The following is a 57,671-nucleotide window of genomic DNA, read 5'->3' on the forward strand; positions in this document are numbered from 1 at the left end:
AGGTCGGCGTAGTCCTGCACGGCGAAGGAGACGGCCGCGTCCTCGTCCACGACGACCGGCGTCGCACCGGGGACGAGCTGCACCTGCATGTCGTCGAACGCCGGGATGCGCAGGAAGCCGTAGGCGGCGACATTGCGTCCGTTCGCTGCCGTTCCGGTGAGCTGGAAGGGCACCAGGGCGCCTTCCTTCGGCGCGGTGCCCACGATGCGGTTCCCCTGCACCGAATAGCCCGGCTGCTCTCCCCACAGGCGCAGCCGCAGCGAGCCGACGTCGCCGGAGGGCCAGCGGACCCTGTCGGTCACGACATCGATGCCGCGGTCGGCGAGATCGTCGCGGTCGCGCGCGGTGAGCACGGTGTCCGCGATGACCGGCTGATCGGCGACCGTGCCGTCGGTGACGGTCACGACGATGAGGCCCTGCGCCGTGCTCCCCGTGCGCGACGACTTCACCGTGTAGAAGTACGAGTTGGTGCCGGCGGTCTCGCCGGCACGCAGCACGACCCGGCCGTCCTTCAGCGAGGTGTCCGAGTCGATCAGCGCGTTGAGCCGGTCGTACAGCGGATTCCCCTTGACGGGCGGCGCGTTCGGCACGAGCTCGGTGATCTCGAGCTCGCTCTGCGCCGGGTCGAGATCGTTCGAGCGCGGGTCCAGCACGACCGGCGTGCGGGATCCCGCCTCGACGCGGACGTAGTCGCTGAAGGTCACAGGGGCGGCGTCGTCCACGTCCGCATCGAGGACGCCGATGCGCACGGCCGCGCTCCCCTCCTCGCCCTGCGGATCACGGACGCTGTAGCGGAATGAGACCTGGCCGCCGGCGACGCCTCCGGCCGGCGCGCGGTACACGATCGCCTCACCGTTCGCCGAGATGGTTGCCGTGCCGCCGCCCTTCTTCGGCTGCTCGACGCCGGACAGCACCACGCGGTCGCCGTCGCCGTCCATCCCGGTCGTCGGCACCGGGATGGAGACCGTCTGGCCGCTCAGGACGCGGCCGGTGAGCGGCGTCGGCGTGGGGGCCCGGTTCGTGCCCGGCGGCACGACCGTGACCGTCACGACGCCGTCGTCCGACAGCGACGGATTCCGTTCGAGGGAGACGGAGTACGTCAGGCGGTACGTGCCGGGAGTCTTCGGCGCCAGATAGCGCAGTGCGTTGCGGTCGGCGAACACGAGCTCGTCCGGCTCGCCGGATCCGGTCACCTCCGGGAGCACGAGGAGCGGTTCCCCGCGCGGCGCCACATCGTTGGCCGCCACTTCGATGCGCGTGAGCGAACCGGCTCGCACCGTCACCGCATCCGGGAAGACGATCGGCCGGGTGACCGTCGACGGCGGAGTGAGGAACACGCTGACGGTGCCCTGCACGGCCCCGCCCGCGCCGTCTGCCACCGTGACGGTGGCCTTGCCGATCAGGCCGGGCTCGCCGTCCTCGGTCGTGCCGTTGACCCGCAGGCTCTCGTTGCCGACCACGCGCACGTTGAGCTGCGGCGTCGAGCTCACGGCGTCGGACAGCAGCAGCACCCGTCCGCTGGTGTTCTGCACCGCGCCGAGGACATCGACGGTCGTGTCCTCGCCCTCGCGGACGAACGCCGTCAGCGGCGCCATCGCGAGCGCCGCGGAGCCGTCGACAGCGGTGATCCGGATGACCGCGGACTGCTCGGCCTGGGTCGTGACGTCCTGCGCGGTGTAGGTGACCACGTACTGCCCCGGCTCGGCGGCGGTCAGATCGACGGTGCCGGAGGCCGCGTTCGGGGTGACCTCGAAGCCCTGTGCCGTCGCGGCGGTCTGGACGGCGTCGACGAGGCGGTACGAGCCCGACCCTCCGGACAGGTGATCGGAGATGCGCAGGGATTGCCGCTCGCCCACGCGCGCGGTCACCGCGACGGCCGACGCCTGCAACGCCGGACTGCCGCTGACCTGGACCTCGATGGTCTTCTCCGCCGTCGCCCCGTGCACGTCCTGCACGACGACCGTGACCGAGATCACGGCGTCCGCGGCATTGGGGTCGGTGTGCCGGATCGCGACACGGCCGTCGGCCATCGGGGCCACCATCACCGGGGACGAGGAGTCCGTCTCGTACGCGTCGCTCAGGACGAACGCATCGCCCTCGGGGTCCACCCATCCGGAGAGCGCCGAGACGATCGTGCTCCCGCCGGCGAGGATCTGTGGTGTCGGCCATTCCTGGGTGCAGGCGTCGACACCGCACCACACCGGGGCGGAGTTGACCCCGGGATCGACCACCGTCAGCGTCACAGTCGCCGGGGGCGACACGGCGGCGCCGTCGGTCACGGCGTAGGTGAAGCTCGTCTGCCCGGAGCCCGCCTTCACGTTCACGACCAGGGACTGACCGTTCGCCACGAGCGACAGATCCCCGAAGTCGGGGTCGCTCAGCCCGGAGGCGACCGAGTCCGGGTCGATCGTGAGGACGTCCTTCTTGTTCGGATCGTGATCGTTGAAGAGCACGGGGAGGATGACCTGCTCCCCGGCCCGCACGCCGAACGCGTCGTCGACGGCGACCGGCGGGAGCTGTTCCGCCACGTCCTCGACGACGATCGTGCCCTCCTGCTGCTCCGTGTCGTCTTCGATCTTCCACTGCTCGAGCGGGATCAGCACGCCCTCCGGCGCGGTCCAGATGAGGCCGGTGCCCTTCTCGACCAGCACCGCGCGATCGCCGTTGCCCTGGAAGACCGGGTCGATGGCGGCCGCGTCGAGCGTCTCGTCCGGGACCTGCAGCGGGGTGGTCTCCCCCGCGCTCCACAGGGTTCCGCCGCCGCTGTCGAGCCACGCCGCGTAGGTCTCCCCGCGGACCGTGACCGGTGCGGCGGGGACGCCGGAGGCCTCGGCCACCCGGTCGGCCTCCCCCGACGCGAGGTCCACGGAGACGAGGCCGTCCGAGTCGGCGACGAGCACCGCGTCGCCCTCGGCGGCACCGCGCTGCAGGCGTGCGTCCTCGGTGACGTCGAGGGTGACCGCCGCATCGCGCCCGGAGAGCCACAGTGCACCCGAGCTCGGCTGCAGCATCGCCCAGCGCTCGCCGACGACCGCGATCGCCAGTCCCTCGCCCGCCTCCGGCGCATCGGCCACGGGGGACTCGTCCCCGAGGAACCGGTGCTCGTCGATGTCGAAGCGGCGCACGGCCTGCTGGTCCGCCGAGTAGAGGACGAGCAGGCCATCCGGCGACAGCCCGATCGCATCGGCGGTGTAGGTCGGCGGGTCCTCCCCCTCCTCGACCTCGACCTCGGCGAAGGGGTCGACGAGGGCCGTGCCCGCTCCGGCCGCGAGGGTCGACACCGACACCTGCCCGGTGTCGGTGCGGTAGGCCACATAGGGCCCGGCGGAGAGGACGTCCCGGGTCCCGGCGGGCGTGGGCTGCGAAGCGAGCGGCGTCCCCTCCTCCGAGCTGTCGGAGAGCAGATCGGCCGGGCTGGCCGGATCGACGTCCCACCGCTGCCGGTTCCCCTGCGCGAACAGCACGGTGCTGGAGCCGCTCTGCCAGACCGCCTCGGGGTCGTCGACGTCGCGGACCGTGTCGATCTCGGCGAGTTCGGTGTTGACGCGGGCGTACTGCCCGCTGTCGCGCATGACCCAGACCGAGGGCTCGAGTCGCGGCACCTCCTGGGACTGATACCCCTGGGCCGTCACCGCGAGCGCCACGACGACCACGAGCGCGAGGATCCCGGAGACCAGCGCGATCAGCCGCCCCCGAAACGGGCGCGCGGCCTCCGCCCTGGCACGGTTCCCCGCTGCCATCAGAGGACCCCGGTGAGGAACAGTGCGGCGGTCCCGAGGCCCGCGATCACGGCGGCACCGATCACCGCTCCGACGATGCCGACGACCAGCGGCGAACGGCTGCGGCCGCGGGGGCCCGCGGGGATGTCGTCGCGGTCGCGCGGGGCGGCCTGGGCCTGAGCGGCGCGGGCGGCCCGACGGGAGTCCGGTGCGACCGTCGTGATGACCGGTCCGCGGACGGCGGTGTCCGAGAAGTTCACCGGCGCGGCCGCCGCCCACTCCGACGACGCCGCCTCGAAGGCCGTCGGCGAGATGCCGAGCTCATACTGCGCCCAGCGCAGCTTCTCCGCGAACTCCGCCATGCTCGCCGGCCGCTTCGCGGGGTCACGGTGCATGGCGCTCGCGAAGATGTCGTCGATGATCGGCGGGATGCCGGGGACGGGCACCGCGGTGTAGCGCGCCTTGATGATCCGGTCGGTGAGCTGATCGCGCGAGTTCGAACCGCGGTCGGCGCGTTCGAACGGACTGCGGCCGGCGAGCAGCGTGTAGAGCGTCGCGCCGAGGCTCCAGACCTCGCTGGGGATGGATCCGGACACGCGCTCCTGCAGCACCTCGGGGGAGCTCCAGGGCACGGACATCGCGATGGTCTCGCCCTCGCCCTCCTCGATGACGGCCGCGGCGATGCCGAAGTCGGCCAGCACGGGCGCGCCGAGCGAGTTGATGAGCACGTTCGACGGCTTGATGTCGCGGTGCAGCAGACCGGCCCGGTGCACGGTCTCCAGCGCGCCGGCCATGCGGACGCCGATGTCGAGCACCTCCGCGAGCGGGAGCGGGGCCTTCTTGTAGCGCGCGCTCATCGTGTCGGGGCAGTACTCCATCGCGAAGTACGGCCGCCCGTCCGCCGAGATCGACGCCTGGTAGATGGTGACGATCGACGGGTGGGCGCTCAGCCGCGCGGAGATGTCGGCTTCCACGTTGAAGGTCTGCAGCACCTCGGGGTTCACGGCATCCGCGAGCAGGACCTTGACGGCGACGACGCGGCGCGGCATGTCCTGTTCGTAGAGGAACACATCGGCGAATCCACCGGACCCGAGCGGACGCACATAGCTGTACCCCGCCAGCGTCGGCGGTGTCGCTGCCATGCGCGTTGCCACTCCTGCTCCTCACGGTCTGATGGGAGACCGCGCGCCTGCAGCCACCCGGCGTCGTGCGCCGGGGGATCCCCCGATGTGCCGAGTATATCGGGCGAGGGCGTGTGGCCCCGCGCTCTTCTCCGTCGAGGCGTCAGGCCTTCCAGCACCCCTCGATGTGGTCGTCCACCATGCCCGCGGACTGCATGAGGGCGTACATCGTCGTCGGCCCGACGAAGCGGAAACCCCGGCGTCGCAGTTCCTTGCTCAGCGCGGTCGACTCCGGCGTGACCGCGGGGACGTCGGCGAACTCGCGAGGCCGTGCTCCGGTCGCCGGCGGGGCGAACGACCACATGAGGGCATCGAGCTCTCCGTCCGCCATCGACTCCACGATCCGGGCGTTGCCGACCGTCGCGAGGATCTTGGCGCGGTTGCGGATGATGCCGGGGTCGCCCATGAGGCGTTCCACGTCCGCCTCGTCGAACGCCGCCACCGCCTCCGGATCGAACCCCGCGAACACCTCGCGGAACCGCGGGCGCTTGCGCAGGATCGTGATCCAGGACAGCCCCGCCTGGAACCCCTCGAGCGCCATCTTCTCGAACAGCGCGCGGTCCCCGTGCAGCGGCGTCCCCCACTCCTCGTCGTGGTACCGGCGGTATTCTGCGTCGTCGCCGACCCAGGCGCAGCGCGCGCGGGAGTCGGGCCCCAGGAGGAGGGAGGTCATCCCCTCACCGTATCCACCCCCACCGACACCCCCGGCCCCGGTCCCTCGTCCCGCGTCCCCCGTCCGAGTTCACTTCCGCCCCTCCCCCCGCCTCCCCAGGCCCGTTTTCCATCCCGCCCCGACGCCCACCTCCGACGGGGGATCGAAAAGGGCCCTTCGACGCAGATCCGCGGCCCCTTTCCCATCCCGCACCCGCCCCTCGGACGCGAGATCAAAACCGACCCCCCCCCCCCCCCGACACGGAACTCCGGCACCTTTCCCATCCCACACCGACCGCGGAGGCAGCGGACCGAGGTCCTCCGTGACGGATCAGGAAGGCGCCTCGGACGGACCGGACGGAACGGGCCGGGCGGAAAGACCGGAGCGCTCCGGGCAGCTCGGACGGGACCGGGGTCAAAAGGGTCCCTCGTGTGAGCACCAGAGGTGCGCTTCTGATCCCGCACCGGACGGGAGCGGGAGCGAGACGGGAGTGTGAACGGGAGCGGGACGGGACCGGGATGGATATCGCGCCTCGCGAGGGTGGGGGGCGCGCTTTTGATCCGGCACCGGGTGCGGCGGAGCGGGACCGGGACGGGGCGGGGTCAGTCGGCGAAGGTGGCGGCGTCGATGACGAAGCGGTAGCGGACGTCGGACGCGAGGACGCGCTCGTACGCGTCGTTGATGGCCGACGCGGGGATGACCTCGATCTGCGCCGTGATGCCGTGCTCCGCGCAGAAGTCGAGCATCTCCTGGGTCTCCCGGATGCCGCCGATGTTCGAGCCGGCGATGGAGCGTCGTCCGGCGATCAGCGACCCCGCGTTCAGGGCGAGGGCCTCCGCCGGAGCACCGACGCACACGATGGTGCCGTCCACGTCGAGCAGCCCGAGGTAGGAGCGGAGGTCGATGACGGCGCTCACGGTGTTGAGGATCACGTCGAAGGAGCCTCTCAGGTCGCGGAAGGTGTCGCGGTCGCCCGTCGCGAAGTAGCGGTCGGCGCCGAGGCGGAGGCCGTCGTCCTGCTTCGCGAGCGTCTGCGACAGCACGGTCACCTCCGCGCCGAGGGCATGCGCGATCTGCACGCCCATGTGACCGAGGCCGCCGAGTCCGACCACCGCGACGCGCGTGCCGGGGCCGACCTTCCAATGCCGCAGCGGCGAGTACGTGGTGATGCCCGCGCACAGCAGGGGAGCCGCCGCGTCCAGGGGCAGGGCGTCCGGGATCCGCAGCACGAAGTCCTCGGTGACGACGACCTGCTCGGAGTAGCCGCCCTGGGTGATCGTGCCGTCGCGGTCGACCGCCCCGTAGGTGCCGACGGCGCCCTGCGTGCAGAACTGCTCGTCGCCGCGGAGGCAGTACACGCACTCCCGGCACGAGTTCACCAGGCAGCCGACACCGACGCGGTCGCCGAGGGCATGCTTCGTGACCTCGGACCCCACCGCGGCGACCGTTCCGGTGATCTCGTGTCCCGGGGCGAGCGGGTACTGCTGCGGACCCCAGTCTCCGCGCACGGTGTGGATGTCGGAGTGGCAGATACCGGCGAAGGCGATGTCGATGAGGATGTCGTGCGGGCCCAGCTCCCGGCGCTCGATGACGGTCTTCTCGAGCGGGGCGGCTTCGGCGGGGGCGGCGTAGGCGGTGACGGTCGACATGTTGCTCCTCGGGTCGGTACTCGCCGAGACTATCCGCCCCCGCCGATGAATCCGCTGTCCGGAGGGCCGTCTGTGCAGCCCGGGCCGACGGCTCAGCGCTTCTGCCGCTTGAGGGTCTTCTCCAGGACGGGAGCCTGACCGGTCGCCTCGAGGTCGGCGTAGTACGCGCGGGCCTCATCCTGCCGCTGCTTCTCCGCACCGCTCGCGATGGGAGCCCGCACGTGCTCGGGCTCGTAGCCGAACGCGTCCACGAGGTCGAGCGCGTACGGACGCAGGCGCGCGCACAGCCGATCGATGTAGCTCGACACCGCCGCCGCCCGCTGGGTGGAGAGCCGCCCGTGGATGAGGTGCCAGGCGAGGTGCTTCTCGATGAGCTGCAGACCGAAGAGGTCGCGGAGCCAGGTCATGACCTTCTTCGTCTCGGCATCGTCCATCGCATGGACGGCGTCGGTGAAGGCCTCCCACTGCAGCAGCTCGCCGTGCGCCCTGGCCGCCTCGATGAGCTCGGCCTGGTTCTCGTTGAACAGCCGCGCCCCGAGCACCTTGTCCTTGCCGGCGGCCCGCAGCCGGGTCGCGATGTCGGCGACCATCTGCTGCACACGCCCCGCGAGGAGGTCGTGCTGCTGCTCCTCGCGCAGTCCGCGCTCCACCGACCGGGCGACCTGACCGAAGTCGGTCACCGCCTGGCCGAGCTGACGGAGCCCTGCGCCGTGGAACAGTTTGCCGGCCGTCATGCCGACGGCGTAGCGCGCGAGCGCTGCGGCGTCCTTGCCCTGGAACTGCTTCGCGTAGTCGGTCAGCAGCCGCTTGCCGACGAGCTGGAGCAGGACGTTGTTGTCGCCCTCGAACGTGACGTAGATGTCGAGGTCGGCGCGGAGTCCGACGAGCCGGTTCTCGAACATGAAGCCGGCGCCGCCGCACGCCTCGCGGGCCTCCTGCAGGGTGTCGAGCGCGTGCCAGGTCGACAGCGGCTTGAGCGCGGCCGCGAGCGTCTCCAGGTCTTCCCGGTCGTCCGGGGTGTCGGTGCGACCGGAGAAGACGCCGTCGAACTTCTGCAGGAACTCGTCGTGCGCGAAGATCTGCGCGTACGTGGTGGCCAGGCGCGGGAGCAGACGGCGCTGGTGCTTGCCGTAGTCCATCAGCACGACCTCCTGCCCGTCCGCCCCGTCGAACTGGCGACGCTGCGTGGCGTAGGTGATCGCGATGTGCAGGCCGAGCGCGGAGGCCCAGGAGGCGGCGCCGTCGAGCGAGACGCGTCCCTGCACGAGGGTGCCGAGCATCGTGAAGAAGCGGCGGCCGGGGCTGTCGATCGCGCTGGAGTAGGTGCCGTCCGCAGCGACATCGCCGTAGCGGTTCAACAGGTTCGTGCGCGGGATACGCACCTGGTCGAAGGAGAGACGGCCGTTGTCGATGCCGTTCAGTCCACCCTTGAGACCGTCGTCCTCGCGACCGATGCCCGGCAGATCCACGCCGTCCTCGCCGCGCAGGGGCACGTAGAAGCAGTGCACGCCGTGGTTGACGCCGTTCGTGATGAGCTGGGCGAAGACCGTCGCCGCGATGCCATGCAGCGCCGCGTTGCCGAGGTACTCCTTCACAGCTCCCCGGAACGGCGTGTGGATGACGAACTCCTCCGTCTCCGGGTCGTAGGTGGCGGTGGTGCCGACCGCGGCGACGTCGGAGCCGTGCCCGATCTCGGTCATCGCGAACGCGCCGGGGATCGACAGGTCCATGACACCGGGGAGCCACCTGTCGTGGTGCTCCTTCGTGCCGAGCTGCAGGATCGCGGAGCCGAAGAGCCCCCACTGCACACCCGACTTGATCTGCAGGCTCGGGTCGGCGGCCACGAGCTCCTCGAACCCGGCGATGTTGCCGCCGTTGTTCTCCTCGCCGCCGAAGCGCTTCGGGAACGCCCGGTGCACGCCTTGTTGTCGACGAGGAGGTGGAGCTGGCTGAGCACGCGCTCGCGGTGGTCGTCCTTGCCGAGCTCGTCCTTCCGCCAGAACGCGGAGTCCTTGATCATCTCGCGGGCCTGGCGGCGCACGTCGCCCCAGGTGCCCATGAGGGCGTCGTTCAGGCGGGCGACATCGATCCGCGGGGCGGTCGCGCTCTCGCGCGGGTCAGGTGTCGTCGAAGGGCGGACGGCGGCGTCGACCATGAGCGTTCCTCTCGGAGAGACGAAAGTGGATGCCTCTCATGGTAGGTGTGCGACAAAACCGCACGAAGTCCCCTGTCCGCATCCTCCAACGACTGGCCGCCCCGTCTGCGCCCGTCCTTGTCGGCTCGCGACAGGTTCCCCGTTCGGAGCTCCGTCGACCCACCCCGTTCCGTGCGTCCCGGCCCGTTGCGTGCGTCCGCACAGGGGTGGCTCGCGCGGAAGGGGGTGGGTCGGAGTCAGGAGGCAGCGATGACGGCGAGGACGCCGTCGCCGTAGGCCTCGCGCTTCTTCGCACCGATGCCGGTGATGCCATCGAGGTCGGCGTGCGAGGTCGGCCGATGCTCGGCGAGCGCACGGAGCGTGGCATCGCCGAAGACGATGTACGCCGGGACGCCCTGTTCTCTGGCGGTCTCGGCGCGCCAGGCCCGCAGCGCCTCGAACAGCTCCCGGTCTCCGGCGTCGAGGGCGTCGGCGGCACTCGCCTTCCGGGCGCGGGACGGCGACGACGGGCGTCCGATCGTGTCCTTCCGGAGCGGTACCGCGGTCTCGCCGCGCAGCACCCCGGCTGCGGCCTCTCCGGGTGCGAGCGTGCCGTAGTCGCCCTGCGCGACGAGGATGCCCCGGGCGAGGAGCTGGCGCACCACGCTCCGCCAGTCCTGGTCGGAGAGGTCGGCGCCGATGCCGTAGGTCGCGAGGGCGTCGTGCCGCTGCTGGCGGATGCGCTCGGTCGAGGCTCCGCGGAGGATGTCGATGAGGTGGCCCGCACCGAAGGCCTGATTCCGCTCCCGCTTGAGCCGCACGATCGTGGACAGCAGCTTCTGTGCGGGGACGAGCCCGTCGAAGGTCGCCGTGTCGTCGAGGCACGTGTCGCAGTTGCCGCAGGGCTGCGACTCCTGACCGAAGTACCCGAGGAGGTTCTGCCGGCGGCACTCCACCGTCTCGCACAGCGCGAGCATCGCATCGAGGTGCTGCCCCATGCGCATCTTGAAGGTGCGGTCGCCGGGACTCTGATCGATCAGTCGGCGCTGCTGCACGACGTCGCCGAGCCCGTACGCCATCCATGCCACGGACGGCTCACCGTCGCGGCCGGCGCGCCCGGTCTCCTGGTAGTACCCCTCGACCGACTTCGGCAGATCGATGTGGGCGACGAAGCGCACATCGGGCTTGTCGATGCCCATGCCGAACGCGATGGTCGCCACCATCACCACGCCGTCTTCACGGAGGAAGCGCGACTGGTTCGCCGCCCTCACCTCGGCGGGCAGACCGGCGTGGTACGGCAGCGCGTCGAGACCCTGCGCGGCGAGATAGGTCGCCGTCTGCTCGACGGACTTGCGGCTGAGCGCGTAGACGATGCCCGCCGCCCCCTCGGGCTGCGACCGGATGAACTGCACGAGCTGCTTGCGCGGATCGACCTTCGGGACGATGCGGTACTGGATGTTGGGGCGATCGAAGCTCGCCACGAAGTGCTTCGCCGCGTCGAGGTGCAGGCGCTCGGTGAGCTCCTTGTGCGTGGCCCGCGTCGCGGTGGCGGTCAGGGCCATGCGGGGGACGCCGGGGAACCGCTCGCCCAGGTCGCCGAGCGCGAGGTAGTCCGGCCGGAAGTCGTGGCCCCACTGCGACACGCAGTGCGCCTCGTCGATGGCGATGACACTGAGCGTGCCGCGCTGCAGGAGGGAGGTGGTCTGCGCGCTCGACAGCCGCTCCGGTGCGACGTAGATGAGGTCGAGCTCTCCGGCGACATAGGCGCGCTCGACCTCGCGGCGCTCCTCGATCGACTGGGTGGAGTTGAGGTACGCGGCCTTCACACCGTTGGCGCGCAGCGCGTCGACCTGGTCGTGCATGAGCGCGATGAGCGGGCTGATGACGAGTCCGGTGCCTTCGCGCACGAGAGCGGGCACCTGGTACGTGATGCTCTTGCCGCCGCCGGTGGGCATCAGGACGACGGCGTCGCCGCCGCCGATGACCTGCTCGACGATGGCCGCCTGGTCGCCGCGGAAGTCGTCGTAGCCGAAGACGGTGTGCAGTGCCTCGCGGGCCGTCGCATACCGGCTGGGTGTGGCGCGGCGGACGGTCGGCGCGGTGGTCACCGCGGTCGTCGGACCCGGACCCCAGTCGAGGGGCGGCTCGAAGCCCGCGCCCTGCGGCTCCCAGTCCATCGGCTCCGGCGGCTCGGTCGGCTCCCACCCGTCGTCCCAGGGCTGGTCGGATGCCGCGTCCGGCTCGGGGATCCATCCGTCGTACGGATCGCGGGGAGTCTGCGGCATCCCTCCAGCGTAATCACCCCGACGGACAGCGGCACGGCGACGTCCACAGGCCCGCACCGTCGATCCCGGGCGTAGGTTGGTTCCAGACGCCGGAAGGAGCATCCGATGACCGACATCACCGTGACCCGCAACGACGAGGCCTCCCGCTACGAGATCCGTTCCGATGACGTGCTGGCCGGGTTCGCCGAGTTCGACACCCGCCCCGGCGCGATCCGCTTCCTGCACACGGAGATCGACCCGGCTTTCCAGGGCCAGGGCCTGGCCGGGAAGCTCGCCGCGGCGGCACTGACCGACGTGGCGTCGACGGGCGACGCGATCGTGCCGCTCTGCCCGTACATCGCGAAGTACCTCCAGACGCACGAGGTGCCCGGCGCCGAGATCCGCTGGCCGCAGCGCCCGGGCTCGACGGCGGACGCCCCGGTGCAGAAGGAGTCGGCCGGCGCGGACGAGGACCCCACGGGCAGGGCGGAATGATCGGGCAGCGCCGCCTCGTCCTCGAACCCCGGGCGGTGCCGCTCGGCGGTGTGCGCGGCATGGAGGTGCTGCGGGTGCTGCCGCATCGCAACCTCCCCACCATCGGCGCATGGTGCTTCCTCGACCGGTTCGGCCCGGCCGAGACCCGGATGCGCGTCGAGCCGCATCCGCACATCGGTCTGCAGACCGTGACCTGGCCGCTGGTCGGCGAGATCCGGCACCGCGATTCGCTGGGCAGCGATGCCGACCTCCGGCGCGGACAGCTCAACCTCATGACGGCGGGCAACGGCATCTCGCACTCGGAGTACTCCATCGGCGACGAGCCCGTTCCGCTCGATGCGCTGCAGTTCTGGGTCGTGCTCCCGGAGTGCGCGCGCCACGGGGACGGCGGCTTCGAGCGGCACACCGACCTGCCGACGACGACCCTTCCGGCCGCGACCGGATCGGACGCCACGGCCACGGTCGTGCTCGGCGAGTTCGCGGGCGTGCGCTCGCCGGCGACCGTGCACACGCCGATCGTCGGGGCGGAGATCGTCGTGCCCGCCGGAACCACGGTGCGCCTGCCGCTGCGGCCGGAGTGGGAGCACGCGCTGCTCCTCGTCGAGGGCGACGCCGCCGTCCCCGAGCACGCGATGACCCGAAACGACATGCTCTACCTCGGCGATTCCCGCGACGGCGTCGAGGTGACCAGCAGTGAGGGCGGCTTGCTGTTCCTCCTCGGGGGTGAGCCGTTCGAGGACGAGATCGTCATGTGGTGGAACTTCGCCGGGCGCTCCCACGATGAGATCGCCACCGCCCGCGAGGACTGGGAGGCCGCATCCCCCCGGTTCGGCGTCGTCGAGGGGCACGACCAGCGCATCCCTGCGCCGCCGCTTCCCCCGGTGCGCCTGATGCCGCGCAGCCGCACCCTCTGACCCTCCCGCACAGGCACTCCCGCCGATTCAGGCACTCCCGCACAGGCACTCCCGCTGATTCAGGCACTCGCCACGCTCCCTGCCTGTTCTCACGTCACTGCCTGCCCTCGCGCGCAATCCCGCTGACGCGTCCGAACAGGCACCCACGCCAGTTCAGGCACCCACGCCAGTTCAGGCACTCCTGATCCTCCCTGCCTGTTCTCACGCCACTGCCTGCCCTCGCGCGCAACCTCGCTGACGCACCAGTTCAGGCACCCACACCAGTTCAGGCACTCCTGGTGCTCCCTGCCTGTTCTCGCGCTAGTGCCTGCCGCCGCGCCGGAGTCCTGTGGCCCGACCACACCTACCCTTCCCGCTCTTCAGGCACTCGCGCCGGCTCAGGCTCGATGGGCTTTCACCTGCCTGAACCCGCGCGAACGCCTGTTCCAGGAGACAGAGTCCGGGAAGCAGAAGCAGGCTCAGGCGCGGTCGGGTGTGTGCACGCGGGCGAGGAAGCGGTCCGTGCGGGGCGAGGGCCCACGAGGGTCGAGCAGCGACACGGCGACCGTGACCCCGGTCGCCAGCGGTATCGTCCAGGCGGCGGGCTGCGCGAGGTAGGGCGCCGCGACGCCGACCCCGTCCACCGCGGCGTGCACGAGCAGGGCGAGCCCGGTCGCGACGCCGCCGCACACCATGCCCGCGACCGCCCCGCGCGCGGTGAGGCCACGCCACCACACACCCAGCAGCACCACGGGCGAGAGCGTCGACGCCGCCACGACGAACACCACCCCCACGCTCGACACGAGCCCCGCGGGAACCGTGAGCAGCGCGACCCCCAGCGGCACGAGCGCGCACAGCACCGCGGACAGCCGGAAGGAGCGCACGGAGCCGGAGAAGACGTCCTGGCTGATGACCCCCGCGAGCGAGACCACGAGCCCGGCCGAGGTCGCCAGGAACGCGGCGAAGGCTCCGGCGACGATGAGCGCCGTCAGCAGCTCACCCGCGAGCCCAGGGAACACCCGCGACGGGAGCTGCAGCACCACGGTGTCGGCGATCCCCGGCTGCGCGAGGTCCGGGGCGGCGATCCGCGCCAGGAGCCCCATCGCGCTCGACACGGCGTAGAACGCGCTCACCATGGCGATGACGATCACGGTGGTCCGCCGCGCGGAGGCTCCGGTCGGGCTCGTGTAGAACCGCACCAGGACGTGCGGCAGCCCCATCGTGCCGAGGAGCAGGGCGAGCAGCAGCGACGCGGTCTCGTAGGCGTCGAAACCGGACGGCCCGGCCTCGGCGGGGAAGACGAGCGCGGGATCGAAGTCGTGCGGCCCGCCGCTCAGGGCGAACGCGATGCACACCACCGGCACGAGGAGCGCCGTGAGCTTGAGCCAGTACTGGAAGGCCTGCACGAAGGTGATCGCACGCATGCCGCCCGCCGCGACCGCCGCCGCCACGAGCACCGCGATCGTCACGGCGCCGACCCACTCCGGCAGCCCGGCGACCACGACGAGCGTGATGCCCGCGCCGTGCAGCTGCGGCACGATGTAGAGCCAGCCGATGATGAGCACCGCGAGGCTGGTGACACGGCGCGCGGCGGTCGAGTCGAGCCGGGCCTCGACGAAGTCGGGGATCGTGTACGCCCCGCTCCGGCGCAGGGGCGCGGCCACGAACACGAGCACGAGCAGGTACCCCGCGGCGTACCCGATGGGGAACCAGAAGCCGCGGGCGCCGTCCAGCAGCACGAGCCCGGAGAGGCCGAGGAAGGTGCCCGCGGAGAGGTACTCGCCGCTGATGGCCGAGGCGTTCCAGACCGGGCGCACCGTCCGCGACGCCACGAAGAAGTCGCTCGTCGTGCGCGACACGCGCAGCCCGTACACGCCGATGAGGAGGGTGGCGATCACGACCAGGGCGACCCCGACGAGGTCGAGCACGGCGTTCACTCGCGGTCCCGCAGGGCGCGGTACCGCCGCTCGTTGCGGACCGCCGTGCGCACATACAGCACCGCGAACACGAGGATCACCGGGTAGAACGCGAAGGCCTGGAGCAGCCACGACAGCGGCAGCCCGCCGAGGACGACGGCGTCGACCTCGGGGATGAGCGCGATCCCGAGCGCCAGGGCGACGACGACCACCACGAAGCCGGCGACGGTGCCCAGCGCGAGCCGGAGCTGGCTGCGCATCAGGGCACGGGCGTAGACGGCATCGGCCTCCGCGACCGGTGCGCCGGGCAGCGCGATCCCCCGCGTGGCGGCGGCGGAGCGGCGCGGCGGGGTGTCCGCGGTGACCCGCACCCGCTTCGGCGCCTCGGTCATCCGGTTCCCTCCCCCCGCACGAGCGCCTCCCGCACCGTCGCGACGAGCCTTCTGCTCACCGGCAGCACGGCCGTGCCGACGACGACGCCGGGTTCCCCACCCGAGAGCCGCGCCTCGGTCACCGCGGCGATCCGGACGAGCGTGGAACGGTGGATGCGGAGGAATCCCGCCGGCGCCCACCGGGCCTCGAGCTCGGAGAGCGGGATGCGCACGAGGTGGCCGGGCCCGTCGTCCTCCGTGTGCAGCCGCGCGTAGTCGCCCTGCGCCTGCACCCAGCGCACGTCGCTGCGCCGGACGAACCGCACGGACGCGCCCACGGTCACCGGCAGCACCTCGTCCTCGCCGCGCGGTGCGGCCTCCTGCTCGATCACCCGGTCCACGGCGCTGCGCAGGCGTTCCCGCCGGACCGGCTTGAGGAGGTAGTCCGCCGCGCGCAGCTCGAACGCCTCGACCGCACGGGCCTCGTCGGCGGTGACGAAAACGACCGCGGGCGGCTCCGCGAGACCGAGGAGCGCGCGGGCGAGCTCGGTGCCGAGCAGGCCCGGCATGTGGATGTCGAGGAACGCGATCCGCACCGCACGCGCGGAGAGCTGACGCAGCGCGTCGGCGCCGTTTGCCGCGGTGAGGATCTCGCCGATGCGCGGGTCGGCACGCAGCAGGTGCACGAGCTCATCGAGGGCCGGCTGCTCGTCGTCGGCGACGAGGACGTCGATCATGCCGCTCCTCAGTCGTCGTCCGGGTCGTGGAGGGGCTGCGATTTCGGGACTCGCATGCGCACCAGGGTACCCGCGCCGGCGTTGGTCTCGACGACCAGACCACCCCCGCTGCCGTAGACCTGGCGAAGCCGGGTGTCGACGTTGCGGAGACCCACGTGACCGCCCTCCTCGCGCGCCGTGAGCAGCGCGCGCAGGCCGTCCGGGTCCATGCCGACGCCGTCGTCCTCCACGAGGATCTCGGTGTGCGTGCCGTCGTCGCGGGAGGTGATGCGGATCTCGCCCCCGCCCTCTCCCGGCTCCAGGCCATGCCGCACGGCGTTCTCCACGAGCGGCTGCACGGAGAGGAAGGGGATGACCGTCGCGAGCGTCTCCGGCGCGATCTGCAGCGTCACCCGCAGGCGATCGCCGAACCGCGCGCGCTCCAGTTCGAGGTAGGAGTGGATGCTGCCCAGCTCCTCCGCGAGCGTGGTGAACTCCCCGTGCCGGCGGAAGGAGTAGCGGGTGAAGTCGGCGAACTCGAGCACGAGGTCACGGGCCCGGTCCGGGTCGGTCGTGATGAACGAGGCGATCGCGGTGAGGGCGTTGTAGATGAAGTGGGGGGAGATCTGCGCACGCAGAGCCCGGAGCTCCGCCTCGGCGAGCTGGGTGCGGGAAGCCTCGAGTCCGCCGAGCTCGACCTGCGCCGCACACCAGTCGGCCACCTCCTCCGCCGCCCGCACGAGCGCGGCCCGCACCGGGGACGCGAAGGCGACGACCACCCCGACCGGCACCCCGTCGACGAGGATGGGCGCGCCGACCGCCTCCAGGTCGTCCGTCCGAGAGGGCGCGGGGAACACCTGCCGCCGCCCGGACGCGCGCACCTGGGCGGCGATGCGCACGGCGGCGGATTCGAGCCCGTCCGCGGCACCGTCGAGGGTGACCGTATCGTCCTCGCCGACGATGGCGACCGCGGCGCTGCCTAGAAGAGTCCGCAGGTGCCGGGCGGCCTTGACCGCATCCGGGCCGGCCAGTCCTCCGCGGAGGTGCGGGGCGGCGAGACTCGCCTGATGCAGCGCCCGCAGCGCCCCCTGCTCCGCCTCGCTGCCGAGGTCGGCCGAGCCGCGGGCGAACCGCCGGGCGAGCAGCAGCAGCGCCGTGAGGGCGATGCCGCCGAGCGCGCCGAGGATCGCGGCGAGGACGACGTCGTTCATGCGCTCAGCCTAGGGACGCGCAGGCAGGGTCAGCAGCAGCGGGCACCGGGATTGCGGTCCTGGTCGTCCATCCGCTGACGCCAGAACTGCCGCTCCGTCAGCGGCTCCTCGTCCGGATGATGCCGACGGTGATGGGCGACGTACGTGGCGTACGCGGTGTCGCCCATCAGCGTCGTCATGTACCAGCGGATGCCGCGGCCGACCCGGCCGAGGGCGCTCCACAGCGCCCGCAGCGGGGAGGTCGCGGCATCCGTCCGATCCACCGTGGAGGTCATCTCAGTGCCGTGCCGCCGCGCGCTCTTCGGCGAGGATCGGCTCCCACTGCTTCTCCAGCTCGCGCTCCTCCGCGTCGGGGAGGAACCCGGCCGGGGCGAAGCGGCGGGACGGCACGGGCGGGTCCTCGGTGTTCTCGCCGCCGCCGTTGCGGATCGCCTTCACGGTCGCGATGACGGCCATGACGATGACGATGATCGCGAGCTCCACGAAGATGATCGACAGCGTGCCCTGCACCGCGGTGTTGCGGATGACGGCCTGCAGCACCTCCGGCGCGCCGAGCGTGGTGTCACCGGAGTTCAGCGCCTCCAGGTAGCGGAAGTGGTTCGCCCAGTATCCGATCGCCGGCACCGGCGAGAAGATCTTGTAGAGCGAGGCCGTGATGGTGACGACCGCGGTGAACGCGAGCGGCAGCGCGATGATCCACAGCCACCGGAAATAGCTGCGACCGCGCTTGGCGACGATGGCCAGCACCACGGCGAGCGCGATCGCCGCGAGGAGCTGGTTCGCGATGCCGAACAGCGGGAAGAACGTGTTGATGCCGCCGAGCGGGTCGGTGACGCCGAGGATGAGGATCGCTCCCCAGCCGGCCACCATGATCGCGGTGCAGATCCACACCCCGGGACGCCAGGAGACGTCGCGGAACTTCGGGAACCAGGCGCCGATCGAGTCCTGCAGCATGAAGCGGGCGACCCGGGTTCCGGCGTCCACCGCCGTGAGGATGAACAGGGCCTCGAACATGATCGCGAAGTGGTACCAGAACGCCATGAGCGCCTGTCCGCCGAGGGCCTGCTGCATGATGTGCGCGAGGCCGAGCGCGAGCGTGGGAGCGCCACCCGTGCGCGAGACGATCGACTCCTCGCCGACCGCCGCCGCCGTGCCGGTGAGCATGTCGGGCGTGAGGTTCACCCCGGTGAGCCCGAGCGAGTTCACGAAGGCGACCGCTCCTTCCACGGTGCCCCCGGTCGCGGCGGCCGGGGCGTTCATGGCGAAGTAGATGCCCTGGTCGATCGAGATCGCGGCGACGAGGGCCATGATCGCGACGAACGACTCCATGAGCATGCCGCCGTAGCCGATGAACCGGGTCTGCCGCTCCTTCTCGACGAGCTTCGGGGTCGTGCCCGACGCGATCAGCGCGTGGAATCCGGACAACGCGCCGCACGCGATCGTCACGAAGAGGAAGGGGAAGAGCGGACCGGCGAACACCGGGCCCATGCCGTTCTCGCCGAAGATGCTGACCGCGGGGACCGAGATCTCCGGACGCACGAGGACGATCGCGCCGGCGAGCATCACGATGACGCCGATCTTCATGAACGTGGAGAGGTAGTCGCGGGGCGCGAGCAGCAGCCAGACCGGCAGCACCGCGGCGATGAAGCCGTAGATGATGATGCCCCACGCGATCGTGGTGCGGTCGAGGTGGAAGATCGCCTGGCCCCACTCGGTGCCGGCGACCCAGCCGCCGCCGATGATGGCGGCCATGAGCAGCACGAAGCCGATGATCGAGACCTCGGTCACCTTGCCCGGGCGCAGATAGCGCAGGTACACGCCCATGAAGAGGGCGATCGGGATGGTCATCGCGACGGAGAAGACGCCCCACGGGCTCTCGCCGAGGGCGTTCACGACGACGAGCGCGAGGATCGCGACGATGATGAGCATGATGAGCAGCGAGGCGATGATCGCCGCAGTGCCGCCGATCTTGCCGAGCTCCTGCCGCGCCATCTGGCCGATGGTCCGGCCGCCGCGCCGCATCGAGAAGAAGAGCACCGTGTAGTCCTGCACGGCTCCCGCGAGCACGACGCCCACGATGATCCAGATGGTGCCGGGGAGGTACCCCATCTGCGCCGCGAGCACGGGGCCGACGAGCGGTCCGGCGCCGGCGATGGCGGCGAAGTGGTGACCGTAGAGCACCCGGCGGTCGGTGGGGACGTAGTCCTTGCCGTCCTGCTTCACCTCGGCGGGCGTGGCCCGGCGGTCGTCGGGGCGGGTGATGTACCTCTCGATGACCTTGGAGTAGAAGCGGTAGCCGATCAGGTAGGTGCACACGGCGGCGAACACGAACCACATCGCGTTCACGGTCTCGCCGCGCACGATGGCGAGCATCACCCAGGCGACGCCGCCGAGGAGGGCGATGGCCGTCCACAGCAGGATCTTCGGCAGGGTCCAGCGGCGGCTCTTCGCCTCGTGCTCCGCGGAGAGGGCGACGGGTGGGAGGTTCGGGTCGGTCTCGATGACGGGGTCGTCGTCGACGAGCCCGGCGCCGTCGCGGCGGCGCGACGAAGGTGCGGTCATGGGGTTCTCCTCTGGGGGCGCATCATTGCGTCTCCCCACGGTAGGGAGTGCGTCCCGCCGTCATGCCCGGATCCGAGGACGCTGCGACGAGCGGCGGGGGTCGTGCGACGAACGGAGGCCCGGACGATCTGCGCCCCCGCCCCGTCTGCACGACCCGGAGACGACGGCACGGCCGCACGAGGGATTCCCTCGTGCGGCCGTGACCGGGTCGTGCAACCGTTCCCGGATCACCCGGGGGCGTCGGTCTCCGGAGGCGCGGTCGGCTCCGGAGTCGGCTCCGGGGTCGTGGTCGGATCCGGGGTCGGCGTCGGCTCGGGAGTCGGCGACGGCTTCGGCGCGGGAGTCGGCGTCGGCGCGGCATCCGCGGGCGTCGTGACCGTCACCACGGTGCGCACGGCCGAGTCGCCGTACTGGACGAGTCCGAGGTAGCGGGTCCCGGCGGTCAGACCGGTCCAGCTCAGCTCGTAGCTCGTCTTCTCCCCGCGGACCGCGGCGATCGGGTTCGGCGTCGCGGTGAACGACCCCTCCCCGTCCGGCAGCACGGAGGCGTGGGTCATGTCCCACGTCATCGGCCCGGTGGTCGCGTACACGTTGGCGACGACGAGGTAGGTGCCCGCGGTCGGTGCGGGGATCGTCACCTGCTCGTCGGCCGAGCCCGTCGCCGACTGCCAGCGCTCGTAGTAGCGCAGGTCGTCGGGGCTCACGACCCGGTAGACGGTGAGGTCGAGATCGCTGCCCTCGTCGTCGGACGAGTCGAGGTCGAAGCGCGAGAGCGTGGAGCCCTCCGGCACGTCGACGATCCAGGACACGTCCTTGTTCGCGTCGCCCGAGTTCTCGTTGCCCGAGTGCCCCTCGACGGGGTTGTCCGGGTCGCTGAGGAGCTGGAACGGCGTGAGACCCGAGACGCCCAGCGCCAGATCGCCGTCGAGGCCGGGGGTGATGTCGACGGTCGTGCTGCCGTCGACGCCGCTGCCGGTGATCTCGGCCGGGGCATCCGCCGTGACCGGGAACACCGCGATCGGCGAGCGCACCGTGTTCTTCTTGCTCGTCCAGGTGAGCGACCCCGTGGCCCACTGCTCGACCGGCGCGGTGGTGCTGTCGAACGTGACCGTGAAGGTCTTCGTCTGCCCCGGCTTGTCGAAGGAGAGCTGGGACGGCGTGACGGTGACGTTCACGCCGGGGACGGAGGCCTTCGCCGTGAACACGCCCTTCTCGGTCGAGGTGACCGAGCGGGTGACGGTCTGCGCGCTGGCCAGGGACCCGATCGAGATCGATGCCTGGTTCAGATCGCTGCCGTCGATGGGGTCGATGCCGGGGAAGTCCGACAGCCCCTTCCCGTCGAGGAACGCCGCCCAGTCCTTGAAGCCGTTCAGGTAGAGCAGACCGGGGTTCAGGAACCGCGTCGCATCGACCTGTCCGGCACCCTGCTCGAACGGGTTCGTGTTCTTCGAGCCGTCGGGGAGCACGGTGTCGGAGGCGGTCGTCATCAGGGCCGACCGGATCTCGCCCGGGGTCGCCCGCGGGTGCTCCCCGAGGTACAGCGCACCGAGGCCGGCGATGTGCGGGGAGGCCATCGACGTCCCGGAGAGGATGCCGAAGGTCGGGTCCTCACCCGGGGCGTTGTGTGTGGCGGCGAGGATCGCCACTCCCGGAGCGGCGATGTCCGGCTTGAGGACGTCGGTGCCGTCGGCGAGGACCGGTCCGCGGCTCGAGAAGCCCGCGATCTGCGGGGTCGGCGTGGTCACACCGGTGGTGTTCTCACCGACGAGGGTGATCGGCCGATCGACGCCGCCCTGCACGTAGGCGAGCACGGCCGCACGGTGCACGGCGTTCAGGTGCACGGTCGGCACCGCGTGGAAGTCGTTGTCGAGGGAATCCGCGCCGCCGGGCACGTTCACCAGGACCATGCCGATGCCCCCGGCGTCCTTCACGACCTGGGACTTCTCCGCGCGGGCGTTGCCGCCGCGGTCGCAGACCACGATGTGTCCGGCGACCTTCGCCGGGTCGAGGGTGCCCGGCAGGCACAGCTGCGCATCCGCCGCACCGGGCGCCGCGGCATCCACGGCGGCGATGGAGGGTCCGGAGACGCTCTCACCGAACGGGACGGTCACCGAGGCCCCGGCCTGCTCGAAGCCGTCGAACTGCACGGTGCCCTCCCACGTCGGGATGGTGGAGGCGGCGACCGTCGTGTACCACGGCGAGGCGTGGTCGGCGGTGACCGGATCGGGGCCGTCGTTGCCGGCGCTGGTCGCGACGAAGACACCGGCGGCCGCGGCGTTGAGGAACGCGAGGTCTTCGGGAGCCATCACGGTGCTCGCGGCGCCGCCGCCGATCGAGTAGTTGATCACGTCGACACCGTCCGCCACGGCCTGATCGATCGCGGCCACGAGGTCGCTCAGAGCACAGATGTCATCCGTCGTCACGGTCGTGTCCGGGCCGACGTAGCAGGCCTTGTAGGCCGCGACCTTCGCCCCGGGCGCGACACCGGAGACCGTTCCGAAGTCGACACCCTCGACCTCGGCGTCCACTCCGAAGTTGCCCGCGGCGGTGCTCGCCGTGTGCGAGCCGTGACCGTCGCCGTCGCGCGGGGAGAGGTAGTCGTACTGGAAGTCGAACCCGGCCGCCTGGGCTCCCGCGAAGAAGTACTGCCCGCCGATGAGCTTCGTCGAGTAGTCGCGCTCGTCCCAGTCCTGACCATCGACCATCGCGCCGCGGAACTGTCCGCCGTCGGACTTGTCGAAGTAGACGTAGGTGCCGTCGGTGTACGGGTCCGTGCCCTTGTGCCGACTGTTCTGCTTCTTCTGCTGCTTGAGCTTCTTGCCCTCGAACGAGGGGTGCTCGGGCGCGATGCCGGTGTCGATCACGCCGACCACGACGCCCTCGCCCGCCTTCTTCACGCCTCCGGTCTGCTGCCACACCCCACCGCGGCCCTTGCGGTCGTCGCCGAGGCCGAGGTAGTCGGTCGAGGTCTGCGCGTCGGGGTGACGGATCTCGTCGGGATACACCCCGAGGACGTCCTTCGAGGCGCGGAGCTGGTCCACCTGCTCACCCGAGAGGTCGGCGCTGAAACCGTTGAGCACCACCTGGTAGGTCGTGTCCGGGGTGACGCCGACGTCGTTGATGAGGCTCTTCTGCTCCGACTCGAGGTGCTTGACGTAGCGCCGCGCGTCCTGCGACTGCGTCTCGAGCTGCTCGCCCTCGTCGGGCTTCGTCGCCTTCAGGCCCTTGACGTCGCCTTCGTAGCTGGCGAGGGGATCGGCCTTCATGATCACGATGTAGTGCCCGGGGGTCCCCGCGACCGGAACGGGGTGCGTCACCTCCCCGGTCGCTGCGTGGCCTGCGGTTGCCGTCGATGCGATGAACAGCGTCGCCAGGGTGGTGGCTGCTGCGATCCGAAGGGGTGTTCGACCCATATCTCGCTCCTGATGATCCGATGATCCCGATGCCGCGTCGTCGCCGCACCGCGGCTCACGATAGCCCCGCCGTTCGGCGCCGGATCGAGAACTGAACGATGGTCGCCCTCGATCGTGCCGATCGGTCAGGATGGACGGCGGCCGACTCTCCGAATGTCGCCAGTAGGCTGGAGACGTGGCCCGAACCTCCGTCCTGTCGACCAGAGTGCTGCTGATCTGCGCGGCGATCGGTGTCGCCACGGGCATCCTCGGCGGCATCGCCGGATGGGTCACTCCCCTCCTCCTGGCCAGCCCGCTGCTGTTCCTCTACGGCCTCGTGCTGGGCTCGCACGTGCTGCCGGGCATCATCGCGCAGGAGGTGCTGCGGCTGCCGTTCGTGGCGCTCATCACGCACGTGTTCGCCGCCCTCATCGCGAGCGCCTTCAACCCGGCGTGGTCGCTGCGGTTCATCGGCACCGCGCTGCTCTTCGGCCTCATCCAGGAGGGTGTCGCCGCCCTCACCCGCTATCGCTCCTGGGGCGCCTGGCGGTTCTTCGTCTCGGCGGTCGTGATCGGCGGCGTCGTGGCGGTCGCGGTGTTCTTCGCGGCGAACCTCGCGGTCATGCCGCTGTGGGCCCAGCTGCTGTACCTGGCGATCTCCGTGCTCGGTCCTGTGGCCTGGACGGCGATCGGCCTCGCCATCGGTTCGGCGCTGCGCACCGCCGGGGTCGCGCGCCGCTGATCGCGCACGGGCCCCGCTGGCAGCACAGGTAAGGCTCAGCTAAGTTAGAGGCACACCCTCCGTCGAGCCAGGGACGTGCCGTGCGCCCATCCGCACCCCTCCTCCGCGTGCGCGAGCTGACCCTCACCCACGCGGATGCCGCGCACCCGTCGCCCCGTGACGTGACCTTCGACATCGATCCCGGCGAGGTCGTGCTGCTGCTCGGCCCGTCCGGTTCCGGGAAGTCGACGCTCACGCTCGCCCTCAACGGCCTCATCCCGCACGCGCTCCCCGCGACGATGACCGGCACCGTCGAGACCGGAGGCGTCGACACGACCACCGCGCACACCGCGACGCTCAGCACGCACGTCGCCATGGTCTTCCAGGATCCGGACGCGCAGATCGTCACAGGGACGGTGTACGACGAGGTGGCCTTCGGCCCGGAGAACCTCCTCCTCCCGGTGGAGACCGTGCGCGCCCGCGTGGAGGAGGCGCTGCGGCGCGTCGGCCTGTGGGAGCGCCGCGACGACAACCCCGACCACCTGTCCGGCGGCGGGCGGCAGCGTCTCGCCATCGCCTGCGCCCTCGCGATGGGCTCGCCTCTCATCGTGCTGGACGAGCCGACCGCGAACCTCGACCCCCAGGGGATCGACGACGTGTACGCGGCGCTGACCGAGGTCGTGGCCGCCGGAGATCGCGCCATCCTCCTCGTCGAGCACAACCTCGACGCCGCGATGCGTTTCGTCACGCGCACCATCGTGCTCGACCGCGAGGGCCGGGTGGTCTTCGACGGTCCGGCGGCCGAGACCATCCGCGCGCATGCCGACGAGCTCGTGGCGATGGGGGTCTGGCTGCCCGCCGCGACGCTCGCCGCGCTCCGCCTCCGCGACCGGGGGATCGTCCTCGACCCGCTGCCGCTGACGCCCGAGGCGCTGGCCGCCGCACTGCCTCCCGGCCCCGGCGCCGCGTCCTCGGTGCCGGTCGGCGACCCTCGCCCCGCCGACTGGGAGCCCATCATCCGGGCCCGCGGCCTCACGGTCACACGGCGCCGCACCGAGATCCTGCACGGGGTCGACCTCGACATCGCCGTCGGGAGCCTCACCGCGATCGTCGGGGCGAACGGGGCGGGCAAGACGACGCTGATCCAGGCTCTCGCCGGGGTCGTGCCGCCGCCGAGAGGTCGGGTCTCCGTCGACGGCATCGACCCAGGGACGGCCTCCCCTCGGGAGCTCGCGGCGCGCATCGGCTTCGTGTTCCAGAACCCGGAGCACCAGTTCATCGCCGCCACCGTGTTCGACGAGCTCGCCCACGGGCTCCGGCTGCGCCAGGTGCCGGACGACGAGGTCCGCACGCGGGTGGCGGAGATGCTGGAGCGGTTCGGGCTGACGCACAAGGCCGACGTGCATCCGTTCCTCCTCTCCGGCGGCGAGAAGCGACGGCTCTCCGTGGGCACCGCCCTCATCACCCGTCCCCCCGTCCTCGCCCTCGACGAGCCCACGTTCGGGCAGGACCGGGCCCGAGCCGCCGAGCTCCTGCATTTGCTGGAGAGCCTGCGGGCGGACGGCACGACCGTGGTCATCGTCACGCACGACCTGCAGCTCGTCGCCGAGCACGCCACCGACACGGTCGTCCTCGCCGACGGGCGGGTGCGGGCCGCCGGTCCGACGGCGGCACTGTTCGCCGATCCCGCGATCCTCCCCTCCGCCGGCCTGCGCGTCCCCGCGTTGCAGCGTGTGCTCACCGCGGCCGGGTGGGAGGTGTCGCCATGACGATGACCACGCTCGATCCGTACGCACCGCTCACGGCCACCTCGCGGCGGCAGTTCCTCTACGGCCTCAACCCGCTGGCGAAGGTCGCCGGGTTCGCCCCCGCCATGCTGCTCCTCGTCTTCGTGCGGGACCTGGCCACCCCCGCTGCCTTCCTCGTGCTCGCCTACGCCCTCATCCTCATCGGGGCGCGGGTGACGGGGCGCCTCCTCGCGCTGCTCCTGCTCGGTCTTCCCGCGGGCATGCTCGCGATCGGCGTCGGCTTCTCGCTGTGGGTCGACGCGGCCCTGGTCGCCGACACCACCCCCGTCGTGACGATCGGCGACTGGACCCTCTACGGCGGTGCCCTCCTCATCGGGTTCGCTACGGCGCTCCGGCTCGGATCGATCGTCGCGCTCGCGCTCGTCGGCGGCCTCACCACCAGCGGCTCCGATCTCGTGCGTGCGAGCGTGCAGCAGCTGCGCGTGCCGTACCGCATCGGGTACACGGCCCTGGCCGCCTTCCGCTTCGTGCCCCGGTTCGGGCACGAGCTCGCCGTCATCCGCGCCGCGCACCGGGTGCGCGGTTACCACGGCGGCCGCGGCCCCTTCGCACGGATCGCCCGCGGCTGGGGGTACATCGTCCCGCTGCTCGCGGGTGCCATCCGGCATGCGGAGCGCGTCGCCCTCGCGATGGACTCCCGGGCGTTCGGTGCGCATCCGACGCGGACCGAGCGGCACCTCGTGCCGTTCCGCACGAGGGACACCGTCTTCACCGTGGCGATGCTCGCCGTGTCGGCCGCGATCTTCGTCGTCTTCTTCCCCTGGCAGCTCCCCTGAAAGGCGCCCGCATGGCATTCAGCAAGATGGTCAAGCCGGAGACGGCCGAGCTCCTGCACCTCACCGTGCTCCGCACCGAACGGCTCGCGCCGCACTGGGTGCGGGTGACCCTGGGCGGCGGCGAGATCGACCGCTTCCGTCCGATGGGCTACGACCAGTGGTTCCGGCTGTTCCTGCCGATCGGCGGGGAGGCCGGGCTCGAGCGGGTGCCCGCCAAGGCGAACCGGATGTTCGGGTATCTGAAGTTCCTCCGCATCCCCGACGGCGAGCGCCCCGTGATGCGCAACTACACCGTGCGCGCGTACCGCCCGGCCACGCCCGAGACCGGCGCCGAGCTCGACGTCGACTTCGTGCTGCACGGCTCGGCGGCCGACGGCACCGCCGGTCCGGCCTCCCGATGGGCGGAGACCTGCGCCCCCGGCGAGCACGTCCTCATCATCGACGAGGGCCTGACGTTCAACCCCGAGCGGGGCACCGACCGGGTGGTGCTCGTGGGCGACGAGACCGCCCTCCCTGCGATCGCGTCGATCAGCGTCTCCCTGCCGGCCGACGCCGCGGGCACGGCGATCATCGAGGTCCCGTCCGCGGAGGACGCCCTGGAGTTCGCGCATCCGTCGGGGCTCGGCGTGGTGTGGATCGTGCGGCCGCACGAGATCCCGCCCGGGGTTCTCGCCCTGGACGCCCTCGCTCGCACCGCTCTGCCCGATGCTCCGTTCCACGCGTACGCGGCCGGCGAGCAGGCCCTGGCCTCCGGCGTCCGCAAGCAGCTCGTCGGCGAGCGCGGCGTGGACAAGAACGCCGTCAGCTTCTGCGGCTACTGGAAGATCGGCGCCGCCTCCCCCGCCTCGAAGGCCGCCCGCGAGGCCGCCGCGGAGCCTCTCGCGTGAGCGGTGCGGAGGCGCCGCTCGGTTCTGCGCCCTCTTCGGCGGAGACTCCGACCTCGCGTTCGCGGCGGTTCCGGTTCCCGACCGCCATCCTGCTGACCTGCGCCGCACTCGGCGTCGCCGGCGGTCTGCTGCTCGCCCCGGCGAACTGGGTCTCGACGATGCTGTTCCCCGGGCTTTCACTCGTCAGCGTGGCTCTCGCCGGGCTCTGGCTGCTGCCGTCGGTGGTCGCGCTCCGCCTGCTGCGGAAGCCTCTCGTCGGGATCCTCGTCGGGCTCCTCTCCGGCCTCGTCATCGTGCCCTTCTCGGGCTACGGCTTCGGCAGCGTGGCTACGAACCTGTGGTGGGCGGCATTCACGGAGCTGCCGTTCCTGTTCGTGATGTGGCGGTACTGGGGCACCTGGCTGCACTACGTGGGAGCTGTCGTCGTGGGCGTCGTGTATCCCCTGCTCACGTGGGCCTCGTTCGACCTCGGCACGTTCACCCTCGCCGTACGGGTGCTCTTCTTCGTCCTGACGATCGCCAGCTGTGTCGCCGGTACCGCCCTCGGCATCCTCATCGCCGACCGCCTTCGTCGGGCCGGTGTCGGCGGGCGCCGCTGATCCCCTCCCCTGGCTCCCGGGCACAACTGCGGAGCTAAGACACGACACGCCGGGGCGGACGAGGCCGCCCCGGCGTGTCGTCCGGGATCTCCGAAGCTGTGCCCGGGGACGTCAGCGCTTGCCGGCGATCTGACGCCCGACGATCTCGCGCATGATCTCGTTCGTGCCGCCGTAGATGCGGTGCACACGGGCGTCGAGGAAGGCGCGGGCGATCGGGTACTCGGTGATGTAGCCGTAGCCGCCGTGGAGCTGGACCCCGGCGTCGAGCACCTCCCACTCGCGCTCGGTGGCCCAGAACTTGACCTTCGCGGCCTCTTCGGCCGAGAGCCTGCCGTCCTTGTACGCCAGGAGCGCGCGGTCGATGAAGGCCCACAGCGCGTCGACCGTGGCGGACATGTCGGCGATGGTGAAGCGGCTGTTCTGGAAGTCGATGATGCGCTCCCCGAAGGCCTCGCGGTCCTTCGTGTAGGCGACGGTCCAGTCGAGCGCGGCCTGTGCGGCGGCGGCTCCGGCCACGCCGATCGAGAGGCGCTCGAGCGGGAGGTTCATCATGAGCTGGATGAAGCCCTTGCCCTCGACGCCGCCGATGAGGTTCTCCTCGGGCACGAACACGTCGCTGAACGACAGCTCGGCGGTGTCGTGACCGTGGAAGCCCATCTTCGAGAGCTTCTTGCCGTTGTCGAACCCCTCCATGCCCTTCTCGATGAGGACGAGGCTGAACGCGTCGGGCCGGTTGCCCTCGCCCGTCTTGACGAAGGTCACGACGAGGTCGGCGGTCGCACCGGACGAGATGAACGTCTTGGCGCCGTTGACGAGGTAGCCGCCGTCGACCTTCTTGGCGGTGGTCTTGATGCCGCGGAGGTCGGAGCCAGCCCCGGGCTCAGTCATGGCGAGCGCGCCGACGACCTCGCCGGTGGCCATGCGGGGCAGCCATTTCTCCTTCTGCTCCTGCGTGCCCATGTGCACGAGGTACGGGACGGCCAGGTCGTCCTGGATGCCGAAGGCGCCGGCGAGCGAACCCGCTCCGGCTGCGATGACCTCTTCGTTCACGATCGCGCGGAAGCGGTAGTCCTGCAGCATCCCGGCGCCGCCGAACTCCTCGGGCACGGAGAGCCCGATGATGCCGGCCTCACCCGCGGCGCGCATCGTGGCGCGGTCCACCTCGCCGGCGGCGTCCCACTTCTCGATCGCCTCGTGCGTGACGTGGCGCTTGACGAAATCCTTGACGAGGTCGCGGAATGCCTCGTGATCCTCTTCGTAGATGTCGCGTTCCATGCCGTCCTCCCGAACGTGTCGTGCGTCGTTGCTCCGGCGAGTCTACGGCGGGGACACGGGGCAGGACAGGCGATTGTGAGAATGCATCCCATCCCGAGTGGGACTGGGTACCGCCTTTGTGGAAAGCCTCAGAGCACACCGAGCGCCACCGCGGACGCCCCCATCAGTGCTCGTAGTCGGGAGCGGCGGGCAGGCCGAAGAACTCCTCGAGGGTGTGGAAGCCGCCCTCGTGATACGCCGCCGCGAGCTCCGTTCCGACGTAACGCAGGTGCCAGGGCTCCGGCGCGTACCCGGTGACGGCGGTGCCGACCTGCTCGTAGCGCACGATGAACCCGTACTCCCAGGCGTGCGCGGCCACCCACTCGCTCTGCCGCGTCGCCCCGAAGCCGTCGAGACCGCCGCATTCGGCATCGCAGGCCACCACGTCGAGGGCGAGACCGGTCTGATGCTCGCTATGACCCGGCCGCGCCGAGCCGGCGTCCGCGTCGGCCTGCCCCTGGTCCCGCACGTGGGCCCCGTAGGTCGCGACCTGGAGCCCGTAGGACCGGTAGCCGTTGTTCGCGCCGATGCGGCCGACCCCCGCGGCCGCGGCGGCCTCCGCCATGCGCCCGACCGCGTCGGCGACCTCCGCGCGCACGCGGCCCGACGGCGTCGTCATCTGCAGGGGCACCTGGCCCAGTTCCGCGGGCTCGTAGGCGGCCGGATCGAGCGGACGGCCCTTGTTCACCACGACCCAGATCCGGGCGGGATCGCTGAGCGAGACGCAGGGCGCGTTCCCGGCGACCACCGCCTGACGGAAGCGCGCTCCGCCGCCGAACCCCGCGATGGTGGCGGCGTCATCCCCCGCCGCGATCGCCTCCTGCACCCCGGGGTCGGCACAGGGGTCCGCCGCGGGCGTCGCCGCGTTCTCCACGGTCGGCACCTGCATCACCGCGACCGGCCGCGGCATGTCCTCCGAGGCGACAGGGGTCGCGGCCGCCCCGGTGAGGGACAGCAGCACGCCCACCGCGGTCACCGCCAGCCCGACCGGGAGGGCGGGGCCGAAGATCGGGGAGCGCGGCGCCGCATGCTGAGCGTACGGCGAGGAGGGCATGGCCCCATTCTTCCATTCGAACATTGATGCCATACTCGCTTGACTTCGATTCGGTTCTTTGTTCGACTAGGACGATGCGGTGGCAGGGACAGAAGCTCGCGGACAGCGACGAGGCGGCGCTGCCCGGTCTCGAGAACCGGTCCAGCGTCCTGCGCACGGTGACGACGCCGGAGTTCGCCGGGATGACGTTCCACGAGGTGCTGTCGAAGTCCGCTCTCAACCACGTCCCCGGGGCGTCGCGCATGCCCTTCGCCTGGACGATCAACCCCTACCGCGGCTGCTCCCATGCCTGCACGTACTGCTTCGCACGAGGCACGCACGAGTACCTCGACCTCGACGGCGGTGCCGACTTCGACACCCAGATCGTCGTCAAGGTCAACGTCGTCGAGGTGCTCGAACGGGAGCTGCGCCGCGGGAGCTGGCAGCACGAGACGGTCGCCCTCGGCACGAACACCGACCCGTACCAGCGGGCCGAGGGGCGCTACGCCCTCATGCCCGGCATCATCGAGGCGCTCGCGGCGTCGGGCACCCCGATGTCGATCCTCACGAAGGGCACGCTGATCCGCCGCGACATCCCGCTGCTGAAGAAGGCGGCGCAGCGCGTGCCGGTCGACGTGCAGATGTCGATCGCGATGTACGACGACGCGCTGCAGAAAGCGATCGAGCCCGGCGCTCCGACCACGCAGGCCCGCCTCGACACGGTGCGCGCCCTTGCCGACGCCGGGTTCCCGGTCACGGTGTTCCTCATGCCGATCATGCCGCACCTCACCGACTCCCTCGCCGCGATCGACGACGCCCTGCGCCGCATCAAGGCCGCCGGAGCGCGGAGCGTGATCTACGGAGCCCTGCACCTGCGTCCGGGCGTCAAGCCGTGGTTCTTCCAGTGGCTCGGCGAGAACCGTCCCGACCTCGTGTCGTCGTACCGGGGGCTCTATCCCGGAGCGTCCGTCGAGGCGCCGAAGCCGTATCGGCAGTGGCTCGCCAAGCGCGCTCGTCCCCTCATCCGGATGCACGGACTCGACGGCCGGCACGAAGACGACTATCCGCGGCGCGGGTTCCGCCCGGGCCAAGGCCACGTGCAGACGGAGACCCCGGCGGCCGGGCCGGTGATGTTCACCCCGAGCGGCCGCGCTGCCGCGGCCCCTCCTCCCCAGCCGATGCTGTTCTGAGTCGGTCACGGAGGGGGTGCTGCTCCACGTAGGCTCGAGGATCATGGCGATCGGTTCGACAGTCCACACGTTCGAGATGCAGCTGGCCGACACCGATCGCGGGGTCTACGAGGACGTCTCGCTCCGCGCCGCCCGGCATCCCTCCGAGACCGACGCGTACATGCTCACCCGGGTGCTCGCGTACGGACTCGAGTTCGCGGAGGGCATCGCCTTCGGCGGCAGCGTCTCCGACACGGAGGAGCCCGCCGTGCTCGTGCGCGACCTCACGGGGCGGGTCACCGTCTGGATCGAGGTGGGCGCTCCCGATGCCGCACGGCTGCATCATGCCACCCGCCTCGCGGACCGGACGGTGGTCTACACGCACCGCGATCCCGCCAAGGTCATGGCGCCGTGGGCCGACAAGCGCATCCACCGGGCCGAGGACATCCGGGTCTACAGCTTCGATCCCGGCTTCGTCGACACCGCCACGCCCCACCTCGCCCGCCGCAACACCCTGACCCTCACGGTCACCGAGGGCGTCCTCTACCTCGACCTCAACGGTACGTCCCTGATGACGCCCCTCCACGAGCACACCCTCCCCTGACCCGGCCGGTGCGGAGTGCGAAAAGGCCCCGGAGACCGAAGTCTCCGGGGCCTTTCTGATCCCGAACGGGTCAGGAGGTGAGCTCGGCGGCGGATGGCACGCGGCCGGCGATCTCCTCGATCACGTCGTCGTCCAGGCGGGCCTGCTCGAACGGGGCCTCGATCTCGGCGCGACCGAGCAGCTCGGTCATCCGGCGCTGGCGCTGCCGAGTGATGAGCGTGACGACCCGGCCCGAGCGCCCCGCGCGACCCGTGCGACCGGAGCGGTGCAGGTACGTCTTGTACTCGTCCGGCGCGTCGGCCTGGACCACGAGGTCGATGTCGTCGACGTGGATGCCGCGCGCGCGACGTCGGTGGCCACGAGGACGTTCACCCGACCCGAGGTCAGCTTCTCCAGGTTGCGCGTGCGCTTGGCCTGGTTGAGATCGCCGTGCAGCGAGACGGCCGGGATTCCCGCGTCGTCGAACTGGTCAGCCAGCATCTCGGCGTAGGCGCGAGTACGGGCGAAGACGAGCGTCTTGCCCTCGCGGTCGACGAGCGACGTGAGGATGTCCGCCTTGTCGCGGTGCTCGATGACGAGCACCCGGTGCTCGATGGTGCTGGAGCCCTGGTCCTCGCCGGCGACCTCGAACACGGCGGGGTCGACGAGGAACTCGTCCACCAGCGCCGCGACCTCGCGGTCGAGCGTCGCGGAGAACAGGAGCTTCTGGCTGCCCTCGGCCGTGCGGCGGAGGATGCGCTGCACGGGCTCGACGAATCCGAGCTCGCACATGTGGTCGGCCTCGTCGAGCACCGCGATCCGGCAGTCGGACAGGTCGAGCTTGCCCTGGTTCATCAGGTCCTCGATACGGCCGGGAGTGCCGATGACGATGTCGACGCCCTTCTTCAGCGCGCCCACCTGGCGGCCCTGCGGCACACCGCCGTAGATCTGCGTCGTGAAGAGGCCGACGCTGCGGGCGATCGGCTGGATGGTCCGGTCGATCTGCAGCGCGAGCTCGCGCGTCGGGGCGAGGATGATCGCGCGCGGCGCCCGTCCGAACTCACGACGCTTGCCCGCCTGCGACTGCAGCACCCGCTCGACGAGCGGTGCCCCGAAGGCGATGGTCTTGCCGGAGCCCGTGCGTCCGCGGGCGAGCACGTCGCGCCCCTCGAGGACGGCGGGAATGCTCGCCGCCTGGATCGGGAACGGCGTCGCGGCGCCCATGTTGTTCAGGGTCTCGGTGATGTTGGAGCCCAGGCCGAGGTCGGCGAACGTGACGCCCTCGACCTCGACGGCCTGCACGGCCTGTGCCTCGAGGCGCTCGTGGACGACGTCATCGGCCTGCTCGAAGGCCGCCTTCGGCTTCGCGTTCCAGTCGCTCCGGGTCGGACGCTCGTCGCGACGAGGGCGCTCGTCCCGACGCGGCCGCTCGGTGCGGTAGGCCCCTCCGGTCGACGGCCGCTCGCGCCCGCCCTCGAAGGAGCGCTGCGTGCGGTCGCGGTCGAACGCGCGGCGCGCACGGGCGGCGTCGTACGAACGCTCGGTCCCCTGCTCACCGCCGCGGGTGCGATCGCCGCCGCGGTCGTCCCGCCGCGGACGGTCGTCGCGGTCGAAGCGCGGACGCTCGTTCCGGCGGTCGTCGAAGCGCGGGCGTCCGCCGTCGCGGTGGTCGCCGTCGCGGAACCCCTGTCGCTGCGAGCCGCCGCGGTCGTCGCGCCGCGGACGGTCGTCGAACCGTCCAGCGCCGGACCGGTCGTTGTACCGCGGACGCTCGGCGCGGTCGTCGAACCGGCCGCCACCGGCGCGGTCGTCGCGGCGGTGCGGGGCCTCGCGACGCCCGGACTCCGCACGGTTGCGGATGCTGCGGGCCTCGTCGCGACCGGCGCGCTCCTGGGAGCTCCAGCGGCGCTTCGGAGCACCGGACTCGGCCTCCTCCGGGCGGTAGCCGCGGTGCCCGGGGCTGCGGCTCCCGGGGCGACGGTCGTACCCGCCGGTCGCGCGACCCTCGCGGTCGTCGCGTGCGGGACGCTCGTCGCGAGCCGTGTCCCGACCGCCGGCCGGACGGTGGCGGTCGTGGAACGAGGTCTTCTTGGCGCCGTAGCGCGGCTCGAAGTTCGCGGCGGCGCGACCGCCGCGGGGCTTCTTGTTCTTGGGCATTCGGGTGTCCTTCTTGCGTTCTCGCACGAGAACAGCGCTGCGCGCACGCGCGAGCACTCCGATCCAGCGGAGTCCGGACGATCTGCGGCCGGGGCCATTCCTGTGATGGTTGATTCGCGTCGATCGACGCGCACCATCGGCCCCTGGACTCACACTTCACACACTGAAAAACGTCCGCGCCCTGCGCGGGTGTCCGAAGCCGACCGTCTCAGTCTACCCGGCATCCCTGGGAGACCCCCGCACTCCGGCGGCCTGCGGCACTACGATGTCGAGGTGAACTCCGTCTCTCCCACCGGCACCCAGGTCCATCTCCGTCTCGGCGACGTGACCGCGCAGATCGCCCAGGTCGGCGCCTCTCTCCGTGCCCTCCGGATCGGCGAGGTCGATCTCATCTCCCCGTATCCGCTCGACATCCCGACGCCGTCGTGCTCGGGCGTCGTGCTGACCCCCTGGCCCAACCGGGTGCGCGACGGCCGCTGGGACGACGAGGGCACCGTGCGCCAGCTCGCGATCACCGAGCCGAAGACGGACAACGCCAGTCACGGCCTGCTGCGCTTCACGGCGTACGCCATCGAGCAGACGGAGGGCGCCGCGACGCTGCGGGCGACCGTCTTCCCGCAGACCGGCTACCCGTACCTGATCGAGACGTCCGTCGCGTATGTCCTCACCGCGGACGGCATCGAGGTCACGCACACGCTCACCAACTGGTCCGACTCCCCCGCGCCCGTCGCGGTCGGCACTCACCCGTTCCCCACGATCGGCGATGTCGACCCGCACGACCTCGTCCTCCGGGTGCCCGCCCGCACCGCCTTCGAGACGGATGACCGCATGCTCCCGATCGGCACCCGTCCCGCCGATCCCGAGCTGCGCGAGGGCATCCGCGTCGGCGACGTCTCGCTCGACACCGGGTTCACCGACCTCGACCGCGACCCGGACGGCCGGGTGCGGCACACCCTCACCGCCCCCGACGGCCGGACCGTCACGCTCTGGCAGGGCGAGGGCTTCGACTTCGTGCAGGTGTACACGGCCACGAACTATCCCGGTACGCCGCTCGCCGTCGCGATCGAGCCGATGACCGCCCCGGCTGATGCCCTCAACAGCGGCCGCGGCCTGAGACGCCTGGCCCCGGGCGAGACCTGGACCGTGGAGTGGGGCCTCTCCTTCGCCTGACCGCGGTCCACCGGTCCGGAGAACACACGCGGAAGGGCCCCGATCCTCGTCTCCTCGACGGGACCGGGGCCCTTTCTCCGCGTTGCGGACGCGCGACTACTCGCCGTGGTTCTCGCGCAGCTCGCGCCGGCTGACCGGCGTGCCGTCCGTGTGCACGGGGACCGGGGCGCCATCGTCGTGCGGCTCGCCCTTCCGCGCGCGACGGCGCTCCCGCGCCCCCTCGACGAGGTTGTACAGGGTCGGCAGCACGATGAGCGTCAGCACGGTGGAGGAGACGAGCCCGCCGATCACCACGATCGCCAGCGGCTGCGAGATGAAGCCGCCGTGCCCGGTGATCCCGAGCGCCATCGGGGTGAGGGCGAGGATGGTGGCGAGCGCGGTCATGAGGATCGGGCGCAGACGCTTCTCCCCTCCCGCCATCACCGCCTCCGCGGTCGACAGTCCCTTCTCCCGGTACTGGTTCACGAGGTCGACGAGCACGATCGCGTTCGTCACCACGATGCCGATGAGCATCAGCACGCCGATCAGCGATGCCACGCCGAGCGGTACGCCCGTGATGATCTGCAGCAGGATGGCGCCGGTCGCCGCGAACGGCACCGAGATCAGCAGCAGCAGCGGCTGACGCAGCGACTTGAACGTCGCCACCATCACCACGTACACGATGAGGATCGCGGCGAGCATCGCCAGGCCGAGCTGCGCGAACGAGTCGGCCTGCTGCGAGGCGACGCCGCCGACCTCGGCCGAGGCGCCGTCCGGCAGGTCCGCGGCGGCGAGCGCCTCGGTGACCGACTGGGTGGCGACCGCGAGGTTGTCCGATGCGGGCGGCACGGTGACGGTCGCGGTGCGCCGTCCCTGCTCGGTGGTGATCGAGGTCGGACCGTTGCGCTGCTCCACGGTCGCGATGTCCTCCAGCGGCACGATGCCCGCCGCGGTGGGGATCGCGAGCTGCTGGAGGGCGTCGACGGTCGTCGGCGGCTCCGGGTTGACGAGGTACACGGTCAGCGCGGTGTCGTCGATCTCGACCGAGCCGATCTGCTGGGGACGCATCGTGTTCGACACGATCGATCCGACGGCGACCTCGGACAGCCCGACCTGGGCGGCGGCCTCGCGATCCACGACCACGGCGATGTATGGCAGCGCCTCGGCGAGGTTGTCGGTCACCTGCCCGATGCCCTCGCGGCCGTCGAGCTCGTCCACCACGGCGGAGGTCGCGGTGGCGAGGTCGTCGCCGCTCGCGGCCGACACGGTGATCTCGATGTCGCTGGAGCCGAAGCCGGCGGACGCCGCGACGGCGACCTCGCCGACCTCGTCGCCGAGGCCCTCGATCGCGTCCTGCACCTCGGCGCGCAGCTTCTCCTGGTCGGCGTCGCCGTCGGTGAGCACGGAGTACGTGATGCCCGCACCGCCGGAGAACGCGTCGCGCAGCGTGGAGCCGCTCGACCCGATGGAGGCCTGCACGTGCTCGATGCCGTCGATGTCGAGGAGCGCCTCCTCGACGGGGACGGCGGCGTCGGACTTCGCCTGCAGGCTCGCGGTCGGCCCGAGGTCCTGCGTCACGGTCATGGTGTTCTGACCGGAGTCGCTGAGGAAGTTCACCTTCATCAGCGGGGCGGCGGCGAGGGTCCCGGCGAGGACCACCACCGCGAGCGCGACCGTGATGCCCGAGTGCTTCAGCGTCCAGCCGAGGATGGGCCGGTAGCCGCGCTGCAGCCGCGTCGGCGGGGCGGCCGGGTCCTCCGGGTCGATCGCGTTCCCCTGGTCGTCGAGGAGCGGCTTGCCGGGCTTGAGGAACCAGTACGCGAGCACCGGGACGATCGTCAGCGCCACGAAGAGCGACGCGACCATGGCGATCGTGACGGTCATCGCGAACGGACGGAACAGCTCGCCCACCATGTCGCCCACGAACACGATCGGCAGGAACACCGCCACCGTCGTGATGGTCGAGGCGGTGATGGCGGCGGCGACCTCGCGCACGGCGAGACGGATCGCGTCGCCCTTGTCCGCGTCGCCCACGTAGTGGCGCTTGATGTTCTCGATCACCACGATCGAGTCGTCGACCACGCGGCCGATCGCGATCGTGAGCGCCCCGAGGGTCAGCACGTTGAGGGAGTAGCCGAACGCCTGCAGCCCGATGAAGGTGATGAGGACCGAGGTCGGGATCGAGATCGCGGTGACCAGGGTCGAGCGCACCGACATCAGGAACACGAGGATCACGAGCACGGCCATCACGAGACCGAGCAGACCCTCCGTGGCGAGGGTGTCGATGGACTGCACGATGAACGGCGCCTGGTCGAACACGACCGTGAACTCCGCGTCCGGAAGCGCCTCCCCGATCTCGTCGAGGGCCGCGATGACCCCCTGCGACACCTCGACCGTGTTGGCGGCGGGGAGCTTCGTGATGGAGATCGACAGGGCGTCCTCGCCGTCGACGCGGGAGATCGAGGTCACCGGGTCGGACACCTGCTCCACCGTCGCGACGTCGCCGATGGTGACCGCGGTGCCGACGAGCGGCAGGGCGGCGATCTCGTCGACCGAGGTGATCTTCGCTCCGGTCTGCACCGTGAGGGTCTCGTCATCCTCGGTGATCTCGCCGCCGGGGAACAGGGTGCCGTTCTGCTGGAGTGCCGTGCTGATCGCCTCGCTGCTCTGTCCGGCGGCGGCGAGCTTCGCGAGGTCGGGGGTGATGGTGATGCGCTGTCCGACGCCGCCGACGATCTCGGCCGCGTTCACCCCGTCGACGTCCTCGAGGTCGGGGATCGCGACGCTCTCGAGCTGCGCCTGGGCGTTGTCCGCGTCGTCGAAGCCGGTGACCGCCACCTGGATCACCGGGAAGTCGTCGATCGAGACCGAGAGCACCTGCGGCGTGACGTCCTCCGGCAGCTGCGAGGAGATGCGGTTGATCGCCTGCTGGATCTTCTGCTCCGCGGTCGCGAGGTTCGTGCCGTACGAGAACATCGCCTGCACGATGGACGCATTGGTCGTGCTCGTCGCGGTGGTCGACTCCAGGTCGGGAACCCCCTGGATGGCCGACTCGATCGGCGTCGAGACGTCGTTCTCGACCACCTCGGGCGAGGCGCCGGGGTACGTGGTCATGACCACGAGTGCCGGCAGCTCGAGCGACGGGATGAGCTCCTGCTTGAGGTTGGTCAGCGCGAGCCCGCCGAACACCGCGGCGACGATCGTCACGAGCGCGATGAGGGCGCGGTTCTTCAGGCTGAGGATGGCGAGTTTCGACAAGGCGTGGTCCTCGGTGTCAGGGGGTGGCGGTCGCTGCGGATGGGAGGGAGAGAGGTTCTCCGAGGATCCGCGCCAGTGCGGATTCGAGGAAGGACTGTTCGAGATCGACGTCGCGGATCTGCGTGCTCCACATGACGCCGTCGATGAAGATCATCGCCGCTCGGGCCCGGTCGGCGCCATAGGTCGGCTCCAGGAGGTCAACGAGGCGGTCGGACAGGTGGCGCGCGAGCTCGCGCAGACGCGGATCGTGGACGGCCGCCGTGACCACCGCTCGATCCGCCTGCACGGCGTGTCCGTCGTGGATGCTGTCGTGGACGAGCGCGGCGATGACGTCGGCCCCGGCTCCGCGGTCGGCGAGGGTCTGCCGCACCCCGTCGAGCCGGCATTCGATCTCGTCCGCGAGGGCACGGAAGGCGGCGCTGCGCAGGTCGTCGAGGGTGTCGAAGTACTGGGTGGTCGCCCCGAGCGGCACTCCGGCGCGGGCGGCGACCATGCGGTGCGTGATGGCGTCGGCCCCGACCTCGATGATGAGCTCGGCGGCAGCCGTGACGATCTCCCGACGGCGCGCTTCGGGATCACGCCGCCGACGCGCGCTCTCCGCCATCGCTCACCCCCTGGACATCCGTACATGTACGTTTGTACATTCGCTCCGGTGTGAACTCCCTGAGAGCCCCACCCCTCTCCCCCTCCCCCTCGCTGCGGGATCAGAAACGTGCCTGGGAGACGCGGTTCGGGTGCCCTATTGCACTCCCCTGCCGGTGGGTCAGGCGGCGGAGGAGGAGGGGGTGGAGGAGGGGGTCTGGCCGCGCTCGAAGTAGGCGACGAGCTCGGGGTCGAGCGGAGGGACGGAGATCGCGGAGCCGTCGCCCCGGAGGGACGCGGTCGCGAGGATCCCGGCGGCCACGGCCTCCCGCGCCGCGACGGGAGAGGTCGCCGTGAGACCACCGTGCCGCACGAACCGGAGGAACTCGGCCACGAGCAGCGCGTCGGCACCGTCGTGTCCGGCGTCGGGCACCTCGGGCACGATGAACACCTCGTCCGCGTCGGCCGCCCCGGCATGCCGACGGTTCCACAGCCTCACCTCGCTGCCGGCCACGTCGCCGAAGTTCTCGATGCGCCCCTCGGTGCCGATCACGGTGTAGTTCCGCCAGTAGTCCGGGGTGAAGTGGCACTGCTGGTAGGACGCGAAGATCCCGCCCTCCAGCCTCAGGTTCACCATCGAGATGTCCTCGACGTCGACGACGGGGTGGAGTCCCGTGAGCGCGGTCGGCGGCCAGTTGTCCATGCTGAACCAGTCGGGCATCCGCTCCCCCGCGCGGTCCCGCCGGTCGGTGATGTCGCCGTAGACGCTCAGGCCGCCCATCGCCGCCACCTGCTCGGTGTACGCGCCGGCCAGCCAGTGGATGATGTCGAGGTCGTGCGCCCCCTTCTGCAGGAGGAGTCCGGTGGTGCGGCTCCGGTCGGCGTGCCAGTCCTTGAAGTAGAAGTCGCCGCCGTGCCCCACGAAGTGGCGCACCCACACGGCCTTCACCTGCCCGATGCGCCCGTCCTGGATGAGCCCGCGCATGAGGGTGATCACGGGCATGTGCCGCATGTTGTGACCGATGTAGAGCCGGGTGCCGGTGCGTCGCGCGGTCTCCAGCATGCGGTCGGCGTCGGCGAGATCGATCGCGAGGGGCTTCTCGCAGAAGACGGGCACCCCGGCTTCCAGCGCCCGGATGGTCAGGGCGGCGTGCGTGTCGTCCGGGGTCAGCACCATGACCGCGTCGACGCCGGATGCGAGCAGCTCGTCGAGGGAGTCGGTGATGAGCGCGTCGGGGACGAGCGCCCTGGCGTCCTCGCGGGCGCGCGGGGCGAGGTCGCAGACGGCGGTGATGCGGGAGCCGTGCCCCGGCCGGTGCACCTCCTCCTGGAGAGTGGAGCGCGCGCCGAAGCCGATGATGCCGATGTGGAGGTCCAACAGAAGTCCTTCGTGACAGAGGGGGAGAGAAAGGGGGCGGCTCAGCGGCCGCGGGCTGCCGGGGCGTCGAGGTCGGTCGAGCCGCCGGGGACGAGGGCCCAGGGGAACTCGTGCAGCGCCCCGGGCGAGGGCTCGCTCTCGAGCGCCTTCTCGACGATGATCCGCGCCTGACGCTCGTAGAAGTCCGTGGGGCCGACGGTGGTGAGGGTGGGCGCGATGAGCCGTGCGTCCGGCGTGTTCCCGACACCGATCACCGCGACGTCGTGCGGCACGCGGAGCCCGAGCATATGCGCGGCGTTGATCGCGGCGATCGCGGCGAAGTCGGTCGTCGCGTACACGGCGTCCGGGCGGTTTTCCTGCGACAGCAGCTCGATCGCGGCGGTGAAGGCGCTGGCCTGGGTCTCCGCATAGGTCACGGTCCACGCCGGATCCGGGGAGATGCCGGCCGCCGCGAGCTTCTCGACGTACGGCGTGTAGCGCGTGACCTGGGTTCCCGCGAGGCGGACGGCACCCTCCGCGGCGATGCAGCCGATGGCCGTGTGCCGCTCCAGCAGGTGATCCATCGCGAGCTCGCACCCCGGGATCGCGTCCGAACGGATGACGTCGAAGCCGTCCGGCTCCAGGTGCTCCGAGAACACCACGAGCCGCTGGCCGCGCTTGACGAGGTCGCCCAGCCGTCGCGCGTCCTCCTCGTCCAGGCCGACGCCGTCGAGATACGCCACGTCGCTCTCGACACGGTCGAGGGCCGCGTGCCAGTCGCCGTCGGCGAGGATCAGCGTCGTCAGCCCGTGCCGGTTCGCCTCGGCGTTCACGGCGTCGGCCACCGCCAGCGACCACGGATCGCTCAGCATGTGCAGGGAGAGCTGCACCATGCCGCTGCGACCCGTGCGGATCGCCCTCGCGGCCGTGTTCGGCCGGTAGTTGAGCTCGTCCGCCGCCGCGAGCACCCGCGCCGCGGTGGCCTCGGCCACGCCCGCCCCGCTGGCCCCTGCTCGCCCGGAGAACACGTACGAGACGGTCGCGGTCGACACTCCGGCACGTTCGGCCACCATCCGCAGGGTCGGGCGGCGGCTCGGGGCGTGCTCACGCTGTGCCATGTCTCAGCCCTTCGTCCCGCTGAACGCGATGCCCTGGATGAACTGCCGCTGCAGGATCATGAACGTCACCAGCATGGGCAGGGTCGCCAGCAGGGCACCCGCCATGAGCACCGGGTAGTCGGTGCCGTGGATGCCGACGAGCTGCGAGAGTCCGACCGACAGCGGCATCTTCGCCGGATCGGTCGTCACGATCAGCGGCCACAGCAGATCGTTCCAGGACCACAGCACAGTGAACACCACAAGTGCGATGATGCCAGGCTTCGCGAGCGGAACCATGATCCGCCAGAAGGTCTGCCACGGATTCGCCCCGTCGATGCGCGCCGCCTCCTCCAGCTCGGCCGGCATCGAGAGGAAGAACTGCCGCATCAGGAAGGTCCCGAAGGCGCTGAAGATGCCGGGCACGATGAGCGCCTGCAGCGTGTTCAGCCAGCCGAGCGCCTGGATGATCTCGTACTGCGGCAGCAGGTAGAGCTGCGAGGGCACCATGAGCACCGAGAGGAACACGACGAACAGGGCGTTCCGGCCCGGGAAGGCGATGCGCGCGAACGCGTAGCCCGCCATGGTGCACAGGGCGACCTGCCCGACCGTGCGGCCGACCGTGAGGAGCACGGAGTTCAGGAACATCTGCCCGAACGGCATCGAGTCGAAGACCTCGGCGAAGTTGGTGAACACCCACTCGCGCGGAAGGAACGACGGCGGCACCTGCACCGAGTCGGACAGCGTCTTGAACGAGGTCAGCAGCTGCCAGACGAACGGGAACACCATGAGCGCGGCGCCGACGATGAGCACGACGTGGACGATCCACAGCCCGCGGTTCCGTGGGGTGCCCGCCCTCCGCGATCGTGCGGGGGCGGCACCGACGACCGCGCGGGTGTCGAGGGAGACGTCACTCATAGTGCACCCACTTCTTCTGCAGCCGGAACTGCACGATCGTCAGCACGAGGATGATCAGCAGCAGGAGGAAGGCGACGGCGGCGGCGTAGCCGCGGTCGTTGTCGAGGAAGCCCGCCTCGTAGAACAGGTAGACGACGGTGCGGGTGTTCGGCATCGCGGGGTTGCTGCGGCCGAGCATCATGTAGATGAGATCGAACACCTGCAGCGCCCCGATCACGCTGATGACGCTGACGAAGAAGATCGAGGGCGACAGCAGCGGGATCGTGATCGAGAAGAACTTGCGTGCGGGGCCCGCCCCGTCGAGGTCGGCCGCCTCCATGATCGTGTCGGGGATGCCCTGGAGCCCGGCGAGGAAGATGACGATGTTGGTCCCGAGGCCCGCCCAGATGCCGACGACGGCGATCGCGACCAGCGCGGTGTTCGGATCGGTCAGCCAGCTCCACCCCTCGATGCCGACCGCGCCGAGGGCCGCGTTCAGCACGCCGTAGTCGCCGTTGTAGATCATGCGCCACACGAGCGCGATCGCCGCGGGCATGGTGACGACGGGGATGAAGTAGAGCGTGCGGTAGGCGCTGCGGCCCTTGAGACCGGTGGTGTTCAGCAGCGCGGCGATCCCGACCGCGAGGGGGATGCCGATGAGCGCGATCACCGTGTAGACCGCGGTGTTGCGGAGGGCGCCGAGGAGCTCCGGATCCTGGAACAGCCGGACGTAGTTCTCGAACCCGATCCACTCCGCGCCGCCGAACGGCCCCGACTTCGTGAAGGAGATGATGAGCGTGCGCACGGTCGGCCACAGGTAGAACACGGCGAGGCCCAGGGCGGTGGGCCCGAGGAACACCAGAGCCCACCACGGCGAGGCACCGGGCGTACGGCGCCGCCGGCGGACCCCGGAGGGCGGGGCCTCCGGGGTCCGTCCGGCGGCGGGGGCGACCGCGCGAGGCGCGAGGACGGTCACGCGGTCACTCCTGCTCGGCGTCCAGCGCGGTCTGCATCTGCGCGGCGAGATCCTGCAGTCCGTCCTTCGGGGAGACCGCTCCGGACCACACCTGGGACAGCACCTCGCTCTCGATGCTCGTCCACGCGGAGGTGTTCTTCGACACGGGGTACGGGACGGCCGTCTCCAGCGCGTCGATGTAGACCTGCAGGTCGTACTGCGGGAGGGCGTCGACCCAGGCCTGCTGCGTGCCGTTGTACGCGGGGATCACGGTGCCGGTCTCGGCCTGGATCTTCGCGGCCTGCTCGCCGCTCGCGAAGGCGGCGAAGTCCTTGGCCTCCTCCACGTGCGCGCTCTTGGCGTTCGCGACGTTCCCGACGCCGTGGATCACGCTCTGGTTGCCCTCCGGACCCGCCGGCAGCGGCGCCACGTCGACGCTGCCCCCGATGTCCGCGTTGTCCGCGTAGGCGATGGCGGCCCAGGAGCCGTTCTGGAACATGGCGACCTTGCCGGACAGGAAGAAGTCCTCCGGGTTCGTGTCCGTCATCTGCTGCGCCGTGGGCGAGGAGCCGTCGGCGATGAGGTCGGTCCACAGCTCGATGCCCTCGAGAGCCTCGGGGGAGCCGTATCCGCTCTGGGTGCCGTCCGCGGAGATGACCTCGCCGCCGGCCTGCGCGATGGAGTTGTAGAAGTTCTCCTGGCCGTACTGGCTCGCGGCGACGCCGAACTGGCCCTTCGCCGGGTCGGTCAGCTTCGCGGCCGCGGAACGGAAGTCGTCCCAGGTCCAGCCCGCGCTCGGATACTCCACCCCCGCGGCGTCGAACAGCGCCTTGTTGTACCAGAGCGCGACGGTGTCGAAGTCCTTGGGGGCGCCGTAGAGCGCGTCGTCGTAGGTGTAGAGGTCGACGAGCCCCTGGGGGTAGTCGGCCGCGTCCACGTCGTCGAGCGGGGCGAGCTGTCCGTTCGAGGCGTAGAGCTGGAAGTTCGGGCCATTCATCCAGAACACGTCGGCGGCCGAGCCGCCCGTCACCGCGGTCTGGAGCTTGGTGAAGTACTCCTTGTACGGCGTGACCTGGATCTCGATCGTGACGTTCGGGTGCTCCTCGGTGTACGCGGCGGCGATGTCCTCCATCGCGGGCTTCTGGTTCTCGTCCCAGATCGCGTAGCTGAGGGTGATGTCGCCGCCCGACGACTCCCCGGTCGCGGAGGAGGAGCAGGCGGAGAGCGCCAGGACGGCGGCCGCGGAGGCGGCGAGGGCGCCCAGGGCGCGGCGAGAGGTGCGGGGCATCGAGGTCTCCTTTGACGGGTGCACGAGAAGGCGGTGCGCGATGTTAACCGTTTAGCGTTAAACGATTAGCAGCGAGAGTAGCGCGGCACGTCGGCTCTTCGCAAGCGTCGATCTAGAGCGCGGCGCCCAGCGCGAGCCCCAGCCCCGCGGCGAGGAGACCGAGCACGAGCATGCCGACCGCGTCGAACACCGCGGCGCCGCGCTCGCCGTCCCGCCACAGCGCGACCGCATCGAGCATCGCGGTGCTGAAGGTCGTATAGCCTCCGAGGAGGCCGGCGCCGAGCACGAACGCCGCGTCCGGCAGCGCCGTCGTCACGAGCCCCAGCGCGAACGAGCCGGTGAGGTTGACGACGAGGATCCCCCACGGGAACCGTCGGCCGGCGAGCCGCGCGACGCCGAGGTCGACGAGGTACCGCAGGACGGCGCCGACGCCCCCGGCGAGCGCGGCCGCGAGGAACAGCAGTGGACTCACGACACCCCTCCCCGGCGCGGGCGCCCCAGCCGGAGCCCCACGGCCGCCGCGAGGAGACCGAGGACGAGACTGCCCACGGCATACGCGGCGGCGAGGAGCGGAGCCGACCCCCACAGGGCCAACGTCCCGGTCATGAGGGCGCTGTAGGTCGTGAAGCCGCCGAGGACGCCGGTGCCGAGCAGCAGCCGCAGCTCCGCCGAGGCCGGGAGCCGCGCCGCCACGACCCCGATGAGCAGGGCGCCCAGCACGTTGGCCAGCAGCACCGCGAGGGGGAAGCCGCCGGGATCGTCCACGAGGAGTCCGAGGCCCAGACGCGCCGCCGTCCCGAGCGTGCCGCCGAGCGCGACGAGCAGGACACGACGGAGACTCACGCTCGCCACTGTAGTCGCCGCATGACAGCGCGACCGTCGGATGTCAAGGCGTTGGGGTGGGGGCGGGGACAGGCGTTGACTGTCGGCATGAAGCCCCTCTGGAAGGTCGACCAGGACGCACCCCACGGCACTCCCTTCGATCCCGGCGCGCAGCACGACGTGCTGATCGTGGGGGCGGGGCTCACCGGCCTCTCGACCGCGGTGCTCCTGACCCGCGCCGGACTCGACGTCGTGGTCGTCGACGCGGGGGACGTGGCGGAGCTGTCGACGGGCGGCAACACGGGCAAGCTCTCGCTCCTCCAGGGGCAGCAGCTCGCCACCATCCGCAGGCACCATCCGGCGGCCCTCGTCCAGGCGTACGTCGACGCCAACCGGGCCGGCATGGAGTGGCTCACCGGCTTCGCCGACAGCGCGGGCCTGAGCTACACCGAGCGGACCGACCACACCTACGCCCAGGGTCCGGACGGGCTCGAGGCGGTCCGAGCCCAGCACTCCGCCGCACGGGAGGCGGGGCTTCCGACCCGGCTGCTCACCGCGGGCGAGCTGTCGACGCCGTTCCCCGTCGCGGGCGCGGTCGCCCTCGATTCGCAGGTGACGATCGACCCGGTCGCCGTCGCCGACGCGCTCGCGAAGGAGTTCCTCGCGGGAGGCGGCACGCTGCACACCGGCGTCCGCGTGACCGGCGCCCACGCCCTGCCGGAGCCACGGGTGGAGACGACGGCGGGCCCGATGTTCGCCGAGCACATCGTCCTCGCGACGGGGACCCCGATCCTCGACCGCGGCCTGTACTTCTCCAAGGTCGCCGGGATGCGGTCGTACTGCGTCTCGTTCCGGGTCTCCGGCGGCGTGCCGGAGGGGACGTTCATCTCCGCCGACGGCCCGACGCGGTCCATCCGGCCGGTGTCCGCCGCCGACGGCCCCGCCGACACCGCGCAGCTCGTCGTCGGCGGCAACGGGCATCCGGTCGGCCGCTCGGACGGCGAGACCGCGGCGATCGACGACCTCGTGGACTGGACCCGCCTGCACTTCCCGGATGCGGAGGAGACCCACCGCTGGTCCGCGCAGGACTACCAGTCGCACAACCTCATCCCCTTCGTCGGCGCCCTGCCGCGCGGCCTCGGGCGCATCCGCATCGCCACCGGGTATGCGAAGTGGGGGCTGTCGAACGCGCCCGCTGCGGCCCTGCGGCTCACGGAGGAGATCATCGGGACGAAGCGCCGCGAGCGCCCGTCCTGGATGCTGCGCCTCGGCACCCGGCTCACCGTCCCCGCCGATCTCGCACGGGGGGCCGTCGAGGGGGCGAAGGTGGCCGCCGCGGCCACGAAGGGCTGGGTCGAGGCCGAGACCACCCCGGTCCCCGTGCCGCAGCCCGCGGAGGGCGAGGGCGTCGTGGCGAACCGCGGCGGTCGCCCGGTCGCCATCTCCACGGTCGACGGGGTGACCAGGGCCGTCAGCGCCGTCTGCACGCACCTGGGCGGCGTTCTCGACTGGAACGACGCCGAGTGCACGTGGGACTGCCCGCTGCATGCGTCGCGGTTCGCCGCGGACGGCACGCGCATCGAGGGACCGGCGCTGAACGATCTCCCGGAGGTGCCGCGGACGGTCGGGGGCTCCTGACTCAGGTCCGCGCCGGCGGCGTGTCCCAGCCCTGCTGCGGGGTGTCGCAGTCCTCGCGGAACACGTACTGCGACACGAGCTTGCGCTGGCTGCTGGACCAGTCGATCGCCGGGCGGCGCTGCTCGGGCGGCAGGTAGCCGAGCCGGTACACGGCCATGAGCTCGAGATCGTCGGGCACCCGCAGCAGCCGGACGATCTCGTCCCAGCGCCCCGGCACCTCCATCGGGAACGAGATGAACTGGATGCCCATGCCCAGCTCGACCGTGGTCAGCCAGACGTTCTCCATGGCCGCCCCCATGCTGAACACGGAGTAGAACGACGACAGCTGCCCGGGCCGGTACTCGCTCCGGTCGAGCATGACGCCCAGGAGCAGCGGCGATCCGGCGACGAGCTTGCGATTCTCCGAGCCCAGCGTCTTCGGCACGCCGAACGTGTTCATGAGCGTCTGGCCGCGCTTCGTGAACACCTGGGACGTGAAGGGCCGAAGCGGCGCGGGGAGCTTGTCGAACAGCATGCCGCTGCGCTTCTCCTCCATCTCCTCCTGGCTGAAGCGGAAGTACGGCTTGTACCGCTCGAAGAACGTGCCGTTCGACATGGCCTCCGTCATGCTCTCGCCGGAGATGCGCGCGATCTCGTCGATCGTGTCCCTGTTCTCGATCACCACGAAGCGCCAGGGCTGGCTGTTGAGCTGCGAGGGCGCGCGCCCGGCCGCTTCCAGGAGGATGCGCTGGTGCTCCTCGGAGACCGGGTCGGGCAGGAACGCCCCGTTCGTGGTCTTGCGGCGGCGGATGGCGTCGAGCAGTTCCATGCGGTCACTTCCGGTCGGAGGGGAGGCGCGAGACCACGAGGCCCGCGAGGACGAAGGGCGCCGCCGTGAGGGCGACGAGCGGGTGCCGCCGGGTGTGCGTCCCGGCGTAGGGGATCGCGGCCAGGGGGACGGCAGCGGGGAGGAAAGCGAGGGCGGCGCGACGGGTGCGCGGCGTGCGGGTGGCGAGACCCGCGACGACGGCGAGTCCGGCCGTCGCGCAGGTCAGGATGTAGAGGGCGTGGTGCACCCAGCGGAAGCGGCGCGTGTCGATGAGCCGCGCCGCCACCGCGGCGCCGAGGGCGCAGTTCGCCGCGTAGGCCGTCGCCGCCACCGCGAAGGCTCCGGACGCGGGGCGGTCGTCGTGCCCCCGTTTCCGTCGCCCCGTCATGGCACGACCCTACGCCCTCCCCTCCTCCCCCGATCCACCCCCTTGCGTGCGAGCCACCCCCTTGAGTACGACCGCAGCGGGGTGGGTCGCACGCAAGGGGGCCGCTCGACGGATCAGAGGGAGGCTTCCGCGTAGATGCGGAGCGCGTCGCGGACGAACTCCGCGCCCTGGGTCCCACCCGCGGACGTCGCGTAGTTCGCGCCGAAGCGCGGATCTGCGACGTACATCTCGCCGAGACCGATGACGTAGGCCTTGGCATCCGCGTCCGGTCCCTGCCGGAGCGCGGCGGCGGGAGTGCCCGGGATGCCCGTGAGCCAGGCCACGTGACGGCGCGCGAGCTCCTGCGCCTCGGCGGACGCGGGATCGATCCCGCTCTCCGCCGCGGCGATCCAGTCGCGTCCGAGGTCGGACACGCGCTGCTGCCACTCGGCGCGCTCGGCGCCGCTCATCCCGCGCCACCAGCGGTCGCTGTCGGCGTAGGCCTTCTTCCCCCAGCGGTCCTCGACCTCCTGCTTGTACTGCGTGTGGTCGAAGCCGTCGAACATGTTCTCTGCCATGAGGTTCTCACCTCCTCTCAATGCCGTGATGGTGGATTCGACCGACGCGATCTGCCGCGCCAGCCTGGTCTGCTCCTCGCGCAGCAGCGCGAGGTGCGTCTCGAGCGCCGACGCCTCCGCCGCCGAGCCCCCGCCCTGGGCCCCTGAGCCCCCGCCCTGGGCCCCTGAGCTTGTCGAAGGGCCCAGCACCTCCGCGATCTGCGGCAACCCGAGCCCGAGCTCCCGCAGCAGGAGGATCCGCTGCAACCGCACGAGCGCCGCTGCGTCGTAGTGCCGGTATCCGTTGGGCGCGATGCGCGACGGAGGCAGCAACCCGATGTCGTCGTAATGCCGCAGCGTCCGGCTCGTCGTCCCCGCCAGTCGCGCGATCTCCTGGATCGACCAGTCCTTCTCGCTCATCCCGCCCACCCTTCCGTGTCGTTCCCCTCCACCGTAGAAGTTGCCGTTACGTCAAGGTCAACCCCGTTCGAATCGCTTGATTGGCTCGATTTCCGGCCGATATGGGACCAATCAGGCGATTCGAAGGAAAGAGGGGTGACGGGATCGAGATATATCGTGTTATCGTGACGGCAACACGATATATCGTGAATCCCTCGACACAGGAGAAGCAGACATGACCGAGAAGTGGCTCATCGCCCCCGGCGAGGAACGCGTCATCGACATCGCCTCCGCGACCCGGCTCAAGGTGGGCCTCGTCGGCGGACAGGTCGACGTCATCGCCCACGACGAACCCGGCATCCGGATCGAGGTGCACGGCGTCACCACCAAGGACCTCCGGATCGAGTCCCGCGACGGCGAGGTCGAGATCGACCACCCGCAGCTCGGCTGGGACAACTTCCTCGAGGTGTTCCGGAACTTCGGCTCCGGCGGTCCGCGCGCCGAGGTGAGCGTGGCCGTCCCGCGCAGCATCGCCCTGACCCTCGGCGTCGTGAGCGCCGGCGCCCTCGTGTCGGGCATCCGCAACGACACGCGTCTCAACACCGTGTCCGGCGACATCATCGTCGACACCCTCATCGGCGACCTCAGCGTGAACTCGGTCTCCGGCGACGTGCAGATCCGCAACCTCACGGGCTCGCTCAGCGCCAACAGCGTCTCCGGCGACGTGGCCGTCACGGGTGCCATCCGCAAGGCCACGGTCGACATCGTCTCCGGCGCGACGCTGGTGGACGCGGCGGGCGACGTCAACACGATCACCGTGAACTCGGTCTCCGGCGGGACCACGGTGCGGCTCGACGAGTCCCTCGCGGCGAACTACGTCATCCGTTCGCTCAGCGGCCGCCTGCTCATCGACGGGGTCGAGCGCAGCTCGTCCGGACCGAGCACCTACAACGGCACCACCGGGGAGCTCGCGGGACGCTTCGTCGACCTCCGCGCCAACTCCGTCTCCGGAGGGGTCACGGTCCTCCGCCGCGCTCCGCAGACCATCGAGAACGATCCGGAGTGGGAAGCATGAGCCCCGCGGTCTTCTCCCACGGCGACCTGCGCCTGTACCTGCTGTCGCTGCTCGCGGAGTCCCCGCAGCACGGCTACGGCATCATCCAGTCCCTCACGGACCGGACGGGCGGCACGTACACGCCGAGCGCCGGCACCATCTACCCGCGCCTGGCGAAGCTCGAGGAGGAGGGGCTGGTCACCAAGACCGTCGACGGACGCACGACGATCTACGCGATCACCGAGGCCGGACGCGCCGAGCTGGCCTCGCGCCAGAGCGACCTCGCCGACATCGAGGCGGGCATCACCGACACCGTCCGTCTCATCGCGAACGAGGTGCGCCAGAGCGTGCAGGAGGCGATGAAGAGTCTTCGCGCCGACCTGGCGACGGCCACCAAGGACGACCGGGCGGCGGCGAAGAACAGGCCGCGCACCGCGGGCGACGATGCACGGCTGACCAGCCGCGAGGAGCTGCACCGCGCGGACGCCGTCGTGAACGCCTTCCGCGCACGCATCCGCACCGACCTGCGCACCCATGTCGCCAAGGGCGGCGTCCTCCCGTCGTCGGTGGTCACCGACCTCGAGAACGCGCTGGACCAGGCCGCCCGGAGCGTGACGGTGGCGCTGAGTCAACCGGACTCCTGAGCCCCTGGCATGACCGCACGAGGCCCCGTCGACATCCGTCGGCGGGGCCTCGTCGTGTGCGGATCACTCCGGCCAGATCTCCTTCTGCTCGTCCGGTACGGACTCCCCCAGGGGGACGACGAGCACGGAGCGGTGCTGGCGATGGGCGAGGCGCGCGGCGACCGAGCCGGTGAAGAACTCCCGGATGGACTCACCGATACCGCGCTTGCGGGTACCGACGACGATGAGCTGCGCGTCGAGCTTGTTCGCGAGCTGCTTGATGGCCAGCGCCGGGTCGCCGACGAGCTGCCGAGCGGTCCAGGTGACTCCCTTGCCGTCGAGCATCGTGGCCGCAGCCGCCTCGACGGCCTCGAACTCGGCAGCCCCCGCGTCGAAGTTGATGTCGATGGGAGCGGAGTGCACGTAGCCGTCCGGATCCTCGTAGGTGACGAAGCGCGTGATGTCGACGTGGGCCACCACGAGCGGGGCGTTCAGCAGCCGGGCGAAGCGGACGGCCTCATCGAGAACGTGCGGGTCCTGGTCGAGCTGCATCCCGACGATCACGGCCTTCTGCAGAGCGGCGTTCTGCGTGGCCTCATCGGACGGAGTGGAGGTGCTGTCGGTCATGGAGATCGCTCCCTTCGCCGGCCTGGCCGCGGCCAGGGTCTGTTCCCCGCGTGCTATCCTGAATGCTACTCTTACCGGCCTCGAGCCGGTGTCGTGAATGACTCGGGCGCCTGTCTGCCCGCAGCTTAACTCGTGAGGGGGTCTCAGGCATGGGCCGTGGCCGTCAGAAGGCGAAGCACACAAAGATCGCCCGCGAACTCAAGGCGTACAGTCCGTCGGTGAACTACTCGGCGCTGGAGCGCGAGCTCGCGCATTCGAGCGACTCCGACGAAGACGCCTACGTCGACAAGTGGGCCGACGAGTACGCAGACGAAGACGAAGACGAACTAGAGAAGGCGTAGCCCCTCGGTTCGAAACACCCGCACGGCTCGTGCGGGTGTTTCGTCGTACCCGGGCGGCGGTCCCCTCAGCGGGAGGGCCGCCGTGTCCCGCAGCGCACGACCGCGTCCCGACGCCGCCGATCGATGTCAGCGCTCCCTCTGAGGCATCCGAATTCGTCCCCGTCCCGCGATTCCGCGTCTTGTGAGCGCAAACATTTTCTGATTTGATGTGCATGTGATCGACGGCGCACCCTCGCCGCGTCCCCGCTTCGGGCGATCCGCAGGAACATGACCTCAAAGAGGAGAACAGCATGGCACCCACCTCACGCACCCCCCGCGTCGCCGCGGTCGTCGCCCTCGGCGCGGTGTCGGCGTTCGGACTCGCGGCCTGCGCCCCGGCTGCATCCGGGGGCGGCGACGCCGGCGGAGAGCCCGTCACCATCGAATACATGCACCGCCTCCCTGACGGCGAGGGCATGACCACGGTCGCGGAGATCGTCGACCGCTGGAACGAGGAGCACCCCGACATCCAGGTCAAGGCCACGAAGTTCGACGGCAAGGCCAGCGACATGATCCTCAAGCTCGAGACCGACATCAAGGCCGGGAACGGCCCGTGCCTCGCGCAGACCGGATACTCCGAGGTGCCGCAGCTCTATGTGAAGGGTCTGCTGGAGGACGTCGCCGCGGAGGCCGAGAAGTACGAGGACCACTACTCGGCCGGAGCGTTCAGCGGCATGCGGGTCGGCGACGCCATCGTGGGCCTCCCGCAGGACACCGGGCCCCTCGTCTACTTCTACAACACCGCGGAGTTCGAGGCGCTCGGCCTCGACGCCCCGGCCACGCTCGACGACCTGACCGCCGCCTCCGCCACGGCCGCCGCCGCCGGCAAGTTCGTCACCGCCTTCACTCCGGACGAGGCGCAGAACTGGCTCTCCGGACAGGCCGCGGCCGCCGGCGACACCTGGTTCTCCACCGAGGGCGAGGAGTGGAAGGTGGACGCCGAGGGCGCCGGCTCCGAGCGCGTCGCCGCCTTCTGGCAGGGCCTGCTCGACGGCAAGCAGACGCTCGCGACCGAGCGCTGGGGCGAGGGCTTCACGGCGGCGCTGAACGACGGCAGCCTCATCGGCCACGTCGGCGCGGCCTGGGAGGCCGGCTTCCTCCTCGACTCGCTGGACGGCACCCCGGCCGAGGGGAAGTGGCGCGTCGCCCAGCTCCCGGACTTCGGCGCCGGGGCGATGAGCGGCCCCGACGGCGGCTCCGGCGTCTCGGTCATGAAGGGCTGCGAGAACCCCGAGGCCGCCATGGAGTTCAACGACTGGTTCAACACGCAGGTCGACGACCTCGCGTCGCAGGGTCTCGTCGTCGCCGCGAAGGGTGAGGTGGAGACCCCCGAGAAGATGCTGCGGCAGTTCGGTGGCCAGGATGTGCTCGCCGAGCTCGGCACCGCCACCGAGAACCTCAACCCCGACTTCCCCTACGCCCCCGGCTTCTCGACCCTGGCGAACATGAACGAGACGGCCGCCGCGGCCGCCGCCGGCACGGCCTCGGTCGCCGACATCTTCACGACGGCGCAGGACACGGCCGTCGCGTCGCTCAAGGACCTCGGCCTCCCGGTCGCGGAATGACCGGACCGGACGGCATCATCGGATGAACGACGGCGGAGTGCACGGGCGATCGTGTACTCCGCCGTCGTCGTGAGAGCGAGAGGCACATCATGGCCACAGTGACCGAGACGAGGGCAGCGGCGCCGCTCCCTCCCGCGCGCCGCCCCGTCGCCCCGTCGACGAGGCGATCGCGGATCCGACGGGAGGGGCTGACCGGGTGGCTGTTCATGGCGCCGTTCGCGCTGCTGTTCGCCGTCGTCTTCCTCATCCCGATCATCGTGTCGGTCCGGTCGTCGTTCTTCGCGCAGGTACCCGCCGGCGGCGGCCTGTACGGTGGCGGCGAGCTCGTCGACACGTTCGTCGGCCTCGACAACTTCGCGGCCGCGACGACCGACGGCGCGTTCTGGGCCGGCATGGGACGGGTCGTGCTCTACGCGGCGTTCCAGATCCCGGTGATGATCATCGCGGCCCTCGCCCTGGCCCTGCTGCTGGACTCGTTCATCGTGCGCCGCCCCGCGCTGTTCCGCCTCGCCTTCTTCCTCCCCTACGCGGTCCCCGGCATCATCGCGGCGATGATGTGGCTCTACCTCTACACGCCCGAGGTGTCGCCCTTCCTGCCCTATCTGCCCGAGGGGACCGACCTCATGTCGCCGCAGACGATCCTCTTCTCGATGGCGAACATGACGACGTGGACCTACACGGGCTACAACATGCTCATCTTCCTGAGCGCCCTGCAGGCCATCCCCCGCGACCTCTACGAGGCCGCCCGCCTGGACGGCGCGACCGGATTCCAGATCGCGACCCGCATCAAGGTGCCGCTCGTGCGCGGTGCCGCCCTGCTGGCCGTGCTGCTGTCGATCATCGGCACGATCCAGCTGTTCAACGAGCCGGTCATCCTGGAAGCCGCGAACTCCTGGATGGGCAAGGACTTCACGCCGATGATGCTCACCTACAACACGATGATGGGCGAGCTGTCGCCGTCGGGCAGCGGTCCGGCGTCGGCGTACTCGCTGCTCATGGCCGGCATCGCGGGTGTGCTCGCGATCGTGTACGCACTGCTCCAGCGGCGGAAGGGCGACGCATGACCACCACACGACTCGTCACCGTGGCTCCGCCGACGAAGCGGCGCTCCCGGAAGCCGCAGGCGGCGGACGCCCCTCCCCCGTCGATCGCCCCCGGCCCCGCCGCGCGCACGTTCGGCATCATCGCCCTCGTCGTCGCCACGCTGTACTTCCTCGTGCCGGTGTTCTGGCTCGTGGTCGCCTCGACGAAGAACAACACCGACCTCACGTCGACGTTCGGCTTCTGGTTCGCCGAGCCGAACCTCGCCGCCAACTACGACAGCCTCATGGGCTGGACGCAGGGGCTGTTCTGGCGCTGGGTCGGCAACTCCCTGTTCTACTCGCTCAGCGCCGGGGTCATCGGCACGCTGTTCGCCGTGATGGCCGGCTATGCGATCGCCAAGTTCGCCTTCCCGGGGAAGAAGCTCGCGGTCGGCATCATCATGGCGGGGCTCCTGCTGCCCGTCGCCCTGCTCACGGTGCCGCTGTACATCGAGTTCCAGGAGCTCGGCCTCACGAACACGGTGTGGGCGATCATCATCCCTTCGGCGGTCTCGCCGTTCGGCGTCTTCCTCGGCATGGTCTACGCGCAGTCGTCGGTGCCGACGGAGCTGCTGGAAGCCGCCCGCATCGACGGCGCCGGTGAGGGCCGGATCTTCTTCACGATCGTGCTGCGGCTGCTCGGCCCCGCGATGGTGACGATCTTCCTGTTCATCTTCGTGGCCACGTGGAACAACTTCCTCCTCCCGCTCATGATGATCTCCAGCCCCGACCTCAAGCCGGTCACGCTCGGCCTCTACGGCATGATGAGCTACTTCTCCCCCGACAAGGGCGCCGTCATGCTCGGGGCCCTGCTCGGCGTGATCCCCCTCATCGCGCTGTTCTTCACGCTGCAGAAGTACTGGCGCTCGGGTCTCGCCGCCGGCGCCGTCAAGGGCTAGGCACCTCGACCGCGCACAGACCGGAGGCCGCCCGCGCGAGCCTCCGGTCGTGCGTCAGGAGCGGGCAGTCGAACACCGCGGCGAGCGCGACGTACGCGGCGTCGTAGGCGGTGAGGTTCGCCCGCAGCGCGAGGATCCGCGGCACCAGCGGGAGCGTCGGATGCAGGTCGACCGGGAGGCGGGCGAGGTCGCCGGCCGCGGATTCGAGCGCCGCGGCGTCGAGGACACCGCCGCGTTCGAGCCCCCGCAGAGCGCTGGCCACCTCCACCGGCAACAGCTCCGGGGCAAGCAGAAACTCGTCCTCCAGCCGCGACCCCAGGACACCGGTCGACGTTCCGGTGCAGACCAGGTCGACGACGATCGAGGCGTCGACGACGATCACCGCCCGGCGCGCCCCTCGTGCACGGCGGCGACGATGCTCTCCGGGGTGAGCGCGGTCATCTCCGGCTGCCGCGCTCGTCGGCTCAGGAACTCCGAAAGCGTCGGGCGCGAGGCGAGGCGAGTGAGCTCCGTCGACAGATACTGCTGAAGCGACTGTCCTCGCTCGCGCGCGCGTGCGGCGAGCACGGAATGCACGCCCGGATCGAGGTCGCGGATGAGGACGTTCGGCATGCTTACAGTATGCATGTACGGCTCCTTTCGTGACTACCCCTCGAGTATCGGGGAGCGGGGGCACGCTCTCCCGCCCCGGAACCGCGACCCGTGGAGAACCGGCAGACTCCCCGCCGCGTGCAGAAGAGGCCCGGGGCGAACCCCGGGCCTCTCGTGTGCAGAGGAACTCAGCTGCGTCGCCGTCGCCAGAGCGCCGCACCGAGTGCGCTCAGGGCGAGCGCGCCGACGGCGACCGCCAGCCAGGTCATCCCCTCCGTGCCGGTCGTGGCCAGCGCCCCACCCGCGGCGGTCGCGGCCGCGGTGACCGCCAGATCCGCGCGGGCCAGCTCGGCGCCCTCGGTGTCCGTCGCGACGAGCGCGTGGGCACCCGCGGGCGTGGCCGCCGGGATGAGGACGGTCGCGACCGCGCCGCCGTCGGCGGCGATCGTCACCTCGCCCACGCGGACCGGCTCCGAGTGGAGCCAGAGCTGCACGACCGCCTCGGGGTCGAAGCCGCGGAGCTGCACGCGGAGGGAGTCTCCTGCCACCGCGGTGCCGACCGACGGGGTGAGGACGGCTTTCTTCGCCGGCTTCGCCTTCTTGACCTTGAGGTCCGCGCCGGCCACCTCCGCGCCGGAGGCGTCCTTGACGAGGAAGCGGTGCTTCCCGACCGTCGCATCCGCGGGGATGAGCACGCGGGTGGTCAGCGCGCCGTGCGCATCGACCGTCGCGTCCGCGAGCCGCACGCCGTCCAGCCAGAACGAGACGGCGGCGCCGGGCGCGAAGCCTGAGAGCACGGCCTCGACCGTCTCCCCTGCGCGCACGGAATCCGCGCCGAGCGTGAGCACCGGATCGGTCTCCGGGGCGCACGCCCCGAGGTCGTCCGCTGGTCGCTTCTCCGGGGCGTGCCCCGTCTGCGGGGACGTGACACCGTACACCGCCATCTCCGCCACGGCCGCGAACGGCGTGCCCGAGATCGACGAGGTCGCCGTCACCCGCACGTATCGCGCGGTCGTCGCGGCGAAGTCGACATCCTGCCACTCCGCGACGTTCTTCCACTCACCCACCGCCACGTCGGTGAAGGTCTGCCCGTCGGTGGAGACCGCGACCTGGAAGCCCTTGATGGGGCCGTTCTGGTTCGCGCCGCGCCGCAGGTAGGAGATGCCGTCGACCGTCTCCGCGGAACCGAGGTCGAACGTGAGCACGTGCGGATACCCGGGGGCGTCGCTGCTCCAGCGGCTGTGCCAGAACGTCCCGGCATTGCCGTCGAGCATGTTCGTCGCTGTGCCGTCCTCACCCGCGGTCTCCTCGGAGCTCGCGGTCGCCGTGATCTGCGCGTTCGGGATGCGGGCGCGGGAGGCCACAGCCGCCTCCTGCGCGGTCTGCACGGTCCGCACGTCGCAGTCGACGAGGTAGGTGGCCGCGATGCCGATGCTCACGGCGGAGCCCGCGGCCGACGCCGGTGCCGTCAGCAGCC

General features: G+C 71.0%; 47 protein-coding genes and 2 pseudogenes (1 of these 49 running past the window's edge). 17 read left to right on the forward strand and 32 right to left on the reverse strand.

The genetic code is table 11. The annotated features are described in order from the left end of the window. The 6 genes and pseudogenes from AC2W7E_RS13940 to recQ form a co-directional block, all read right to left on the reverse strand. The coding region (locus tag AC2W7E_RS13940) for an Ig-like domain-containing protein (protein ID WP_485989349.1) at window positions 1-3,740 on the reverse strand (3,740 nt) is incomplete at its 3' end. Beyond that, window positions 3,740-4,873: a serine/threonine-protein kinase gene (locus AC2W7E_RS13945; protein ID WP_485989350.1), complete on the reverse strand. Its 1,134-nt coding sequence runs from the start codon at window positions 4,871-4,873 to the stop codon at window positions 3,740-3,742. The genes AC2W7E_RS13945 and AC2W7E_RS13940, both read right to left, overlap by 1 nt. A 130-nt stretch (window positions 4,874-5,003) precedes the next feature. After that, entirely contained in the window at window positions 5,004-5,573 is a 570-nt protein-coding gene (locus AC2W7E_RS13950) for a DNA-3-methyladenine glycosylase I (RefSeq protein ID WP_485989351.1), read from the reverse strand. A 581-nt stretch (window positions 5,574-6,154) separates the two neighbouring features. Continuing rightward, complete coding sequence (locus AC2W7E_RS13955; RefSeq protein WP_371512831.1) at window positions 6,155-7,201, reverse strand: NAD(P)-dependent alcohol dehydrogenase; 1,047 nt, start codon at window positions 7,199-7,201, stop codon at window positions 6,155-6,157. 92 nt (window positions 7,202-7,293) lie between these two features. Continuing rightward, window positions 7,294-9,356 (reverse strand): annotated as a pseudogene (locus AC2W7E_RS13960) (acyl-CoA dehydrogenase family protein). 236 nt (window positions 9,357-9,592) lie between these two features. After that, a complete protein-coding gene (recQ, locus tag AC2W7E_RS13965; RefSeq protein ID WP_485989352.1) occupies window positions 9,593-11,620 on the reverse strand; it encodes a DNA helicase RecQ in 2,028 nt (675 codons plus the stop codon). A gap of 105 nt (window positions 11,621-11,725) precedes the next feature. Here recQ and AC2W7E_RS13970 point away from each other — a divergent pair, with 105 nt between their 5' ends. Further along, window positions 11,726-12,094: a GNAT family N-acetyltransferase gene (locus AC2W7E_RS13970; RefSeq protein ID WP_025104661.1), complete on the forward strand. Its 369-nt coding sequence runs from the start codon at window positions 11,726-11,728 to the stop codon at window positions 12,092-12,094. After that, entirely contained in the window at window positions 12,091-13,008 is a 918-nt protein-coding gene (locus AC2W7E_RS13975) for a pirin family protein (RefSeq protein WP_485989353.1), read from the forward strand. Before AC2W7E_RS13970 ends, AC2W7E_RS13975 begins: the two co-directional genes overlap by 4 nt. 458 nt (window positions 13,009-13,466) lie before the next feature. Here AC2W7E_RS13975 and AC2W7E_RS13980 read toward each other — a convergent pair whose 3' ends face one another. The 7 genes from AC2W7E_RS13980 to AC2W7E_RS14010 all read right to left on the reverse strand — a co-directional run bounded on the left by AC2W7E_RS13980 (window position 13,467) and on the right by AC2W7E_RS14010 (window position 23,176). Further along, window positions 13,467-14,924, reverse strand: a complete 1,458-nt coding sequence (locus AC2W7E_RS13980) for a sodium/solute symporter (RefSeq protein ID WP_378869387.1) — start codon at window positions 14,922-14,924, stop codon at window positions 13,467-13,469. After that, window positions 14,921-15,295, reverse strand: a complete 375-nt coding sequence (locus tag AC2W7E_RS13985) for a hypothetical protein (protein ID WP_025104664.1) — start codon at window positions 15,293-15,295, stop codon at window positions 14,921-14,923. Before AC2W7E_RS13985 ends, AC2W7E_RS13980 begins: the two co-directional genes overlap by 4 nt. Further along, window positions 15,292-16,011: a LytR/AlgR family response regulator transcription factor gene (locus AC2W7E_RS13990; RefSeq protein ID WP_025104665.1), complete on the reverse strand. Its 720-nt coding sequence runs from the start codon at window positions 16,009-16,011 to the stop codon at window positions 15,292-15,294. Before AC2W7E_RS13990 ends, AC2W7E_RS13985 begins: the two co-directional genes overlap by 4 nt. An 8-nt stretch (window positions 16,012-16,019) precedes the next feature. Continuing rightward, window positions 16,020-17,201: a sensor histidine kinase gene (locus AC2W7E_RS13995; RefSeq protein WP_485989354.1), complete on the reverse strand. Its 1,182-nt coding sequence runs from the start codon at window positions 17,199-17,201 to the stop codon at window positions 16,020-16,022. Between the two features lie 29 nt (window positions 17,202-17,230). Continuing rightward, a complete protein-coding gene (locus tag AC2W7E_RS14000) occupies window positions 17,231-17,476 on the reverse strand; it encodes a YbdD/YjiX family protein (RefSeq protein ID WP_081811614.1) in 246 nt (81 codons plus the stop codon). A 1-nt stretch (window position 17,477) separates the two neighbouring features. Then, window positions 17,478-19,763 carry a carbon starvation CstA family protein gene (locus AC2W7E_RS14005; protein ID WP_485989355.1) on the reverse strand — a complete coding sequence of 762 codons (2,286 nt, stop codon included), beginning with the start codon at window positions 19,761-19,763 and terminating at the stop codon, window positions 17,478-17,480. A 227-nt stretch (window positions 19,764-19,990) separates the two neighbouring features. Further along, window positions 19,991-23,176, reverse strand: coding sequence for a S8 family peptidase (locus AC2W7E_RS14010; protein ID WP_485989356.1), 3,186 nt, complete (start codon window positions 23,174-23,176; stop codon window positions 19,991-19,993). A gap of 175 nt (window positions 23,177-23,351) precedes the next feature. On the opposite strand from AC2W7E_RS14010, the gene AC2W7E_RS14015 reads away from it, so the two are divergent. The 5 genes from AC2W7E_RS14015 to AC2W7E_RS14035 all read left to right on the forward strand — a co-directional run bounded on the left by AC2W7E_RS14015 (window position 23,352) and on the right by AC2W7E_RS14035 (window position 27,946). Beyond that, a complete protein-coding gene (locus tag AC2W7E_RS14015) occupies window positions 23,352-23,897 on the forward strand; it encodes an ECF transporter S component (protein WP_126894284.1) in 546 nt (181 codons plus the stop codon). Between the two features lie 80 nt (window positions 23,898-23,977). After that, a complete protein-coding gene (locus AC2W7E_RS14020; RefSeq protein ID WP_485989357.1) occupies window positions 23,978-25,645 on the forward strand; it encodes an ABC transporter ATP-binding protein in 1,668 nt (555 codons plus the stop codon). Further along, window positions 25,642-26,460, forward strand: a complete 819-nt coding sequence (locus AC2W7E_RS14025) for an energy-coupling factor transporter transmembrane component T (protein ID WP_485989358.1) — start codon at window positions 25,642-25,644, stop codon at window positions 26,458-26,460. Before AC2W7E_RS14020 ends, AC2W7E_RS14025 begins: the two co-directional genes overlap by 4 nt. An 11-nt stretch (window positions 26,461-26,471) precedes the next feature. Next, window positions 26,472-27,347, forward strand: a complete 876-nt coding sequence (locus AC2W7E_RS14030; RefSeq protein ID WP_315106821.1) for a siderophore-interacting protein — start codon at window positions 26,472-26,474, stop codon at window positions 27,345-27,347. After that, window positions 27,344-27,946 (forward strand): ECF transporter S component, encoded by a 603-nt coding sequence (locus tag AC2W7E_RS14035; protein WP_315106818.1) that lies wholly within the window; start codon window positions 27,344-27,346, stop codon window positions 27,944-27,946. Before AC2W7E_RS14030 ends, AC2W7E_RS14035 begins: the two co-directional genes overlap by 4 nt. A 111-nt stretch (window positions 27,947-28,057) precedes the next feature. Here the strand turns inward: AC2W7E_RS14035 and AC2W7E_RS14040 are convergent, their stop codons facing one another. Both AC2W7E_RS14040 and AC2W7E_RS14045 read right to left on the reverse strand, forming a co-directional pair. Continuing rightward, window positions 28,058-29,221, reverse strand: a complete 1,164-nt coding sequence (locus AC2W7E_RS14040; protein WP_025104683.1) for an acyl-CoA dehydrogenase family protein — start codon at window positions 29,219-29,221, stop codon at window positions 28,058-28,060. Window positions 29,222-29,384: 163 nt separating this feature from the next. Further along, on the reverse strand, window positions 29,385-30,314 hold the full coding sequence (locus AC2W7E_RS14045) for a M15 family metallopeptidase (RefSeq protein WP_378869349.1): 930 nt from the start codon (window positions 30,312-30,314) through the stop codon (window positions 29,385-29,387). 74 nt (window positions 30,315-30,388) lie between these two features. On the opposite strand from AC2W7E_RS14045, the gene AC2W7E_RS14050 reads away from it, so the two are divergent. Both AC2W7E_RS14050 and AC2W7E_RS14055 read left to right on the forward strand, forming a co-directional pair. Continuing rightward, a complete protein-coding gene (locus AC2W7E_RS14050; protein WP_378869346.1) occupies window positions 30,389-31,483 on the forward strand; it encodes an Rv2578c family radical SAM protein in 1,095 nt (364 codons plus the stop codon). Window positions 31,484-31,526: 43 nt separating this feature from the next. Beyond that, on the forward strand, window positions 31,527-32,066 hold the full coding sequence (locus AC2W7E_RS14055; protein ID WP_378869343.1) for a YaeQ family protein: 540 nt from the start codon (window positions 31,527-31,529) through the stop codon (window positions 32,064-32,066). A gap of 70 nt (window positions 32,067-32,136) precedes the next feature. Here AC2W7E_RS14055 and AC2W7E_RS14060 read toward each other — a convergent pair. Beyond that, window positions 32,137-34,202: pseudogene (locus AC2W7E_RS14060) on the reverse strand (DEAD/DEAH box helicase). Window positions 34,203-34,475: 273 nt separating this feature from the next. On the opposite strand from AC2W7E_RS14060, the gene AC2W7E_RS14065 reads away from it, so the two are divergent. After that, window positions 34,476-35,372: an aldose 1-epimerase family protein gene (locus tag AC2W7E_RS14065; protein WP_025104688.1), complete on the forward strand. Its 897-nt coding sequence runs from the start codon at window positions 34,476-34,478 to the stop codon at window positions 35,370-35,372. Between the two features lie 96 nt (window positions 35,373-35,468). Here the strand turns inward: AC2W7E_RS14065 and AC2W7E_RS14070 are convergent, their stop codons facing one another. The 9 genes from AC2W7E_RS14070 to AC2W7E_RS14110 all read right to left on the reverse strand — a co-directional run bounded on the left by AC2W7E_RS14070 (window position 35,469) and on the right by AC2W7E_RS14110 (window position 45,625). Beyond that, window positions 35,469-38,609, reverse strand: a complete 3,141-nt coding sequence (locus AC2W7E_RS14070; RefSeq protein ID WP_485989359.1) for an efflux RND transporter permease subunit — start codon at window positions 38,607-38,609, stop codon at window positions 35,469-35,471. Between the two features lie 16 nt (window positions 38,610-38,625). Next, window positions 38,626-39,213 (reverse strand): TetR/AcrR family transcriptional regulator, encoded by a 588-nt coding sequence (locus AC2W7E_RS14075; RefSeq protein ID WP_303709754.1) that lies wholly within the window; start codon window positions 39,211-39,213, stop codon window positions 38,626-38,628. A 159-nt stretch (window positions 39,214-39,372) separates the two neighbouring features. Continuing rightward, a complete protein-coding gene (locus tag AC2W7E_RS14080) occupies window positions 39,373-40,569 on the reverse strand; it encodes a Gfo/Idh/MocA family protein (protein WP_197462162.1) in 1,197 nt (398 codons plus the stop codon). A gap of 41 nt (window positions 40,570-40,610) precedes the next feature. Further along, entirely contained in the window at window positions 40,611-41,666 is a 1,056-nt protein-coding gene (locus tag AC2W7E_RS14085) for a LacI family DNA-binding transcriptional regulator (RefSeq protein ID WP_371512850.1), read from the reverse strand. Window positions 41,667-41,669: 3 nt separating this feature from the next. Then, window positions 41,670-42,560, reverse strand: a complete 891-nt coding sequence (locus AC2W7E_RS14090; protein ID WP_025104693.1) for a carbohydrate ABC transporter permease — start codon at window positions 42,558-42,560, stop codon at window positions 41,670-41,672. Next, window positions 42,553-43,515, reverse strand: a complete 963-nt coding sequence (locus AC2W7E_RS14095; protein ID WP_485989360.1) for a carbohydrate ABC transporter permease — start codon at window positions 43,513-43,515, stop codon at window positions 42,553-42,555. Before AC2W7E_RS14095 ends, AC2W7E_RS14090 begins: the two co-directional genes overlap by 8 nt. 4 nt (window positions 43,516-43,519) lie before the next feature. Continuing rightward, entirely contained in the window at window positions 43,520-44,782 is a 1,263-nt protein-coding gene (locus tag AC2W7E_RS14100; RefSeq protein WP_025104695.1) for an ABC transporter substrate-binding protein, read from the reverse strand. A 112-nt stretch (window positions 44,783-44,894) separates the two neighbouring features. Beyond that, window positions 44,895-45,254: a fluoride efflux transporter FluC gene (locus AC2W7E_RS14105; RefSeq protein ID WP_338565341.1), complete on the reverse strand. Its 360-nt coding sequence runs from the start codon at window positions 45,252-45,254 to the stop codon at window positions 44,895-44,897. Then, window positions 45,251-45,625: a fluoride efflux transporter FluC gene (locus AC2W7E_RS14110; RefSeq protein ID WP_238695654.1), complete on the reverse strand. Its 375-nt coding sequence runs from the start codon at window positions 45,623-45,625 to the stop codon at window positions 45,251-45,253. The genes AC2W7E_RS14105 and AC2W7E_RS14110 overlap by 4 nt, the downstream gene beginning before the upstream one ends. A gap of 87 nt (window positions 45,626-45,712) precedes the next feature. On the opposite strand from AC2W7E_RS14110, the gene AC2W7E_RS14115 reads away from it, so the two are divergent. Further along, window positions 45,713-47,242 (forward strand): FAD-dependent oxidoreductase, encoded by a 1,530-nt coding sequence (locus AC2W7E_RS14115; protein ID WP_126894167.1) that lies wholly within the window; start codon window positions 45,713-45,715, stop codon window positions 47,240-47,242. Between the two features lies 1 nt (window position 47,243). On the opposite strand, the gene AC2W7E_RS14120 is transcribed toward AC2W7E_RS14115, so the two are convergent. From AC2W7E_RS14120 to AC2W7E_RS14130, 3 genes are all read right to left on the reverse strand, one after another. Beyond that, the gene (locus AC2W7E_RS14120) at window positions 47,244-48,050 is read right to left on the reverse strand and encodes a nitroreductase family protein (RefSeq protein ID WP_025104699.1); all 807 of its coding nucleotides are present in this window, start codon (window positions 48,048-48,050) and stop codon (window positions 47,244-47,246) included. 4 nt (window positions 48,051-48,054) lie between these two features. Further along, window positions 48,055-48,438 carry a hypothetical protein gene (locus AC2W7E_RS14125; RefSeq protein WP_378869325.1) on the reverse strand — a complete coding sequence of 128 codons (384 nt, stop codon included), beginning with the start codon at window positions 48,436-48,438 and terminating at the stop codon, window positions 48,055-48,057. 113 nt (window positions 48,439-48,551) lie between these two features. Continuing rightward, the gene (locus AC2W7E_RS14130) at window positions 48,552-49,394 is read right to left on the reverse strand and encodes a MerR family transcriptional regulator (protein ID WP_378869322.1); all 843 of its coding nucleotides are present in this window, start codon (window positions 49,392-49,394) and stop codon (window positions 48,552-48,554) included. 214 nt (window positions 49,395-49,608) lie between these two features. Here AC2W7E_RS14130 and AC2W7E_RS14135 point away from each other — a divergent pair, with 214 nt between their 5' ends. Next, window positions 49,609-50,448, forward strand: coding sequence for a DUF4097 family beta strand repeat-containing protein (locus AC2W7E_RS14135; RefSeq protein WP_025104702.1), 840 nt, complete (start codon window positions 49,609-49,611; stop codon window positions 50,446-50,448). Further along, entirely contained in the window at window positions 50,445-51,071 is a 627-nt protein-coding gene (locus tag AC2W7E_RS14140; RefSeq protein WP_060922301.1) for a PadR family transcriptional regulator, read from the forward strand. The genes AC2W7E_RS14135 and AC2W7E_RS14140 overlap by 4 nt, the downstream gene beginning before the upstream one ends. Window positions 51,072-51,134: 63 nt before the next feature. Here the strand turns inward: AC2W7E_RS14140 and AC2W7E_RS14145 are convergent, their stop codons facing one another. Next, a complete protein-coding gene (locus AC2W7E_RS14145) occupies window positions 51,135-51,677 on the reverse strand; it encodes a universal stress protein (RefSeq protein WP_025104704.1) in 543 nt (180 codons plus the stop codon). 149 nt (window positions 51,678-51,826) lie between these two features. Between AC2W7E_RS14145 and AC2W7E_RS14150 the strand changes: the two genes are divergently transcribed. From AC2W7E_RS14150 to AC2W7E_RS14165, 4 genes are all read left to right on the forward strand, one after another. Then, the gene (locus AC2W7E_RS14150) at window positions 51,827-52,018 is read left to right on the forward strand and encodes a DUF3073 domain-containing protein (RefSeq protein WP_025104705.1); all 192 of its coding nucleotides are present in this window, start codon (window positions 51,827-51,829) and stop codon (window positions 52,016-52,018) included. A gap of 290 nt (window positions 52,019-52,308) precedes the next feature. After that, a complete protein-coding gene (locus tag AC2W7E_RS14155; RefSeq protein WP_485989361.1) occupies window positions 52,309-53,622 on the forward strand; it encodes an ABC transporter substrate-binding protein in 1,314 nt (437 codons plus the stop codon). A gap of 89 nt (window positions 53,623-53,711) precedes the next feature. Then, window positions 53,712-54,686, forward strand: a complete 975-nt coding sequence (locus AC2W7E_RS14160) for a carbohydrate ABC transporter permease (RefSeq protein WP_485989362.1) — start codon at window positions 53,712-53,714, stop codon at window positions 54,684-54,686. Then, window positions 54,683-55,603, forward strand: a complete 921-nt coding sequence (locus AC2W7E_RS14165; RefSeq protein WP_485989363.1) for a carbohydrate ABC transporter permease — start codon at window positions 54,683-54,685, stop codon at window positions 55,601-55,603. The genes AC2W7E_RS14160 and AC2W7E_RS14165 overlap by 4 nt, the downstream gene beginning before the upstream one ends. Here AC2W7E_RS14165 and AC2W7E_RS14170 read toward each other — a convergent pair. The 3 genes from AC2W7E_RS14170 to AC2W7E_RS14180 all read right to left on the reverse strand — a co-directional run. After that, entirely contained in the window at window positions 55,593-55,985 is a 393-nt protein-coding gene (locus AC2W7E_RS14170) for a type II toxin-antitoxin system VapC family toxin (RefSeq protein ID WP_025104708.1), read from the reverse strand. The two genes, AC2W7E_RS14165 and AC2W7E_RS14170, sit on opposite strands and share 11 nt — an antisense overlap. Then, a complete protein-coding gene (locus tag AC2W7E_RS14175) occupies window positions 55,982-56,215 on the reverse strand; it encodes a FitA-like ribbon-helix-helix domain-containing protein (RefSeq protein WP_025104709.1) in 234 nt (77 codons plus the stop codon). The genes AC2W7E_RS14170 and AC2W7E_RS14175 overlap by 4 nt, the downstream gene beginning before the upstream one ends. Before the next feature lie 167 nt (window positions 56,216-56,382). Further along, on the reverse strand, window positions 56,383-57,671 hold the final stretch of the coding sequence (locus AC2W7E_RS14180; RefSeq protein WP_485989364.1) for an endo-alpha-N-acetylgalactosaminidase family protein. Its footprint extends 3,895 nt past the window's final position; 1,289 of the gene's 5,184 nt are visible here — the last part of the coding sequence; its start codon lies off the right edge, out of view; its stop codon occupies window positions 56,383-56,385.

Source organism: Microbacterium sp. CFSPD4_SD4 (genome assembly GCF_057364585.1).

Excerpts from the sequence above, each read along its gene's own strand:
- AC2W7E_RS13950 (WP_485989351.1), bottom strand. The coding sequence starts at position 5,573 with ATGACCTCCCTCCTCCTGGGGCCCGACTCCCGCGCGCGCTGCGCCTGG.
- AC2W7E_RS13955 (WP_371512831.1), bottom strand. The coding sequence starts at position 7,201 with ATGTCGACCGTCACCGCCTACGCCGCCCCCGCCGAAGCCGCCCCGCTC.
- recQ (WP_485989352.1), bottom strand. The coding sequence starts at position 11,620 with ATGCCGCAGACTCCCCGCGATCCGTACGACGGATGGATCCCCGAGCCG.
- AC2W7E_RS13970 (WP_025104661.1), top strand. The coding sequence starts at position 11,726 with ATGACCGACATCACCGTGACCCGCAACGACGAGGCCTCCCGCTACGAG.
- AC2W7E_RS13975 (WP_485989353.1), top strand. The coding sequence starts at position 12,091 with ATGATCGGGCAGCGCCGCCTCGTCCTCGAACCCCGGGCGGTGCCGCTC.
- AC2W7E_RS13985 (WP_025104664.1), bottom strand. The coding sequence starts at position 15,295 with ATGACCGAGGCGCCGAAGCGGGTGCGGGTCACCGCGGACACCCCGCCG.
- AC2W7E_RS13990 (WP_025104665.1), bottom strand. The coding sequence starts at position 16,011 with ATGATCGACGTCCTCGTCGCCGACGACGAGCAGCCGGCCCTCGATGAG.
- AC2W7E_RS13995 (WP_485989354.1), bottom strand. The coding sequence starts at position 17,201 with ATGAACGACGTCGTCCTCGCCGCGATCCTCGGCGCGCTCGGCGGCATC.
- AC2W7E_RS14000 (WP_081811614.1), bottom strand. The coding sequence starts at position 17,476 with ATGACCTCCACGGTGGATCGGACGGATGCCGCGACCTCCCCGCTGCGG.
- AC2W7E_RS14005 (WP_485989355.1), bottom strand. The coding sequence starts at position 19,763 with ATGACCGCACCTTCGTCGCGCCGCCGCGACGGCGCCGGGCTCGTCGAC.
- AC2W7E_RS14010 (WP_485989356.1), bottom strand. The coding sequence starts at position 23,176 with ATGGGTCGAACACCCCTTCGGATCGCAGCAGCCACCACCCTGGCGACG.
- AC2W7E_RS14025 (WP_485989358.1), top strand. The coding sequence starts at position 25,642 with ATGACGATGACCACGCTCGATCCGTACGCACCGCTCACGGCCACCTCG.
- AC2W7E_RS14030 (WP_315106821.1), top strand. The coding sequence starts at position 26,472 with ATGGCATTCAGCAAGATGGTCAAGCCGGAGACGGCCGAGCTCCTGCAC.
- AC2W7E_RS14040 (WP_025104683.1), bottom strand. The coding sequence starts at position 29,221 with ATGGAACGCGACATCTACGAAGAGGATCACGAGGCATTCCGCGACCTC.
- AC2W7E_RS14045 (WP_378869349.1), bottom strand. The coding sequence starts at position 30,314 with ATGCCCTCCTCGCCGTACGCTCAGCATGCGGCGCCGCGCTCCCCGATC.
- AC2W7E_RS14050 (WP_378869346.1), top strand. The coding sequence starts at position 30,389 with ATGCGGTGGCAGGGACAGAAGCTCGCGGACAGCGACGAGGCGGCGCTG.
- AC2W7E_RS14055 (WP_378869343.1), top strand. The coding sequence starts at position 31,527 with ATGGCGATCGGTTCGACAGTCCACACGTTCGAGATGCAGCTGGCCGAC.
- AC2W7E_RS14075 (WP_303709754.1), bottom strand. The coding sequence starts at position 39,213 with ATGGCGGAGAGCGCGCGTCGGCGGCGTGATCCCGAAGCGCGCCGTCGG.
- AC2W7E_RS14085 (WP_371512850.1), bottom strand. The coding sequence starts at position 41,666 with ATGGCACAGCGTGAGCACGCCCCGAGCCGCCGCCCGACCCTGCGGATG.
- AC2W7E_RS14090 (WP_025104693.1), bottom strand. The coding sequence starts at position 42,560 with ATGAGTGACGTCTCCCTCGACACCCGCGCGGTCGTCGGTGCCGCCCCC.
- AC2W7E_RS14100 (WP_025104695.1), bottom strand. The coding sequence starts at position 44,782 with ATGCCCCGCACCTCTCGCCGCGCCCTGGGCGCCCTCGCCGCCTCCGCG.
- AC2W7E_RS14115 (WP_126894167.1), top strand. The coding sequence starts at position 45,713 with ATGAAGCCCCTCTGGAAGGTCGACCAGGACGCACCCCACGGCACTCCC.
- AC2W7E_RS14120 (WP_025104699.1), bottom strand. The coding sequence starts at position 48,050 with ATGGAACTGCTCGACGCCATCCGCCGCCGCAAGACCACGAACGGGGCG.
- AC2W7E_RS14125 (WP_378869325.1), bottom strand. The coding sequence starts at position 48,438 with ATGACGGGGCGACGGAAACGGGGGCACGACGACCGCCCCGCGTCCGGA.
- AC2W7E_RS14130 (WP_378869322.1), bottom strand. The coding sequence starts at position 49,394 with ATGAGCGAGAAGGACTGGTCGATCCAGGAGATCGCGCGACTGGCGGGG.
- AC2W7E_RS14135 (WP_025104702.1), top strand. The coding sequence starts at position 49,609 with ATGACCGAGAAGTGGCTCATCGCCCCCGGCGAGGAACGCGTCATCGAC.
- AC2W7E_RS14140 (WP_060922301.1), top strand. The coding sequence starts at position 50,445 with ATGAGCCCCGCGGTCTTCTCCCACGGCGACCTGCGCCTGTACCTGCTG.
- AC2W7E_RS14145 (WP_025104704.1), bottom strand. The coding sequence starts at position 51,677 with ATGACCGACAGCACCTCCACTCCGTCCGATGAGGCCACGCAGAACGCC.
- AC2W7E_RS14150 (WP_025104705.1), top strand. The coding sequence starts at position 51,827 with ATGGGCCGTGGCCGTCAGAAGGCGAAGCACACAAAGATCGCCCGCGAA.
- AC2W7E_RS14155 (WP_485989361.1), top strand. The coding sequence starts at position 52,309 with ATGGCACCCACCTCACGCACCCCCCGCGTCGCCGCGGTCGTCGCCCTC.
- AC2W7E_RS14160 (WP_485989362.1), top strand. The coding sequence starts at position 53,712 with ATGGCCACAGTGACCGAGACGAGGGCAGCGGCGCCGCTCCCTCCCGCG.
- AC2W7E_RS14165 (WP_485989363.1), top strand. The coding sequence starts at position 54,683 with ATGACCACCACACGACTCGTCACCGTGGCTCCGCCGACGAAGCGGCGC.
- AC2W7E_RS14175 (WP_025104709.1), bottom strand. The coding sequence starts at position 56,215 with ATGCCGAACGTCCTCATCCGCGACCTCGATCCGGGCGTGCATTCCGTG.